Origin of the sequence: Paraburkholderia sp. RL18-085-BIA-A, assembly GCF_046027075.1 — a bacterium.
Lineage (GTDB): Bacteria > Pseudomonadota > Gammaproteobacteria > Burkholderiales > Burkholderiaceae > Paraburkholderia.
In genome coordinates, this window is sequence record NZ_JARESU010000002.1 from 57,672 (window position 1) to 115,342 (window position 57,671).

Below are 57,671 nucleotides of genomic sequence, written 5' to 3' on the forward strand. Positions count from 1 at the left end.
GCTTGCCACCGCCGACCTTCCCTACGCGCCGGAACTGGTGCGCGATGGCGACTGGAGTTCGGGCCTCGGCTTCGAACTCACGCTCTCGCTGATGCGCGAAGCCAATCCGCCGACCGCGATTTTCTGCGCCAACGACCTCACCGCGATCGGCGCGATCGAAGCGTTGAAGCAACTCGGCCTGCGCGTGCCGGAAGACGTGTCGGTGCTCGGCTACGACGACCAGGAGATCGCCCGTCATACGCATCCGCCACTCTCCACAGTGGTGCTGCCGAACTACGAACTGGGACGCTGGGCCGTCGAAACGCTTCTACAGGAAGAGCACAACCGCGCCGCTGGCGCCCCGGTGCGGCATCGGATGGTCAAGCTCGATGGACCACTCGTCGAACGCGCGTCGGTCAGGGTAATTACCGAGGCGCAAAAGCCAATAATTAATATTATTAGTGATTGACCGATAATAATTCCTGGTGGAATAATCGGCACGTCTGGTCGGGGGACGCACAGCGCCACCGGCCGGCACAAACAACTCAAAAAGCAAATACAACCCTACCTCACCAGGTACTGGAGGAAGACATGGCGTCGCTCAACACGCAGTCGCGCAAGCACGCGCGCAAGCAGCAGATTCGTCCGCTGGCAGGTTCGCTGCTGGCTCTGGCAATCGGTTTCGGCGTCGCCACCGCGCACGCCGACGACGCGTTGCCGAAGCTGGTCACCAAGACCCCGTTGAAGGTCGGTTTCGCGCAGACCGAAAGCAACAATCCGTGGCGTCTCGCGGAAACCAGGAGCTTCAAGGACGTCGCGGCCAAATGCGGCTGGCAGATCGTGATGACCGATGCCAACGGCTCCAACGCCAAACAGGTCTCCGACATTCAAAGCATGATCGCGCAGCACGTCGATCTGCTGGTGTTCCCGCCGCGCGAAGAAAAGCCGCTTGCGCCGATCGTGTTGCAGGCCAAAAAAGCCGGCATTCCGGTGATTCTGGTTGACCGCGATGTCGATCAATCGGTCGCCAAGGCGGGCCGCGACTACATCACGTTCATCGGTTCGGACTTCATCGACCAGGGCCAGCGCGCCGCCGACTGGCTCGTGAAGGCGACCAACGGCAAGGCGAAGATCATCGAACTCGAAGGCACGACCGGCGCGTCGGCCGCGAACGATCGCAAGAAGGGCTTCGACGAAATCATCGCGAAGAATTCGGGCATGACGATCATCGCGTCGCAAAGCGGCGACTTCGCGCGCGACAAGGGTCGTCAGGTAATGGAAACGCTGTTGCAGGCGCATCCGGACGTCACGGCGGTCTACGCGCACAACGACGAAATGGCGCTTGGCGCGATCGCCGCGATCAAGGCCGCCGGCAAGCAGCCGGGCAAGGACATCCAGATCGTCACGATCGACGGCACCAAGGGCGGCATGGATGCAATCGCCGCCGGCGAACTCGGCGCGAGCGTGCAGTCGAGCCCGTTCTTCGGCCCGCTCGCCTGCGATGTCGCGCAGCGTTACGCGAAGGGCGAGAAGATCCCGACGTGGGTCAAGGTGTCCGACCGGTTCTACGACAAGAGCAACGTGCAGCAGAGCATGCAGTACGGCTATTGATCGAGAAGCGATAGGCAAGCGCCCCTAGGGGACTCGTTTCACAGCGTTGCAGCAGGAAGTCACCCGGCTTTAAAAACGTCTCCTCGGCGGCCGGGTGACGGGAAGGGTTCGAAGCGACGCGCCCGTGATTGCACGGACCGTCGCTTCGCTTTTATGCGGCGTAACATGTTTCGACCGCGAAGCTTCGAACACGCCCCTGTATCCAGCCCGCACACGCACGGCGACTCATCCGTGCGAGCCTGCGCAGCACCCGCATCAGGAGGACTCCCCGTGATGGAATCCGGCAAAGAGACGCCACACTCCCCCCTCGCCCGTTCGCCGCTGCTCGAGATGCAGGACATCGGCATCAGCTTCGGCGGCGTGCCCGCGCTGCGCGGCGCCAATCTGAGCGTCGCCGCCGGCGAAGTGCATGCGCTGATCGGCCAGAACGGCGCCGGCAAATCGACCATGATCAAGATCCTGACCGGCGCGTATCGGCGCGGCTCGGGCAGCGTGCGCTTCGAAGGCCAGGAAGTCGATTTCCGCACGCCGAAGCAGGCGCGCGAAGCCGGCATCAGCACGATCTATCAGGAGATCAACCTGGTGCCGTTCCGCTCCGTGGCGGAGAACATTTTTCTCGGCCGCGAGCCGCGCCGCTTCGGCCTGATCGATTGGCGCGCGGTGCAGCAGCGCGCTAGCGCGCTGCTCGAATCGTTCGGCTTGCAGATCGACGTGAAGAAGCCGGTGGGCCGCTATTCGACCGCGATCCAGCAAATGGTGGCGCTCGCGCGCGCAGTGTCGTCGGACGCGAAGATGGTGATCATGGACGAGTCCACTTCGTCGCTCGACGAACGCGAAGTGGAGCTGCTCTTCACCGTGGTGCGCAAGCTGCGCGATGACGGCCGCGCGGTGATCTTCGTGTCGCACCGGCTCGACGAGCTTTACGCGCTGTGCGACCGCGTCACCGTGATGCGCGACGGCCAGACCGTCGCGCAAAGCACGATGGCGGAGATGGACAAGCTGCAACTCGTCACGACGATGCTGGGCCGCACGCTGGCCGCCGTCGTGCAGGAAGACACCGCTTCGCGCGAAGCGAACCTCGCGCGGCGCGGCAAGCAGGCGATTGCGGCCACGCAGTTGGGCGCGCATCCGAAGGTGAGCGACGTGTCACTCGAAGTGCATGCGGGCGAAGCGGTGGGTCTCGCGGGCCTGCTCGGCTCGGGCCGCACGGAGACCATGCGGCTGATGTTCGGCGCCGATCCGCTGGAGCAAGGCTCGCTGTCGATCGGCGGCGCAGCGGTCACATTGAAGTCGCCGCAGGACGCGATCGCGCGCGGCCTCGCGTATCTCACTGAGGACCGCAAGGGCGAAGGCATCGTGCCCGAGCTGTCGGTGCGCGACAACCTCACGCTGGTCTGCCTGCGTACGCTTGCGAAGAACGGCGTGGTCGACGTGAAGAAGCAGCAGGCGATCGTCGAGCGCTTCATCGCGTCGCTCGGCATCAAGCTGCGTTCCGCCGATCAGCCGATCCGCGAACTGTCCGGCGGCAATCAGCAGAAGGTGCTGCTGGCGCGCTGGCTCGCCGCCGAGCCGTCGCTGCTGCTGCTCGACGAACCGACGCGCGGCATCGATGTCGGCGCCAAAGCCGATGTCGCGAAGATCGTGCGCGAGTTGCGCGACGCAGGGCTCGCGGTGCTGCTGTCCGCGTCGGAACTCGAAGAGCTGACCGCGGTGGCCGACCGCGCGGTCGTGATCCGCGACGGTCGCACGGTCGCCGAACTGAACGGCGCCGACATGAGCGAGACCGCGATCATGGATGCCATCGCCTACGGCAGCGAAGGCCATTCGCAACTGGCCGAAGCCGCGCAAACGGCTAACGCCGCTCATATCGAAGACGCGTTGGAGGGCGACCGTCATGGCGCTTAAGCTGCACACCGAGTCGCTGCAGACCGAACCGGCGCGGCATGGCGACGCCGCCGCGTCCATGGCCGCCGCGCCACGCGCGCAACCCGCGAGCACCGCACGGAAATGGCGGCAGCTCGCGATGCAGCGCGAAATCATCGTGCTGCTCGCGATGGTGCTGTTCAACCTGATCTTCACGCCGCACTTCTGGTCGCTGCAAACCTTCAACGTGAACATGACCCAGGTGGTGACGATCGTGATCGTCGGCATCGGCATGACGCTGGTGGTGGCGACGGGCGGCATCGACCTGTCGGTGGGCGCGTCGATGGCGATCTCCGGCGCGCTCGCGCCGATGCTGTTCCTCAACATAGCGGGGCCCGGCGGCATTGCGCTCGCGTTCGTGCTGCCGGTGCTGGCCGCCGCCCTATGCGGCGTGTTCAACGGCTTGCTGGTGACGAGGCTATCCGTGCAGCCGATTGTCGCGACGCTGGTGCTGTTCATCGCCGGACGCGGCATCGCGCAGGTCGTCACCGACGGCAGCCTGCAAGCGTTCAACACGCCCGCCTTCCAGTGGATCGCGCTCGGCAAGATCGCGGGCGTACCCTTTCAGGTGCTGCTGATGCTGGCGCTGGTCGGCGCGTTCGTGTGGGTCGTGCGCAAGACGCTGTTCGGCCAATACTTGCTGATCACCGGCGGCAACGAAAAAGCCGCGTATCTGTGCGGCGTGCCGACCGCCACCGTGAAGCTGATCGCATACACGCTGTGCGCGGCGCTCGCGGGGCTCGCCGGGCTGATCTCGATCTCGGTGAATTCGTCGTCGGATGCGAACGTGGTGGGGCTCGGCGTCGAGCTGGATGCGATCGCTGCGGTCGCCGTCGGCGGCACTGCGCTGACGGGCGGCAAGGCGTACATCGGCGGCACGCTGATCGGCGCGCTGATCATCCAGTTGCTGCGCTACACGCTGCTCGCGCACGGCATTCCCGACGCGGCGGCGCTGGTGGTGAAGGCCGGCATCATCGTCGCGGCCGTTTATGTGCAGCGGCGCTCGCGCTAACGCCTAACGCAGTTCACGGACACTCCCCGGACTCGATGCGATGAAAAAGAATCTTCCTATCCTGCTCGCCCTGGCGGCTCTCGTCGTCTTCGGCCTCGTGCGCTACGAGCATTTCGGCTCGGCGTACAACATCACGTCGTTCTGGCGCTACAACTCGATGTTCGCGCTGATCTCGATCGGCATGGCCTTCGTGATCATCACCGGCGGCATCGACCTGTCGGTCGGCACGGTCGCCGCGCTGGCGAGCGTGGTCGCCGCGCTAACCAGCGTGTATGGCGGCTGGGTCGCCGTGCTGGCGGGCTGCACGGCTGGTCTCGCGGTCGGCGTGTTGAACGGCCTGATCATCACCCGGCTGAAGATCCTGCCCTTCATCGTGACGCTCGCGACGAGCCTGGGCGCTCACGGCGTGGCGCTGCTGCTCGGCAAGAACGATGCGGTATCGATCGCGGCCGAGTCGAACTTCGGCAACTTCGGGCAAGGCGATCTGTTCGGGCTGCCGATTCCGGGCATCGTCGCGCTGGTCGCCGCTGTGGCCGGCTGGCTTGCGCTGCGCAGTTCGCGCTTCGGGCGGCATGCGCTGGCGATCGGCGGCAGCGAGGAAGCAGCGCGGCTGATGGGGCTGAACGTCGACCGCACGCTGGTGACGGCTTATGCGGTCAGCGGTCTGCTGGCCGGCATGGCGGGCGTGATCCTCGCCGCGCAGTTCGGTGCGGGACAGCCGAACGAAGGGGTGGGCTGGGAGCTGTTCGCGATTTCGGCGGTCGTGCTCGGCGGCACGCTCCTCACCGGCGGCGAGGGCTCGGTGGCGATGACCATTGCCGGCGTGCTGCTACTGGGCCTGGTGTTCAACCTGCTGAACTTCGAAAACGGACTGGGTTTCATCAGCTTGTCGGCTTACTGGCAGTCGGTGATTCGCGGCGTGTTCCTGCTGCTGGTGATCGTGTTGCAGGCGAGAGTGCTGAAGCAGCGGGGGAAAAAGCGGGCGACGGCGCCAGCATGATCAGGTCGTGAGAGTGGGCGGACCTGCTGGCGTGCGCTTCGCGGCGGTTCGGGCGGTCGCCAACTATGCTTGCACTATTCGGCGTCATCAGAACATCATTCGATCGAAGTCTTATCCGGTCTGTGGCCTGCGCTTACCCAAGCAAGCTTTTCTCCCATTTGTGTACCAAAAATAGACGGCCCAGACGGCGCGAACTCAAAGTACGCTGCACTCGCGTCACGCCAGCTCTTTTTGGCTGATTCCGCACCCGTGGCGCACCATTTGCCAGTTTTCTCACCAGGGTCAATGCTGCAGCGCACGCCGGCTTTCGGTATCATCCCGACCATGTTGCCCGCGCGGCGCGTCTATCCGACGCATGCCGGACAGCCGATGGCAGCCGCCATGCGCGGCTTTCGCCCATCGCCGTACCCCTTGCCGAAGCGCGGCGGCATCCACGCCAAACGTAGCTCGCGGCGCCCGTTGTATCGACAGCCGGCGCCCACGCTTGGCAGGTCCGGCAACCCGCTTCACGACGCTCAACCGCCGCGCCGCCGCCCTCAGGCAGCGGGCGCGGTAAAATAGCGGATTGCGCGTGACTCCCATCACGGGTTAGCGCAGCATCGCCCTTGCCGTGCCGGCCGGCTAAAACGACTGGCCGCCTTTGTTTTCGCACTATCCAAGAAGCCATGAGCAACCTGAATTCACAAACCGTCCTGAGCGTCCATCACTGGACCGATACGCTTTTCAGCTTCACCTGCACGCGCGATCCGTCGTTCCGTTTTGAAAACGGCCAGTTCACGATGGTGGGCCTCGAAGTCGACGGCAAGCCGCTGATCCGCGCCTACAGCCTCGCTAGTGCGAACTACGAAGAACATCTCGAATTCCTGAGCATCAAGGTGCAGGACGGCCCGCTCACGTCGCGTTTGCAGCATCTGAAGGTCGGCGACGAAGTCCTGATCGGCAAGAAACCGGTCGGCACGCTGATGGCCGACAACCTGCTGCCGGGCAAAACGCTGTGGCTGCTGTCCACCGGCACGGGCCTCGCCCCGTTCATGTCGATCATTAAAGATCCGGACATTTACGACCGCTACGAGCGCGTCGTGCTCACGCACACCTGCCGTTTCGTCGACGAACTGGCGTACAAGGAATACATCACCGACCACCTGCCGGCGCACGAGCACTTGGGTGAACTGGTGCAGGAAAAGCTGCTGTACTACCCGACGGTCACGCGCGAAGCGTTCCAGAACCGCGGCCGCATCACCGAACTGATCGAAACCGAAAAGCTGTTCGCCGACCTCGGCGTGCCGGGCTTCTCGCTCGAAGACGACCGCGTGATGCTGTGCGGGAGCCCGCACATGCTGCGCGATACGCGCAAGCTGCTGGACGACCTGGGCTTCCAGGAAGGCAGCAACAATGCGCCGGGCCACTACGTGGTCGAAAAGGCGTTCGTCGGCTAAGCCACGTAGCGTTTTCGCGGCCCGCGCCGCCGACTCAGCAAAAAGGAGCCTTCTGGCTCCTTTTTTGTTGCTGGTTACAATTGGCGTCATCATGACGGAAATTTGACGTCAGAATTCTTCCTACAAAAAAGTGGCTTGCAAACATCAACCATTGCATGAAAAGTGTGCGCTAAGCCTTGGTGGCACTGCATTCTTTCTTTTTTTGAGATATCATCGCGCCGCACGATCAGTCGAATTGACACGCTTTTATTGGTTCGGCTTGATTGTTACCGAATGTAACTTTCGTTACTTCGTACCATAGCGTTTTGTCGTTCGCGCGCTGCGCGTGACGGCTACACCTGGGAGGCTAGAGACTCGCATGCGTTCTTTCGTCTTCGTGCCGCCGATGCGCACCCGCCTCGCGGTCCACACGGCTTCCTGAGAGGGAAACTCATGGATACGCCGACTGCCGTCCAGTTCAACGCCCCCTTTTCTTCGTCAGTGGTTCGTGACGGGTTCGACGCGCCGTCGTCGACCGAACGCGAGCTTGCACGGCTGCGCGCACGAGTGCGCGAGCTGTCGGCCGAACTCGTGCAGGCGCAGGAAGCCGCCTGCCGTCACGTGGCGCGCGAACTGCACGACGGCGTGGGCGCCGAGCTGACCGCGACGCGCTTCGCGCTGGCCGGCGTCGAAACCTGGCTGCCCGCCGACGCGCCGCCGCAATGCGCCGCCGCGCTCGCGGTCGCGAACCGCTCGCTCGACGCCGTGTACGCGGCAAGCCGTCAGGCCATCGCGGAACTACACGGGTCATCGCTCGATGCGGGCCTCGTCAGCGCGCTGGCGCACTGGACCGGCGACTTCGCCACGCGCACGCGGTTGCGCACCAACTTCGTCTGCGCCACCGACGTGCGCCTCACGCGCCTGCCCGCCGACGCAGCGCTGGCCGTGTTCCGGGTCGCGCAGGAAGCGCTGAACAACATCGCCAGGCACGCTCGCGCCGAATCGGCAGACGTGCGGATCGAGACCAGCCGACGTCACCTCACGCTCCTCGTCAGCGACGACGGCATCGGGCTCACACGCAACGCCCGCAACCCCCGGCACGGCCATTTCGGGCTGAGCGGCATGCAGGCGCGCTGCGCCGCCTTCGACGGCACGCTGCGTGTCAGCGCCCGGCGTGCCGGCGTGCAGGGTGGCGCGAGCGCCAACGCGCCACGCGGAACGTTGTTGCAGGCGCGCTTCGCCTGGGACGCGATGCTCGCGCGCACGCCTCGCCCCGAGCGGCGCGCACTGCAATCGTGAGCGCGCCGTCATGAGCCTGCGCATCCTGATCGCCGACGATCACGCCGTGGTTCGCCAGGGCGTGCGCCAATTGCTGCTCGACCGCGGCGTGGCGCGCGAAGTGAACGAAGCGCAAAGCGGCGCCGAAGCGCTCGACGCCGTCGGCCAGCACAGCTACGACGTGGTGCTGCTCGATATCTCACTGCCCGACATGAACGGCGTCGAAGTGCTCAAACGCCTGAAGCGCAAGGTGCCGCGCGCGGCGGTGCTGATGTTCTCGATGTACCGCGAGGACCAGTACGCGGTGCGCGCGCTGAAGGCCGGGGCGTCCGGCTACCTGTCGAAAACGGTCGACGCCGCGCAGATGATCGGCGCGATCCAGCAGGTCGCGGCGGGCCGCAAGTACGTGAGCCCAGCGATGGCCGAAGCGCTGGCCGACTACGTCTCCTTCGACGGCGAGCAGTTGCCGCACGAAAAGCTCTCCGATCGCGAATATCAAACGCTGTGCATGCTCGCGTCGGGCAAGCGGCTGACGGATATTGCGGCGGCGCTGTCGTTGTCGGTCAAGACAGTCAGCGTGTACCGCACGCGGCTGCTCGAGAAAATGAAGCTGCGCAATAACGCCGAACTGACGTTCTATGTGATGAGCAACCGGCTCGTCGATCTGAACCCGGCAATGGCGGGCTGACGTCGTCGCTTCGCCGTCGCCTTCGTCGTCATCGCCGCGCTATGTCTCGCGGAATAGCTCGCCATTAGCCCCCGCCCGGCTAGCCCGCAAGAGAACGAAGCCGTCCCCTTTATTCGCGCATTCGAGCGAAAGCTTTGCCGCCGCGCTGCTTCCCACGCAGGAACACCACGCGCGAAGCCCTTCCAGCTGGGAGTTTCCGCCCGCCCCCCCAAGCCGTGCGCAGGTCATCCCAAAACTAGGCGGCAGCACGCATCCGCTAAAATTGTGGGTTTCCCCGACATTCGGCGCGCAACACGCGTGCACTACTGGAGACCCACGCCAATGTCCCTGTTTCGCAAAAAGAGCGTCGAGCACATGATCGCGGCAAGCGCTCAGAACGCCGGCCTGAAAAAAGCGCTCGGCGCGCTCGATCTGACTTTCCTCGGTGTCGGCGCCATCATCGGCACCGGCATTTTCGTGCTGACCGGCACGGGCGCCGTGCAGGCCGGCCCGGCGCTGATGATCTCGTTTCTGATCGCGGCGGTCGCGTGCGGCTTCGCCGCGCTCGCCTACGCCGAATTCGCGTCGACGATTCCGGTCGCGGGTTCCATCTACACGTATTCGTATGCGACGCTCGGCGAACTGGCCGCGTGGATCATCGGCTGGGACCTGATGCTCGAATACGGGCTGGCCACGTCGGCGGTGTCGGTCGGCTGGTCGGGCTATCTGCAATCGTTGCTGTCGGGCTTCGGCGTGTCGTTGCCGGTCGCACTGACGGCGGCGCCGGGCGCGCTGCCCGGCCACGAGACGCTCTTCAACCTGCCCGCCTTCCTCGTGATGATGGCGATCACCGCGCTGTTGTCGGTCGGCGTGCGCGAATCCGCGCGGATCAACAACATCATGGTGGCGATCAAGGTGACCGTGGTGCTGCTGGTGATCGCCGTTGGCGTCTTCCACGTCACGCCGGCCAACTGGCATCCGTTCATGCCGAATGGCTGGAACGGCGTGTTCGGCGCGGCGGCGGTCATGTTCTTCGCGTTCATCGGCTTCGATTCGGTGTCGTCCGCGGCGGAAGAGGTGAAGGATCCGAAGCGCGATCTGCCGATCGGCATCATTGCGTCGCTCGGCGTGTGCGCGGTGCTGTACGTGGCAGTGGCCGCGGTGGTGACGGGCATCGTGCCGTCGGCGAAGTTCGCGAATATTTCGCACCCGGTGTCGTATGCGTTGCAGGAGGCGGGGCAGACGTGGGTCGCGGGCTTCATCGACCTCGGCGCCGTGCTCGGCATGCTGACGGTGATTCTGGTGATGGCCTATGGTCAGACACGCGTGATCTTCGCGATGTCGCGCGACGGCCTGTTGCCGGCGCGGCTGTCGCGCTTGCATCCCCGGTTTGCGACGCCGTTCTTCACGACGTGGCTCGTGGGGATTTTCTTCGGCTTGATCGGCGCGCTGGTGCCGTTGAATGTGTTGGCCGAGCTGATCAATATCGGTACGCTGGCCGCGTTCTCGATGGTGTCGATCGCCGTGCTCGTTTTGCGCAAGACGCATCCTGATTTGCCGCGCGCGTTCCGCTGCCCCGGCGTGCCAGTGGTGCCGATTCTCGCGGTGGCGTCGTGTCTGTTCCTGATGTTCAATCTTCAGGGCGTGACGTGGGCGGCATTCGTGATCTGGCTGCTGATTGGGCTGGTTATCTATTTCGGCTATTCGCGGCGCAATTCGAGGTTGGCGAAGTAAGTTTTTTCTCTGGCTGCGCGCGGTTGTTTGCCGGGAGCCCGAGCTGTCCCAAACTGCGCGCCATGAACAACGCAGTCATTCCGTCGGCGCCTCGTGCGTCGACGCGACCGCTCATCAAATCGCCTGGCCGTTTTTGCTAGCCGCCGTTTGCTGGTTATTCGTTGCGCTAGCCAATATCTCCCAGAATATCCGCCTTTTCCGCCGCCTCACGCGGCGCAAAGCCGATCCTTCCATTGCGCCAAGCCGGCGAGCACACTTCCCCTCATAGCGCGCCCGCGCGATTTGTGTTTTACTTTTCGGCAGACTCATAAAAACCGCAGCACCCGTATCGGACCCCACGAGCAGGCAGCTGAAGGCAAGAAAAAACAAAGGTCCGGTCTCATCCATCAGCAACTAACTTGCATGGGACCGGAGTAAGCGCTAAAGCGCTATCTTTGGTCTCTCGCATGGGACCGGAGTAAGCGCTAAAGCGCTAACTCCGGTCGACACAGGAGACACTTCATGGCGATCAGCATTAGTCTGACGGTGAACGGCGCACCCATTAGCGCCTCAGTCGACCCCGGCACCTTACTTGTCCAGTTCCTGCGCGATCAACTCCGCCTGACCGGCACGCACATCGGTTGCGATACGGCGCAGTGCGGCGCATGCACCGTTCACCTGAACGGCCGCGCGATCAAGTCGTGCAACATCCTCGCGGTGCAAGCCGATGGCACGAACGTCACCACGATCGAAGGGCTCGCGCAGAACGGTGCGCTGCACCCGATGCAAGCCGCGTTCAAACATTGCCACGGACTGCAGTGCGGCTTTTGTACGCCCGGCATGGTGATGAGCGCGGTTTCGCTCGTACAGCGTCAACCCGACCTCACCGGCGACGACGTGCGCGCCCAGTTCGACGGCAATCTGTGCCGCTGCACGGGCTATCACAACATCGTCAAGGCAGTGCTCGAAGGCGCCGCAGGCATGAAGTCGTCGGACACGGCCGCCGCCAATGCCAACGCGGCGGCCGCCGCACCGGCCACCGCCTGAGGAGCCGACGATGAACGCACCTGACACCCACCTCATCGGCGCTTCCGTCGAACGCAAGGAAGACTACCGGTTCCTGACCGGCAGCGGCCAGTACACCGACGACATCGTCCTGCCCCAGCAAACCTACGCGGTGTTCCTGCGCTCGCCGCACGCGCACGCGAAGATCACCAGCATCGACACCACAGCAGCGAAACAGTCGGCGGGCGTGGTCGCGATCTTCACCGGCGCGGACATGGCCGCGGATAACGTCGGCGGCCTGCCATGCGGCTGGCTGATCCACAGCACCGACGGCAAGCCGATGAACGAGCCGCCTCATCCGATCATCGCGCATACCAAAGTACGCCACGTCGGCGATCAGGTCGCGCTCGTGATCGCCGATTCGATCAAGGCCGCGAAAGACGCAGCCGAATTGATCGAGGTCGACTACGACGTGCTGCCGGCCGTGGTCGACACCGCGCATGCGGACGACCCGGGCCAGCCCGCCGTTCACGACGAAGTGCCGAACAACGTCTGCTACAACTGGGGCCACGGCGACAAAGCCGCGACCGACGCCGCGTTCGCCAAGGCCGCGCACGTCACCACGCTCGACATCGTCAACAACCGGCTGATCCCGAACGCGATCGAACCGCGCGCAGTCAACGCGAGCTACTCGATGCAGGACGACAGCTACACGCTCTACGTCGCGAATCAGAATCCGCACGTGGAGCGTCTGCTGATGGCCGCGTTCGTGCTGTCGCTGCCGGAATCGAAGCTGCGCGTGATCGCGCCGGACGTGGGCGGCGGCTTCGGCTCGAAGATCTTCCTGTACGCCGAAGACGTCGCGCTCACGTGGGCCTCGAAGAAGATCCGCCGTCCAGTCAAATGGACGGCCGAACGCTCGGAAGCGTTCATCTCCGATGCGCACGGCCGCGATCACGTGACGAAGGCCGAACTCGCGATGGACGCGGACGGCAAGTTCCTCGCCATGCGTGTCCACACGACCGCTAACATGGGCGCGTATCTATCGACCTTCGCGTCATGCGTGCCGACCATCCTGTACGCGACGCTGCTCGCCGGGCAGTACGCAACGCCTGCGATCTATGCGGAAGTGAAAGCGGTCTTCACCAACACCGTTCCCGTGGATGCCTATCGCGGCGCGGGCCGCCCCGAAGCGACCTACGTGGTGGAGCGTCTGGTCGAAACCGCGGCGCGCGAGATGAACCTCGATCCCGCGGAAATCCGCCGCCGCAATTTCATCCGCCAGTTCCCGTACGCGACGCCGGTCGGGCTCACCTACGACACCGGCGACTACGACGCGATCCTCGCGCGCTCGCTCGAACTCGCGGACGTCAATGGTTTCGCCGCGCGTCGGCAGGAATCCGAAAAGAACGGCAAGCGGCGTGGACTTGGTTACTCGTGCTACATCGAAGCCTGCGGCCTCGCGCCGTCGAACATCGCGGGCGCGTTGGGCGCGCGCGCCGGTCTCTTCGAAGTAGGACAAATCCGCGTGCATCCGACCGGTTCGGTCACGGTGTTCACCGGCTCGCACAGCCATGGCCAGGGGCACGAGACCACCTTCGCGCAAGTGGTCGCCGACCGGCTCGGCATTGCGCTGGAGAGCGTCGAGATCGTGCACGGCGACACCGGCCGCATCGCGTTCGGCATGGGGACGTATGGCTCGCGCTCGATCGCGGTCGGCGGCACGGCGATCATGAAGGCGCTCGACAAGATCGAAGCCAAGGCGAAGAAAATCGCCGCGCACCTGCTCGAAGCCGCGGCCGAGGACATCGAATTCAAGGACGGCGTGTTCCGCGTCGCGGGCACCGACCGCACCAAGGCCTTCGCCGAAATCTCGCTCGCCGCGTACGTGCCGCACAACTATCCGCTCGACGTGCTCGAACCGGGCCTCGAAGAAAGCGCGTTCTACGATCCGACCAACTTCACCTATCCGTCCGGCGCGTACATCTGCGAGGTCGAAGTCGATCCGGAGACGGGCGTGTGCCGGATCCAGCAGTTCACCGCGGTCGACGATTTCGGCAACGTGATCAATCCGATGATCGTCGAAGGCCAGGTGCATGGCGGGCTCGCGCAGGGCATCGGCCAGGCGATGCTGGAACGCTGCGTGTACGACAACGACAGCGGCCAGCTGCTCTCCGGCTCGTACATGGACTACGCGATGCCGCATGCGTCCGATCTGCCGAACTTCACCGTCGAAACCGCGAAGGGCACGCCGTGCACGCACAATCCGCTCGGCGTGAAAGGCTGCGGCGAAGCGGGTGCGATCGGCTCGCCGCCGGCGGTGATCAACGCGATCATCGACGCGCTTGCGCCGCTCGGCGTGACCGATCTGCAAATGCCGGCGACGCCGCATCGCGTGTGGTCTGCGATTCACGCGGCCACGCAACCCCACTGAGACCCTGAGCGGAGCATTCGACATGTATTCATTCGAGTATCAACGCGCGACGGATCCCAAAGCGGCCGCCGCCATCCTCACCGCCGACAGCGACGCGAAGTTTCTCGCCGGCGGCCAAAGCCTGCTGCCCACCATGCGGCTGCGTCTCGCGCAGCCGTCGCAACTGGTCGACGTGACACGGATTGCGGCGCTCAAGTCGATCAGCGTCGACGCAGACACGGTGACGATCGGCGCGGCGGTCTGTCATGCCGACGTCGCGGATCACGCGGAGTTGCGACGCGTGTCGCCGGGGCTCGCGGAGCTCGCCGCGCATATCGGCGATCGCCAGGTGCGCGCGCTCGGCACGATCGGCGGCTCGCTCGCCAACAACGACCCGGCTGCCTGCTACCCGGCGGCGGCGCTGGCGTTGGACGCGACCATCGTCACGGACCGGCGGCGCATCGCGGCAAGCGACTTCTTCGTCGGCATGTACGAGACCGCGCTGGCGCCCGACGAACTGATCGTCGCCGTCGAGTTTCCGGTGCCGGAGCGTGCGGCGTATGAGAAATTCCGCAATCCCGCTTCGCACTTCGCGCTGGTCGGCGTGTTCGTCGCGAAGTTCGCGAGCGGCGTGCGTGTCGCAGTGACGGGCGCGGCGTCGTCGGTATTTCGCGTGCCGGAGCTGGAAAGCGCGCTGTCGGCGGATTTCACGCCGGACGCCGCACGCTCGGTCAGCGTGCCGTCCGCCGATCTGAACACCGACATGCACGCGAGCGCCGAGTACCGCGCACATCTGATTCCGGTGCTGGCCGCTCGCGCCGTAACAAAGGCGAACGCTTAGCGGTCCTTGCTATCGGCGGCTGACGTGGCGTGTTTTTCAAGCACGTCAGCCCCGTTCGCCAATACACGCGAACAAGCAAACATGCGACGCAACGCGCGCCGGCCTGCTTCGCGCTTCGCGGGCGTCACGTTTCACCGGCCAAACACGCGCGCAGATTCAGGACCACCATGCAGCCAGCTTCGATCGACGACACCCTCGCGCAACTCGCGGCCCAGCGCTATTTCGCCAGCCGCGAGCTGGCAACCGCGCTGTATCTCGCGTTGCGCATGGAGCGGCCGTTGTTCGTCGAAGGCGAGCCGGGCGTCGGCAAGACCGAGCTCGCCAAAGCCGCAGCCGGCATGCTCGGCACCACGATGTTGCGGCTGCAATGCTATGAGGGGCTCGACACGGCCAGCGCGCTCTACGAGTGGGACTACCCGCGGCAGATCATGGCGCTGCGTCTGGCTGAAGCCGCGGGCGACCGGCCTGACAACGACACCTTGTATCGCGGCGAATTTCTGCTGAAGCGGCCGCTGCTGCAAGCGCTGATGCCGGATGAAAATCACCCCGACGCGCGGCGCGTGCTGCTGATCGACGAGATAGACCGCGCCGACGAGCCGTTCGAAGCGTTCCTGCTGGAACTGCTTTCGGACTTCCAGGTATCGATTCCCGAGTACGGCTCGGTGCGCGCGACGCAGCCGCCGCTCGTCGTGATGACGTCGAACCGCACCCGCGAAGTGCACGATGCGCTGAAGCGCCGCTGTCTGTATCAATGGATCGGCTATCCGGAGCGCGATCGCGAACTGGAAATCGTCGCCGCGCGAGCGCCGCACACATCGGCCGAGTTGCAGCGCCGGGCGGTCGATTTCGTACATCGGCTGCGCGGCATGGATCTGTTCAAGGCGCCGGGCATCGCCGAAACGATCGACTGGTGCCGCGCGCTCGAAGCGCTGTCGGTGACGGAACTCGATCCGCAGTCGGTGCAGAACACGTTGGGCGTGCTGCTCAAGTATCAGGACGATCTGGCGCGCGTGGATGCCGCGCAGATCGCGCAGTGTCTCGCGACACCGGGATAGTGAGCATGTCGAACCGAACTGATGCTAGCGATAGCGATGCCGCCGATTCGAACCCACAAGCGGATTTGAGAGGCGCGCGAACCTCAAGCACAACCTCGGCCGCACCCGCCGCGCCGCTCGGCGGCGACACCCCCACGCTCGCCCGCAACGTCGTCCATTTCGTGCGCGTCTTGCGCGGCGCGGGCTTGCCGATGTCGCCCGCGCAAGCCGTCGACGCACTCGCCGGCTTGCACTGGATCGAGCTCGACCGTCGGGACGACGTGCGCGCCGCTCTCGCCGCGCTGCTGGTGTCCGCGCCCGACGAGCGCGACCTGTTCAACGCCGCGTTCGACCTGTTCTGGCGCGACCCCGACTGGGAAGGCAAGCTGCGCGCGCTGCTGCTGCCGAAAGTCCGCGACGGGCTGCCACCGCCCAAACGCAACAACCGTCTCGCCGATGCGCTCGCGGTACGCGTGCCGCCATCGCCGCATCGCAACGCACCGCAGGAAACCGAACAGCACGAGTTGCACGCGCACGTCACGTTCAGTGCCGAAGAGCGCCTGCGTCATCGCGACTTCGACACCCTTTCCGCCGACGAATGGCGTACCTTGCGTCATCTGATCCGTGGCCAGCGGCTGCCACTCGCGACCGAGCCGACGCGCCGTCTGAAGGCCGCATCGCATGGCACGCATGCGGACCTACGCGCGAGCGCCCGGCACGCGGTGCGCGCGGGCGGCGACTGGACGGTGTGGAAGTATCGCGCGGCGGTCGAGCGCAAGCCGCCACTCGTCTTGCTGCTCGACATTTCCGGCTCGATGAGCAGCTACTCGCGCGCGGTGCTGTATTTCTGTCACGCGCTGTTGCAGTCGCGTGAACGCTTGCAGGTGTTCCTGTTCGGCACGCGCCTCACCAACGCGACGCGCGCGCTGCGCGAGCGCGACCCCGATGTGGCGATCGCGACGCTCGCCGATCTGGCGGTCGACTGGTCGGGCGGCACGCGCATCGGCGCGGCGCTCGCCGAATTCAACCGCCGCTGGGCACGGCGCGTGCTGACCGGCAGGGCCACGGTGCTGCTCGTCACCGATGGACTCGATCATGAAGCCATCGACGTGCTCGACACCGAGATGGCGCGCCTGCGTCGCTTCGCGCACCGCATCGTATGGCTCAATCCGCTGCTGCGTTTCAGCGGCTTTTCTCCGAAGGCGCGCGGCGTGCAGGCGATCCTGCCGTATGTCGACGCGCATCGTCCGGTTCATAATCTAGACAGTCTGGCTGCGTTCGGTCGCGACCTCGCGCAACTCACGCGCGCGCCTCGTCCGAGCTTGGCGGCCACGACAACCGCAGGAGCATCGTCATGGAATTGACCGAAACCCACTCGCTGCCGATCGCGCAGCAGCGCACCTGGGAAGCGCTGAACGATACGGAGATCCTGCGCGCCTGCATACCCGGTTGCGAAAGCATCGACGCGGACGGTGAGAACGCGTATCTGGTGGCGCTGAGCGCCGCGGTCGGTCCGGTCAAGGCGCGCTTCAAGGGGCGCATGCAGCTGACCGACATCGACGCGCCGAACGCATACAGCATCGTGTTCGAAGGCCAGGGCGGCGCAGCGGGTTTCGCGAAGGGCAATGCGCGCGTCATGCTCGAAGCCGACGGCGACAGCGCGACGAAGCTAACATATACGGCGAGCGCGCAGGTCGGCGGCAAGCTCGCGCAGATCGGCTCGCGGCTCGTCGATGGCGCTGCGCGTAAAATCGCGGGCGAGTTCTTCAAGCGCTTCGGCGCTCAGTTCACCGGGGAAGGCGACGGCGACAGCGCAACCGCCCAGGCCGGCGATGAGGCAACAGCAACCGCAGCCGCCGCTGCCGCCGCGCAGCCCGGCGCGGAATCGAATGACACTACCGGCGCCGAGTCCGACGCCGATGCAACGAAGAGGAAAAGATCATGGACAGCGTGGATCTCGAAGTCCTGAAGTCCAGCGCACGCTGGCTGGAAGACGGACATCGCGCGCTACTGGTGACGGTGGTCAAGACATGGGGCTCGTCGCCCCGTCCCGAAGGCGCGATGCTCGCCGTCCGCGACGACGGTCTCGTGGTGGGTTCGGTCTCGGGCGGCTGTATCGAGGACGATCTGATCGACCGCGTGCGGCAAAGGGGCATCGAGCAGACGCAGCCGGAAGCGGTCAAGTACGGCATCACGGCGGAAGAAGCGCATCGCTTCGGCCTGCCTTGCGGCGGCACGATCCAGCTGGTGCTCGAACCGTTGACGAGGCAAAGCGGCATCGCCGAACTATGCCAAGCAGTGGAAAACGGCCGCCTCGTGGCGCGCGAAGTCGACATGACGACGGGCGCGGTGCGACTCGGCGATGCGCAGGCAACCGACGGCGTGCATTTCGACGACGCGCGTCTGTTGACGATCCACGGCCCGCGTTTCCGCATGCTGGTGATCGGCGCGGGGCAGTTGTCGCGCTATCTGTGCAACATCGCGGTGGGGCTCGACTATCAGGTGACCGTGTGCGATCCGCGCGAAGAGTACACCGAGGAGTGGAACATCCCCGGCACAAAGATCGTGCGGACGATGCCGGACGATACCGTACTCGACATGAAGCTCGACGAGCGCTGCGCGGTGATCGCGCTCACGCACGATCCGAAGCTCGACGACCTCGCGCTGATGGAAGCGCTGAAGACGCCGGCGTTTTATGTCGGCGCGTTGGGTTCGAGAAGGAATAACCAGGCGCGGCGCGAGCGGCTGAAGGAGTTCGATCTGAACGAGACCGAACTGGCGCGCCTGCATGGGCCGGTCGGGATTTATATCGGCAGCCGGACGCCGCCGGAGATCGCCGTCTCTATTCTTGCCGAAGTGACGGCGGCCAAGAACGGCGTCTCGCTGCCTACGCTGCTTCAGGTCGAAGGCGCGAAGGCGGCACGGGAGATCGCCGCATCAGGCGGGACGGCTTGTAGCGTTTGATGGAAGGTTTGCGGGTGCGGCGGAGGCGCAGGCCCGGCGACGCAAACCGGCCGCTTACATCAATCCGCAGACCACAGCCGCAATCACCGATCCGCCGATCAGCACGACGCCCACCACGCGGCGTTTATTCAGCTCGGTCCACAGCAGCAAGCCGGTCAGTGAAAGCAGGATGAGGCTGCCCGCGATCGTGTCGATCAACAGCACCCAGCCGACGCTCAAGCCCACGCCTTTGTGCAGGTTGTTCATCGTCGCGAGAAACGAGTTCTGCGTGCGTTTCACCGATATGAACCCGTTGCCGACCCAGTACTCCGCCTGCACGCTTTGCGACGGCCCCATGATGCCGACCTGCCACAGCTCCGGCTGCATCGTGCTGCGATCGCCCCACGCCACCGGATGCGCCGGCTCACGCTTGGTCCGTCCCGGCTTGCCGTCGATATTCAGTTCGCTCTTGAGCCACTTCGCCATCTCCATGGGCGAATGCAGCGGCCTTTGCGGCACGGGGATCTGCATTTCCTCGACCTGCGCCTCGCCGGTCGGCACTTTCAGCGGGCCGCCCCGATGGTTCAGCAGAAAGCCGGTCACACCGAACATCAAGCCCAGCACCGCGCCCCACAAGCCGACCCAGCCATGCACCTTGCGCAGCCACTTGATGAACGTCGCGCGCCGCGAACGCTGGCGCCGCACCGCCCGCTCGGCGTCGTCCATCAGATGATGGCCGCGTTCCGGCACGTGAACGGTGTAGGGCGCGCCACGCTCGGCGGCAGGTTTCATTTCGATCGATTCAGGCGCGTTCACATCGGGCTCCAGGCGCGGCGGCTCAATCCTTTGCCGGCGCATGGCGCCAACGCGCGCTCGCCCAGCAGCGGTCAAGAAAGTGTTGAAAAGGAGGGCGGACGACCCAGCTTGGAGTCCGGGCCGTCCGGTTGAGAGGCGGGCTGGCAGTCACAGAGGAGGAGAAATGTGACAAATCGCCGGCGTTGCCTTTCAATTGAGAACGACTATCATTACACAATTAAGTGTTTTGCTCAATCTCAACGTCTGGCAGCCGCTCGACATCCGCGCGGCGCAAACGGGCGGTCCTGGGTTCGCTTCGCTTCCGGCACGTCGAGCACGCGAAAATTCGCCCCGATGACTTCACGCGGATGCGTCCCGCGATCGAAGCGATCGGGCGCGATGTGCGCGCCGAGTTGATCGTCAAGTCGACGCTGGTGGAATCGTCGAGTGTGGCGTCGCAGGCGCCTTGAAAGCGCAGGCTACGACGATGCACGGCAACGCCTGGCTCATACCGGCCAGAGCGGCCCTTCCTGCATCGCGCCGATCTGCTCGCGCATTTCGAGGATGCGGTCTTCCCAGTACCGCTGCGTGTTGAACCACGGAAACGCCGCCGGAAACGCCGGGTCGTCCCAGCGACGCGCGAGCCACGCCTGGTAGTGAATCAGCCGCAGCGTGCGCAACGCTTCGACCAGGTACAGTTCGCGCGGCTCGAACTCGCAGAAGTCCTCGTAACCGGCGAGCAGATCCGCCAGCGCACGCGACGCCTCGACGCGCTCGCCCGGCAGCAGCAGCCACAAATCCTGCACCGCCGGACCCATGCGGCTGTCGTCGAAGTCAACAAAATGCGGGCCCGCGTCGGTCCACAACACATTGCTCGGATGACAGTCGCCGTGCATGCGCAGCATGCGGATCTCGCCCGCACGCTCGAACGCGCGCTCAACGCCTTCAAGCGCGAGATTCACCACGGTTTCCCACGCGGCGCGCACGTCGTTGGGCACGAAACGTTGCGCGAGCAGGAAGTCTCGCGGCTCGTAGCCGAATGTGTGGATGTCGAGGGTGGGACGTTCGGTGTAGTCGAGGGTCTGCCCGACCGCGTGGATGCGGCCTATAAAACGCCCCAGCCATTCGAGCGTGTCGCGCCTGTCGAGGTCTGGCGCGCGGCCGCCCCGGCGCTCGAAGATCGAAAAGCGGAAACCGTCGAAGGTATGCAGCGTGCGGCCTTCCAGCTCGCGCGCGGGCACTGCCGGAATTTCCCGCGCGGTGAGATCGGCGACGAATGCATGCTCTTCGAGAATGGCAGCATCGCTCCAACGCTCGGGACGATAGAACTTCGCGACCACCGGCGGCCCGTCTTCGACGCCCACCTGATACACGCGGTTTTCGTAGCTGTTAAGCGGCAACATGCGGCCATCGGTGCGTACACCGACCGTGCTGAGCACGCTGTCGAGCGCGTCGAGCACGATTTCCGGCTGGAGCCGGGCGAAGGGCACGGCACTGTGCGCCTGGTTCTGTGAGTCGAGATTGTCGTCGTTCATGCCCGCATTGTGCGCCGGGCCGCCGTCAAAGACGAGGGCGACGGCTCACAATGCGTGATTACAACTTACACACATCCCAGCATCAAATTGCTTTCAGTGTATCTGCGCGCTCGACGGACGTACCTGCTCGCCCGTATCGATCAGGTCTTCGAGGAAGAAGGGTTCAGTATTCAGGTGCGGCGAAACGCCGGGTTCGCCGGCATACCACGCCACCATGGCCATGTCGCCAAGAATGCGCATGACAATTCCGCGCGCGCCTTGCGGCACGGCGATATGCACCGACCGGACAATGGAACCGATTTGCATGATATTTCCCCGTTTCTCGCGTAGCCGGCTTTGTGATTTCATGCCGGTCAAGGTGATGATAAAAGCGCCGCTTCGCCGCTAACGTTGCGTACGCACCCAATCTGCTGCGCGTGATACGCGTGAGAGGTTCGAGTCATTGTTCCCGTTTTACGGGGCTTTGAAAAGCGCGAATAAAAGGCTGTTCAACCGTCGTTTCGCCCTATTCCAATTACGCTGCGCGCGACCGATGATCTGGGCGTAAAACGTCGTAACCAGACCATCATAAACCCTGCTGGGGTGGGATATCAAAAACGTGCACCGTCAGGACGATTCGCCCGATCCGCGCGCCGCGTCCGCTTGCCGTCGCGGCACGCGCCGTGTTCCGCGTAGCCGCGGCAATCAATGCGCGCGCGTCGCCGTCCGTGGTTTCGAGCGAGCGCGCTAGCCATGTGGATCGTTCGTCTCGCGCTGCGGCGCCCGTATACGTTCGTCGTGCTGGCCCTGCTTTTGCTGATCGTCGGGCCGCTGACCATTCTGCGCACGCCGACCGACATCTTCCCGAACATCGACATCCCGGTGCTCTCGGTCATCTGGTCGTATAACGGCCTGCCCGCCGACGAGATCGAAAAGCGCATCGTGCTCAACTACGAGCGCGGGCTGTCGGTGGCGGTCAACGATATCGAGCACACGGAATCGACTTCGTTGAACGGCATCGCGGTGATCAAGATCTTTTTTCAGCCGCACGCGAATATCGACGAAGCGCTCGCGGAAGTCACCGCGCTGTCGCAGGCGCAATTGCGCTCGCTGCCGCCCGGCATCACGCCGCCGTTCATTCTGCGCTACAACGCGTCGACGGTGCCGATCCTGCGGCTCGCGCTGTCGTCCGCGTCGCTGACCGAGCAGGAGCTGTACGACTTCGGCAACAACTTCCTGAAGACGCAGCTCGCCACCGTGCCCGGCGCTTCCGCGCCCTTGCCCTATGGCGGCAAGCAGCGGCAGATCATGGTCGATATCGATTCGCGCAAACTGCAGGAGCGCAATCTCTCGCCGCTCGATGTGGTCAACGCGGTCACCGCGCAGAATCTGATCCTGCCTTCGGGCACCGCGAAAATCGGCTCGACCGAATACTCGGTGGAAATGAACGGCAGCCCGGATTCGCTGGCCGGCCTGAACAACATTCCGATCCGCTCGACGGCCAACGGCACGGTCTATATCCGCGATGTCGCGCACGTGCGCGACGGCTTCCAGCCGCAGACCAATATCGTGCGCGTGAACGGCCAGCGTGCGTCGCTCCTGACCATCAACAAAAGCGGCAACACGTCCACGCTCGAGATCGTCGACCGCATCAAGAAGATGATGCCGACGCTGCGTAATCTCGTGCCCGCGTCGCTGAGTATCGACCCCGTCGCCGATCAGTCGCTGTTCGTGCGGGCGTCCGTGCAGGGCGTGCTGCGCGAAGCGTTGATCGCCGCGTGCCTGACCGGTCTGATGATTCTGCTGTTCCTCGGCAACTGGCGCGCGACTCTGATCATCGCCGTGTCGATTCCGCTGTCGATGATCACGTCCATCATCGCGCTGTCGATGCTCGGCGAAACCATCAACATCATGACGCTTGGCGGGCTCGCGCTCGCGGTCGGGATTCTGGTCGACGATGCGACGGTGGCGATCGAGAACATCAGCCAGCAACTGGAACAGGGCAAGCCGCTCGAACAGGCGATTCTCGACGGCGCGCATCAGATCGCGATTCCGACGCTGGTGTCGACCCTGTCGATCTGCATCGTATTCGTGCCGATGTTTCTGCTGACGGGCGTCGCGCACTATCTGTTCATCCCGCTCGCCGAGGCCGTGGTGTTCGCGATGCTGGCTTCGTATTTCTTCTCCCGCACGCTCGTGCCGACGCTCGCGAAATATCTGCTGCGCTATCACCACAAACCGACGGACCTGCATCACGCACCGGCGCAAACGCGCAATCCGTTCATGCGCGTGCACTACGCTTTTGAACGCGGCTTTGCGCGCCTGCGCGAGCGCTATCGTGTGTTTCTCGAAGCGCGCGTCGCGCGGCCGGGTTTGTTCGTGACGCTATTTCTGCTCTGCTGTGGCGCGTCGATGGTACTGATGCCATTTCTCGGCCGCGACTTCTTCCCGGCTGTCGACGCAGGCACGATCGCGCTGCATCTGCGTGCGAAAACCGGCATGCGGGTCGAGGAAACCGCGGTGGTGACCGACCGGGTCGATACGAGGATTCGTCAATTGATACCGCCGGACGAGTTGCATTCGATCATCGACAACATTGGCTTGCCGGTCTCGGGCATCAACCTCTCGTACAGCAACACCGGCACGATCGGCACTTCGGATGCCGACGTGCTGATCACGCTGAATCCCGATCATCACCCGAGCGCCGCTTACGTGCGCACATTGCGGCGCACGCTCACCGACGAATTCCCCGGCGTGCAGTTCGCGTTTCTGCCTGCGGATATCGTCAGTCAAACGCTCAACTTCGGCATGCCGTCGCCGATCGACATTCAGATCGTCGGGCGCGAGGTAGCCGGCAATCGCGTGTTCGCCGCGACGCTGCTGAACCGTCTACGCACGGTGCCGGGTCTGGCCGACGTGCGCATCCAGCAGCCCGCCGACCTGCCGCGCATCTTTATCGACGTGGACCGCACGCGCGCCCAGCAAGCGGGTTTCTCGCAACGCGACATCGCGAGCAATCTGCTGATCACGCTATCCGGCAGCCAGCAAACCACGCCGACCTTCTGGCTGAATCCGCGCAACGGCGTCAGCTACAACGTGATCACGGAAGCGCCGCAATACACGATCGATTCGCTGCAATCGCTCGCGAACATTCCGTTGAACGCGAACGGCCGCAGCAATATTCTCGGCTCGCTCGCGACCATGAAGCGTGAAGCCGCCAATGCGGTGCTCACGCACTACAACGCGCAGACCACCATCGACATCTTCGGCACCGCTGACGGCCGCGATCTCGGCGGCGTCTCCGACGACATCCGCAAGATCGTCGACGACGCCCGCGCCGAACTGCCCAAAACCTCGACCATCGAAATCCGCGGCCAGGTGCAGACCATGAACGATTCGTTCGCGGGCCTGTTCGCCGGTCTCGTGTTCGCGGTGCTGCTGGTGTATCTGCTGATCGTGGTGAACTTCCAGTCGTGGCTCGATCCGTTCATCATCATCACCGCGCTGCCGGGCGCGCTGGCGGGCATCGTGTGGATGCTGTTCCTCACGCGCACTACGCTGTCGATTCCCGCGCTGACAGGCGCGATCATGTGCATCGGCATTGCGACCGCCAACTCGATTCTCGTCATCAGCTTCGCGCGCGAACGCCTGCTCGAACATGGCGACGCGACGCACGCAGCGATCGAAGCCGGCTTCACGCGTTTTCGTCCGGTGCTGATGACGGCCCTCGCGATGGTGATCGGCATGGTGCCGATGGCGATCGGTCTCGGCGAAGGCGGCGAGCAGAACGCGCCGCTCGGGCGCGCGGTGATCGGCGGCCTCGCGGTCGGCACGGTCGCGACGCTGATCTTCGTGCCGGTGGTGTTCTCGATGATCTACCGGCGGCTCGCGGCGCGGCGCCAGCGGGCGGCCGAGCACGTGGTGAACAAGCCATGACGCGGCGCGCGGCATGTATGACATGCAACAACGCATGCAACAAGAGAGGCAGCGTCGACTGCCCACGCAATCTCACAGGGGAAGTTTGATGGAAGCACAACGTCCAGACGGTTCCGGCAGCGCGCGCGATCCCGCGAAGGCGAAGCGCGCGCGCTGGCTCATCGTCGTGGCGGCTTTGGTGGTGATCGCGCTCGCGGCTCAGGGCATCTGGTCGCGTCACACCGCGCACGCGGCGCTCGAACGCGATGCCGAGCATGCGAGCCAGATGAGCGTCGAAGTCGTGCGGCCGCAGAAGTCGTCGGCTGGGCTCGATCTCGTGCTGCCCGGCAACGTGCAGGCCTTTCTCGACACGCCGATCTACGCACGCACCAACGGCTATCTGAAGAAGTGGTACGCCGACATCGGCGCGCGCGTGAAAAGCGGCCAGTTGCTCGCAGAAATCGACACGCCAGAAGTGGACGATCAACTGCGCGCCGCCCGCGCCGATCTCGCGAATGCCAACGCGAACTATGCGCTCGCGAAAAGCACCGCCGATCGCTGGACTGAAATGCTGAAGAGCAAATCTGTGTCGAAGCAGGAGACCGACGAGAAGGTCGGCGACATGCTCGCGAAGAAGGCCACGCTCGACGCCGCGCGCTTTAACGTCGCGCGTCTGGAGAAAACGCAGTCGTTCCAGAAGGTCTACGCGCCGTTCGACGGCACGGTGACCGCGCGCAACGTGGACGTCGGCGCGCTGATCGACGCGGGCAGCGCGGGCGGCCCGGCGAAGGAGCTGTTTCATGTCGCGCAGGCGGATCGGCTGCGCGTTTATGTGAACGTGCCACAGGCCTACGCGCAGCAGGTGCGCGCGCGGCAAACGGCGTTTCTCACGTTGACCGAGGTGCCGTCGCGCCATTATCCGGGCACGGTGGCGCGCACCGCGGGCGCCGTGGATCAGCAACAGCGGACCATGTTGGTCGAAGTCGATGTCGACAATCGCAATGGGGAGTTGCTGCCTGGCGCGTATGCGCAGGTGCATTTCGCGTTGGGCGCGGGCACTGCGCCGTTCACGCTGCCGGGTAACGCGTTGCTGTTCCGGCCGGATGGCGTGAAGGTCGCGACTGTCGATGCGCAACGTAAGGTGAAGCTGCTGCCGGTATCGCTCGGGACGGACTTCGGCACCCGAGTCGCGATCGCGTCCGGCTTGCGCGGCGACGAGCAGGTGATCCTGAATCCGCAGGACTCGATCGTCGATGGCGCGCCGGTGCGGATCGTGCCGCGTAACGCCGAAGGGGCGGAAGGGGCTCCTGGGGCGGCGGCCGGAGCGTCGGGTTCGGCGGCTGGCGGCGAAGGTGCGGCGGGCGCTTCCGGTGCGGCGGCGAAGGGCGAAGATGCAACGGGTGCTTCCAGTGCGGCGGCAAGCGACGAGAAAACCGTGAACGCTTCACCCTCAGCATCGGCCAGCTTATCGCCGACCATTCACGCCAGCGCGCAGCCATCTGTGAGGGCATCGTCATGAACGCGCGAGCCTTGCGCCGCAGAGTCACGCCGCGACCGGCGGCCGCGACCATTCGTCTTCCTGCGCGCGGGTTCGTGCGTAGCTCCGCGTTGGCCAGCATGCGCGCCTCGACATTCGCGCTCACCGTCACCCTCGCCGCCTGCACCGTCGGCCCCGACTATGTGAAGCCGCCCACGACCACCGCGGCGACCTACAAGGAACTCGAAGGCACCGGCTGGAAGCCCGCGCAACCCGCCGACACGCTCACGCGCGGCGCGTGGTGGAGCATCTATTCAGACCCATCGCTCGACGTACTCGAACAGCAGGTCGCGAACGCAAACCAGAACGTGCAAGCCGCCGAAGCGCGCTTTCGCGCCGCCCGCGCGACGGTCGCGCAATACAGGTCGAGCTTCTTCCCGGTGGTCACGGCCAACGCAACGTATTCGCGCGCGCGGACCTCGGAGAACGTGCTGCACAAATCGACCGCCGGCCTCACGCTGAACGACTACCTCGTGCAAGCCGACGCCTCGTGGGAACCGGACCTGTGGGGCCGCGTGTCGCGCAGCGTCGAGGGCGCGAAAGCCGAGGCGCAGGCCAGCGCCGCCGACGCGCAAGCTGTGCTCCTGTCGATGCAGGCCGAACTCGCGACGGACTACTTCGAACTGCGCGGACTCGATCAGGAGCGCCAGCTTCTCGACGACACGATCAAGGCCTACCGCGAAGCGCTGGATCTGACGCAGCACCGCTATGCCGGCGGCATCGCCACCGACGCCGATGTCGCGCAAGCGCAGACGCAGTTGAAGACCACTCAGGCGCAAGCGCTCGACCTCGGCGTGCAGCGCGCGCAGCTCGAACACGCGATCGCGATTCTGATCGGCCAGACACCGTCCACTTTCTCGCTGCCGGTTGCGCCGCTCGCGGCCGTGCCGGTGGTGGCGGAAGCGGGCGTGCCGTCCGCGTTGCTCGAACGACGGCCCGACATCGCATCCGCGGAGCGACAGGTCGCCGGGATGAACGCGCAGATCGGCGTGGCAACAGCGGCGTTTTTCCCGAACCTGATTCTGTCGGTGACGGGCGGGCTCGAAGCAACCAACTACAGCCAGTGGCTGCTCGCGCCGAGCCGGTTGTGGTCGCTCGGGCCGACGCTCGCGGGCACGCTGCTGGACTTCGGCGGACGCGCAGCAGTGAAAGAACAGGCGCGCGCGCAGTACGACGAAAGCGTCGCGCAATACCGGCAGACAGTGCTGAGCGCGTTCGGCCAGGTCGAGGACAATCTCGCCGCGCTACGCGTGCTCGAACAGGAAGCCGCCGCCCAGGACGACGCGGTGGCCGCCGCGCAGCGCGCACTGGCGGTCGTATCGGACCGCTATAAAAACGGCGCGATCACTTATCTCGATGTGGTCGTCGCGCAAACGACGGCGCTTACCAACGAGCGCAACGCGGTGTCGATCGCACGGCGCCGGATGGCCGCGAGTGTTGCGCTGGTCAAAGCACTGGGCGGCGGCTGGAATGCATCCGACTTACCGACCGACGAACAGATCGTGCATCCGTCCGCGCCGGCCAGCGATGCGGCCGCGCACGGGTAGTTGCCGATTTCAACTATCGGTTTCGGCCATTGGTTTCACCGCGAGGAAAAAAGCAGCGTGCGGCGCTGCGCGGCGCGCCGTTCTGCGAGTCTATTTCAGCGTATCCTTAACTCCTTTTCTGCATGTCGCGTTTCCCCAAGGAGATTTTTCTCGTGACCCCGCCGCCGGAATCCCACCGGACTGCTACCTCGGCTGTTCCTTCTTCACCTGCCTCTTCCCACGCCTCCACCGTGTCCGACATTCCGTACCTCGAACGCGGCACGCGTGCATACTGGCGCGCCAGCATCGCGCTGCTGTTTGCCGGTTACGCGACCTTCTCGTTGCTGTATTGCGTGCAGCCATTGCTGCCGTCGTTTTCCGCGGCGTTCGGCGTCACGCCGGCTCAAAGCAGTTTGTCGCTCTCGCTCACCACCGCTGCGCTCGCGCTCGCCGTGTTCGTCGCCGGCTTCGTCTCCGAAGGCTGGAGTCGTCACAAGCCGATGACGCTGTCACTCACGGTATCGGCCCTGCTGACCATTGGCGTGTCGATCGCACCGCAGTGGCATCAGTTGCTCGTGCTGCGCACGCTCGAAGGTCTCGCGCTCGGCGGCGTGCCCGCCGTCGCGATGGCCTATCTCGCCGAGGAAGTGCATCCGGACGGGCTCGGTCTCGCAATGGGTCTTTACGTCGGCGGCACTGCGATCGGTGGGATGGCGGGGCGCGTGATCACCGGCGTCGTCGCGGATCTGTTTTCGTGGCGCGTGGCGATCGGCACGATCGGCGTGCTAGGTCTGTTGTCGATGCTCGCGTTTCGCGCGCTGCTGCCGCCGTCGCGTCACTTCGTGCCGCGTCGCGGGCTCGGCTTCGCGCATCATCGCACCGCGCTGCTCAGGCAGTTCATGCGGCCGGGATTGCCGTTGCTGTTCCTGCAGGGCTTCGTGCTGATGGGCAGCTTCGTCACGCTGTACAACTACATCGGCTATCGGCTGCTCGCGCCGCCTTATCACCTGAATCAGACGGAGATCGGCGCGATCTTTGTCGTGTATCTGACCGGCGTGGTCGCGTCGCCGTGGTCGGGGCGCATGGCCGACACGTTCGGCCGCGCTCGCGTGTTGACCGGCAGTCTGCTGTTGATGGTGCTCGGCCTCGCTCTCACAATGCTGCATCCCCTCGCCATGATTGCGACCGGCATAGCGTGCGTGACCTTCGGCTTTTTTGCCGGGCATTCGGTGGCGAGCGGCTGGGTCGGACGCCTTGCCAGGGACGCAAAGGGCCAAGCGGCCGCGCTGTATCTGCTCGCGTACTACATCGGTTCGAGCGTGATCGGTTCGTACGGCGGCCATGTCTGGGCCGGTTACGGATGGAATGGCGTCGCGGGACTCGTCGGCACGCTGCTCGTCATCGGACTGGTTGCGGCGATGCATTTGCGCGGGCGCGAACAGGCCAACGCGTAGCGTGCAGGCTCGGCAAGCCGCGATCCAGTGCGCATTGAAAAACGCCAAAAAGTAAGGCCGGCGTAAGCAAACACTTCATTTGTTTCGATCGGCTTGCTGCGCTGCGCCAATCGCGGCGGCCCTTGCCGCGCCGGGTTCAGCGGCTTGCGAAAAGCCGCCGCGACGCCGCGAAGGGCTGCCATGTCAATGCCGCCTTCTCCTATACTCCAATCGAGCGCGAGCGGTGCCTGGCTCAGCACATCGAGCCGGCCATGCGCCAGTGATAAATAAGGAGACGGATATGACGACCTACTTCACGATCGGCGATTTCATCCTGGTCATTCCGATGGCTCTGGCCGGTGCTTTGTTTGTCGGCGCGCTTCCCTGCAAGACAGAACTACGGCACAACGCGCTGCGCGTGCTCGGCGCTCTGATCGGCGTGATGTGCGCGGTCGCGCTGGTCGAAGGTCTGCCCGCTCTGGTGTAGTGAAAGAAAAAGCCGCCTCATGGGCGGCTTTTTCGCTTCCTGCGTTTTTATATCTACGCGCTGTGGGTCACGCGGATCAGATCGCCTGATCCGTCGACGGCTTTTCCCACAAGTTGATTCCGCCTTCAGTTGCGTAGCGATCGATCTCCGCGAGTTCCTCTTTTGAGAACGCGAGGTTCTTCAACGCGCCGACGTTCTCACGCACCTGCTCCGCACGGCTCGCGCCGATCAGCACCGACGTCACGCGCGGATCACGCAATGCCCACGCGAGCGCCATTTGCGCAAGACTCTGTCCGCGTCGCTGCGCGATGTCGTTGAGCTTGCGCACGTGCTCGATGTTTTGCTCGCTCAAATGCTCCTGCTTCAACGATCCGCCGCCCGGCTTGTTGACGCGCGCGTCGGCCGGCACGCCGTTCAGGTATTTGCCGGTGAGCAGCCCCTGAGCGAGCGGCGTGAATGCGATCGAGCCCGCGCCGACCTTCTCCAGCGTATCCAGCAGTTCGTGTTCGATCCAGCGGTTGAGCATGTTGTATGCAGGCTGATGGATCAGCAACGGCACCTTGTACTCCGCGAGCAGCTTCGTCATTTCGAGCGTCTTGGACGCCGAGTACGACGAAATGCCGATATACAACGCCTTGCCTTGCTGCACGGCGCTCGCCAATGCGCCGGCGGTTTCTTCGAGCGGCGTGTCCGCATCGAAGCGATGCGAATAGAAGATGTCGACGTAGTCGAGGCCCATGCGTTGCAGGCTCTGATCGAGACTGGCAAGCACGTACTTGCGCGAGCCGCCGCCCTGGCCGTACGGGCCCGGCCACATGTCCCAACCGGCCTTCGACGAAATCAGCAGTTCGTCGCGATACGGTTTGAAATCGTCCTTGAACAGGCGGCCGAAATTCGTCTCCGCACTGCCGTACGGCGGGCCGTAGTTGTTCGCCAGATCGAAGTGCGTGATGCCGAGGTCGAACGCCGTGCGCAGGATGTCGCGCTGCGTGGAGATCGGCGTGGTGTCGCCGAAGTTGTGCCACAAGCCGAGCGACAGCGCCGGCAGTTTGAGACCCGACTTGCCGCAGACGCGGTACTGCATGTCCGAATAGCGTTCTGAAGCTGCTTCGTAAGCCATTGCTAGTGTCCTTGTTGGTGAAGTCGCCCGGCCGATGCGGGCGTATGACGATCACACGTTGCGGGAGGCATGCCGCTTTTATAGGTTTGTGTCGAAGTGCGGCCAGACCGCTATGTTAGCCAATCGACGCGATGCGTGCAGACGCCCATTATGCGGGATGGACGATTGCTTGCACCTCCCCTACACTTTGGCCGGTCAACGCAGATGGGAGGACTAGATGACGAAGGCGATTTCAATCGCGCTGATTGTCGGCGGTATCGTGCTGCTGTATTTCGGCGGGCAGGCGTTCAACTCGGTTAGCAGCGAGGTCGCTCGCGTGTTCACCGGTTCGCCGAGCAACAAGGCGATCATGCTGATCGTGGCAGGCGTGGTGGCGACGCTCGCCGGATTAACGGGCGTGGCGATGTCCGGCCGCAAGCGGTGATTGTTCGTGTGGTCGTGAATTTGCGCGGCGCTTTGTGCCCCATTGAATGAACGGGCATCAGCGCCGCCGCAGATAAAAATCTAGAAGGCCACCTCGGGCTTCGCGGCCGACCGCGTGCCCGGCAACGGCACATTGCTCGCGCCGTGATAGGTGTACACCAGAGAAAACTTCACCTGATCGCTGAGATTCTTGCCGGCCGAATGCAGCGTGTTGCAGTGAAAGAACACCACGTCCCCGGTATTCAATTCGGGCGACACCGCGCTGCGAATCCACACCTGGTTCTCTTCCAGATCGGAGCGGAAAAACTTGGCCTGGTCGAAACGCTCGGAGGTGAACGCGGCGCTGTGCGACTTCGGCACGAACCACAACGCGCCGTTGTCGACCGTCTCCGGGCCGACCGCAAGCCACACCGACACCAGGTCGTCACGCTCGAATGACCAGTAGCGCACGTCCCGATGCCAGCCGGTCAAGCTGCCATACGCGGGATGCTTGGTCATCATGCAGTTGTGATGCGCGCGCGACAGGCGCGGTTCTTCACCGAAGTACAACTCCATCCAACCGCGAATTTCCGGCGCGGTGGCCCACTGCGCGAATGCCGGATGACGCCCGTACGTATCCAGTAGCCGCCGCACCGTGTGTCCACCCGGCGAGATTCTCGACGACGGCGCCCCGGGGTACTGCAGATCCGCTTCGAACTCGATCGGCGCGGCCGCTTCCTGCAACTGCTTCTGCGCGATCTGCCTGAGTTCCGCGCAACGCTCGGGCGACACCAATCCTGGCACCACGACAAAGCCCTGCTCCTGCAACGTGTGAATCTGCTCTTTCTTCGAATGAAGTGACATGGTGATCCGTTACCGTCGACTAGCTGATGCTCGATTGTAAAGCGGGCACGATCGCGTTGCGCGCAGATTCGCCGCGCCGACGCCACAGCCTTACGCACAACTTTCACGCGTGATGGGCTTTCGCACCGCACTTCGAATGGGCAAGCATGCACGATAATCGACCGCAAAGGGCGCGACCGAGCGGGCTCGCGTCGCGTTCGACCCGGTAAAAACCCTTATTTGCAGGGTAAAAACCGACTTTCTGATGTCATCAATCACGTGTAGCCTGCATGCATGTTGATCGCCGCTTCCGTATTTTCGCGTCGCGCACGGGCCGCCACGGCCCACGCCGCCGACCACCACGCTTTTTCCTGTCGAATTCCAGGCTTTCGCGTCGTCCATTGCGACACCGTCGTTGGCACATTTGGTGCTGCTATCGGCGCACGTTCCGTCGCGCGACACATTGCCTACCTGTGAAGCCATGCACACTCTTCTGAATACTCGCCTTACCCGCGCCGCGCTGAAAGCGGCGCGGCCCGCCCGCCGCCACATCGTCCGTGCGCTGCGTCATCACGCGACCCGCACGCGCGCGCTGGGCGAACAATGGCGCGATGCCAAAGCAGTCGACGGCATTCGCACCTGGTTTCATACGTTCTTCTCCGCGCTGCGTCTGCAGGGCGGGTCGCGCCGCCTTTCGCTGCGCACGCTGTTGCGCAAGCCGACGCCGCTGCGACTGACCGTCGCAAAACGCGTAGCGGTCGTCGCGCCGCAGAATACGAGCCGCCGCCCCCGTCGCATGTCGACGAGCAGCAGCAGCGGCTGGTTTGCGTTCCCGTTTGCCAGTCGTTGAGGCGATTGTTCGAACGCATTTCTGCGTTGGCAGCGCGTCCGTAGTTCTTAAGCAGGCCCGTATTGCGGCTTTCGTTGAGACTTTCGATGGCGCGGGCCCACTGCGCGCGACAAGGCAGCAAACGCACAGGCAATAAAAAACCCCGCCCGGCTCGCGCCGGCGGGGGTTTTTACTGAAGCGAAAACGGCTAGCGTTAATCCGCCAGCGCGGCAACCGGTTCCGTGCCCGCAGCTTCGGCGAGTGCCAGTGCCTTGTCCGTGGCTTCCCACGTGAATTCCGGCTCTTCGCGGCCGAAGTGACCATAAGCCGCGCTCTTCTCGTAGACCGGGCGCAGCAGATCGAGCATCTGGATGATGCCCTTCGGACGCAGGTCGAAATGCTCCTGCACCAGGCGCGTGATAGTCGCATCCGACACGCGGCCCGTGCCGAACGTGTTGACCATCACAGAAGTCGGCTGAGCGACGCCGATTGCGTACGACACCTGAATCAGACAACGCGACGCAAGGCCAGCGGCCACGATATTCTTCGCGACATAACGGCCGGCGTAAGCCGCCGAGCGGTCGACCTTCGACGGATCCTTGCCCGAGAACGCGCCACCGCCGTGCGGCGCAGCACCGCCGTACGTGTCGACGATGATCTTGCGGCCGGTCAAACCGCAATCGCCTTGCGGACCGCCAATCACGAAACGGCCAGTCGGGTTCACCAGGAACTTGATGTCGCCCTTGATGAGGTCGGCCGGCAGCGTCGGCTTGATGACTTCTTCGATCACGGCTTCGCGCAGCGTGTCCAGATCGATGTCCGGCGAATGCTGCGTGGACAGCACGACGGTGTCGATCGAATGCGGCTTGCCGTCGACGTAACGCACGGTGACCTGCGACTTCGCATCCGGACGCAGCCAGGGCAGGCGGCCGTCGCGGCGCAGATTTGCCTGACGCTCCACCAGACGGTGCGACAGGTGGATCGGCAGCGGCATCAGTTCCGGCGTTTCTTCACACGCGTAACCGAACATCAGGCCCTGGTCGCCGGCGCCTTGATCGAGGTTGTTGTCGTGCGCGCGGTCCACGCCCTGCGCGATATCCGGCGATTGCTTGTCGTACGCGACGAGCACCGCGCAGCCGCGGTAGTCGATGCCGTAGTCGGTGTTGTCGTAGCCGATGCGCTTGATGGTGTTGCGCGCGACCTGGATGTAGTCGACGTTCGCGGTGGTGGTGATTTCACCGGCCAGCACGACCAGACCCGTGTTGCACAGCGTTTCGGCCGCGACGCGCGAGTATTTGTCCTGCGCGAGGATTGCGTCGAGAATGGCGTCCGAAATCTGGTCCGCGACTTTGTCGGGATGGCCTTCGGAGACGGATTCGGAAGTGAAGAGATAGTCGTTTGCCACGTTGCAGACTCCTGTTTGGTGGTTACGGTTGAGTTTCACGTAGCCAGCTTCGGGGAGCCTTGAAGCGGCGACGCTTTAGCGGATTACCTTACCTGCGGGCACAGATCGTATGGATCGCGCACCCGCTGGCTTCGCCCCGCAAGTTGTCTATTAACTCGGCGAAGCCCTTATTATAGCGACTTCCTTGAATTGTCACAGAGTGTCCACGAGTGCGGTATTACGTCAATTTTTCCGCTTCCCTGAAATCCGTCACGCGCCACGCTCCGTTTCCGGAGGCGGCATGCTGAGCCGCTATGGCGCGCAGCTCGCGATCGGGCTGCTGAAACTTTTTGCGTTGTTGCCCTACGGTTTCGTCGCCCGTCTCGGCGATGGGCTCGGCTGGCTGCTTTATCAGGTTCCAAGCCGGCGCCGACGCATCGTCCACACCAACCTGAAGCTGTGCTTCCCCGAGTGGAGCGACGAGCGCCGCCAAGACGTCGCGCAGAAGCACTTCCGTCACGCGATCCGCAGCTACCTCGAACGCAGCGTGCAGTGGTTCGGCTCGGCGAAGAAGCTCGAAAAGCTGATCCAGCTCGACAGCGCGATCGATCTGACGGACCCGAATCTGCCGCCCACGCTGTTTCTCGGCTTTCACTTCGTCGGCATCGAGGCCGGCTCGATCTTCCTGAATTATTCACTCAAGCGTCAATGCGGCTCGCTGTATCAGCCGATGTCGAACCTCGAACTGGAGGAAGTCGCCAAAGCGGCGCGCGCGCGTTTCGGCGCGGACATGGCGAGCCGCGCGGACAGCGCGCGCATCGTGTTGCGCTGGCTGCGCGAACGCAAGCCGGTGATGCTCGGCGCGGATATGGACTACGGCGCGCGCAATTCCACCTTCGTGCCGTTCTTCGGCGTGCCGACCTGCACGCTAACCGCGGTGGGTCGTCTCGCGAAGGTCGGACGCGCGCAGGTCGTGCCATTCATCGGCGAAGTGCTGCCGAACTACAAGGGTTATCGCCTCAGAGTCTTCAAGCCGTGGGACAACTACCCCACCGGCGACGACGACGCGGACGCGCGGCGCATGAACGAGTTTCTCGAAGAGCAGATTCCGCTGATCCCCGAGCAGTACTACTGGGTGCACAAGCGCTTCAAGACCCGGCCTCCGGGCGAACCGAGGGTGTATTGAGGTGCGCGGCCGCGGCGCGGCCAGTGCGGCCAGCGGCTAGTGCGGCGGCCGCGGCCGGCGCGGACGGTTCCGTCGGCGCAACAACCGTCCCAGCGCGGAAATACGGCGACGTTCGGCGCGCCTGCGGGCGCGTCACTTACAATAGCGTGATGAAACTGAAATTCACCAAAATGCACGGCGCGGGCAACGACTTCGTCGTGCTCGACGGCTACACCCAACCGGTCAACCTGACGCCGGCGCAGGTGCGCGCGCTCGCGGACCGGCATTTCGGCGTCGGCGCCGATCAATTGCTGCTGGTCGAAAGACCCACTGTGGAAGGCGTCGATTTCCGATATCGCATCTTCAACTGCGACGGCGGCGAGGTCGAGCATTGCGGCAATGGCGCGCGCTGCTTCGTCAAGTTCGTGCGCGAGCGCGGCCTGACCGATCGGCGCAGCGTGCGCGTGCAAGTGCAGAAAGGCACCATCACGCTGACCATGCAGGACAACGGCGAAGTGGTGGTCGACATGGGCACGCCGGTATTCGACCCGGAACGCGTGCCGTTCGCCACCAAAGGCCTCGAAGGCCGCCGCGAAAGCACGGACACGCTCTGGCCGCTCGACGTGAACGGTACGACGCGCTGGATTTCGGTGGTGTCGATGGGCAATCCGCATGCGGTGCAGGTGGTCGACGATGCCGAAGCCTTCCCGGTGCTGGTCGAAGGCCCGGCGATCGAGCGCCACGCGCGTTTCCCGCAGCGGGTGAACGCTGGCTTCATGCAGATCGTCGGCCGCAGTGAGATCAAGCTGCGCGTCTACGAACGCGGCGCGGGCGAAACGCTGGCGTGCGGCACGGGCGCCTGCGCGGCGGTCGCGGCCGGCATCCGGCGCGGGCTGCTGGACGCGCCGGTGCTGGTGCACACGCACGGCGGCAAGCTGACCATCTCGTGGGACAACACGCGTGAAGGAGAGTCGCTGCTGATGGCGGGCCCCGCGGCAACCGTATTCGAAGGCGAGATCGAACTGGCCGACGCCTTGGCCGCTTAAACTGATTGACCGATGCGCCGCCCCGAGGGCGTCGTCCTGTAGTCCTTTAGCCGAAACCATGAACGATCGCGAAGTCGCCGAATATCTGCTCGCCAACCCCGAATTCTTCGCCGAACACGCGGAGATGCTCGCGACCATCCGGCTCGCGAATCCGCACGGCAAAGCCGCGGTATCGCTGCAGGAGCGGCAGATGGAAATGCTGCGCGACAAGAACAAGCATCTCGAACGGCGCCTCGCCGAATTGCTGCGCTATGGGCACGAGAACGACAGCATCGCGTCGAAATTCAACCGCTGGACCATCCGCGTGATGGCCGAGCGCGATCCGTACGCGCTGCCGCGCACGATCGCCCACGGTTTGCGCGATATCTTCGACGTGCCGCAGGCCGCGCTGCGCGTGTGGGATGTGGCCGAGCCTTACGCCCAGGCCGACTTCGCGCGCCATGTCGGCGAGGAAGTGCGCATTTTCGCCAGCAGTCTCACCACGCCGTACTGCGGCGCGAATACGGGCTTCGAGGCGGCACAGTGGCTGGTGCCGGCGGTGAGCGCGGTGGCCGACGAGAACGCAGCCGGCAACGCGACATCCGAGTCGGCGCACGTCACCGAATCGGTCGCGCTGCTCGCGCTGCGCGACCCCGACGGCAACGAGGAAGCGCCCACCTTCGGCCTGCTGGTGATGGGCTCGGCCGACGCGCGCCGCTTCCACGACGGCATGGCCACCGATTTCCTGACGCAGATCGGCGCGCTGGCAAGCGCCGCGCTGAGCCGTCTGCTGCCGCGCTGATCCCGCGCCCACCGACACTCTCCTGCGCCAGCCGCTCCACAAAGCCCACCGTGACCGCCGCCGACCCGATCGCTGCCTACCTGTCGAATCTCGAACATGAGCGGCGGCTATCGGCGCATACGTTGCGCGGCTATACCCACGAACTCGAAGAACTCAGGCTGCTGGCCAAAGGCCGGCCGCTAGAAAGCCTGACCGCCGTCGACATTCGCGGCGCCGTCGCGCGCGCACACTCGGGCGGCCTGACCGCGCGCTCGATCAGCCACCGGTTGTCGGCGTGGCGCGCGTTTTACCGCTGGCTCGCCGGGCGCGTCGAACTGCCGGCCAATCCGGTTGCCACCGTGCGTGCGCCGAAGCAGGCCAGGACGCTGCCCAAAGCCCTTTCCGTCGACGACGCCACGCGTCTGATGGAAAGCCCGGTTGCCGCATCGCCCGAAGGTTTGCGCGATCACGCGATGCTCGAACTGTTTTACTCGTCCGGGCTGCGTCTCGCGGAACTGGTCGGCCTCGACGTCCGTTTCACCGACAGCGACGGCTACCGTTCCGCCGGCTGGCTGAAGCTGGAATCGGCCGAGGTAGAAGTGCTCGGCAAGGGCAAGCGGCGTCGTGTGGTGCCGGTCGGCAGCAAGGCAATCGACGCGCTGAACGCGTGGCTCGCGGTGCGCGGGCAGATGGTGAAGCACGACCCGCATCCGCTGTTTCTGTCGGCGCGCGGCAATCGGCTGTCGCCCAACGTCGTGCGTGAGCGTGTGAAGCGCGCGGCGCTGGTCGCCGGTATTCCTGCCAACGTGCATCCGCACGTGCTGAGGCACTCGTTCGCCACGCACGTGCTGCAGTCGAGCGGCGATCTGCGCGCCGTCCAGGAGTTGCTAGGCCATGCCAGCATCACCGCCACGCAGGTCTATACCGCGCTCGATTTCCAGCATCTCGCCCGCGTCTACGACGAGGCGCACCCACGCGCCAAAAAACGCGACTGACGCCGCTTCGCGCGGCTCCCGGTCTCCGCTTTCGCTTCACCCGCCGTGTGCTTGTTGCGACGCGGCCCAATGCTCTGCTGACACCCTGATGAATACCGTTACGCTCAAACCGTCGAAAGAAAAATCGCTGCTGCGCCGCCATCCGTGGGTTTATGCCAACGCGATTGACCGCGTCGATGGCAATCCCGCGCCCGGCGCGACCGTGCTGGTGCGCGCGCATGACGGCCGCTTTCTCGCGCGCGCCGCCTACAGCCCGCATTCGCAGATTCGCGCACGCGTGTGGAGCTTCGACGAAGCCGAGCCGATCGACCACGCGTTCTTCAAGCGCCGTGTGCAGCGCGCGCTCGCGCATCGCCGGACGATGGTGCACGACACCGGCGCGGTGCGGCTGGTTTTCGGCGAAGCGGACGGCCTGCCCGGCCTGATCGTCGATCATTACGTCGCCGAGGACGCAGACCAGCGCAGTCAAATCGTCTGCCAGTTCATGGCGGCGGGCGTCGAGGCATGGAAGGAAGCGATCGTCGCGGCGCTGGTCGACGCGACCGGCTGCCCGAATGTCTACGAGCGTTCGGACGTATCGATTCGCCAGAAGGAAGGGCTGGAGCAGATCACCGGCGTGCTGGCGGGCGAGGCGCCGTCGGAAGCGCTGATCGCGAGCGAAAACGGCGTGCGTTATCACGTCGACGTGCGCAACGGCCACAAGACCGGCTTTTACGTCGACCAGCGCGACAACCGCCTGCTGGTGCAGCAGCTCGCGCAGGATCGCGACGTGCTGAACTGTTTCTGCTACACCGGCGGCTTCTCGCTGGCGGCATTGAAGGGCGGCGCCAAACGCGTGGTGTCGATCGATTCTTCGGGCGAAGCGCTGGCGCTCGCCCAACAGAACGTGGCGGCCAACGGCTTCGACGCCGAGCGCGCCACGTGGCTCGACGCCGACGCGTTCAAGACGCTGCGCCGCCTGTACGACGAAGGCGAGCGCTTCGACCTGATCGTGCTCGATCCGCCGAAATTCGCGCCGTCACGTGAACACGTGGACCGCGCGTCGCGCGCTTACAAGGACATCAACCTGACCGGCCTGAAGCTGCTGCGCCCAGGCGGTTTGCTGTTCACCTACTCGTGCTCGGGCGCGATCGACTCCGAACTGTTCCAGAAGATCGTGTCCAGCGCGGCCGCCGACGCGCGAGTCGACGCGCGCATTCTCAAGCGCCTCGGCGCGGGCGTGGATCATCCGTTGCTCACGGCCTTCCCTGAAGGCGAATACCTGAAGGGTCTGCTGTTGCAAATCGCCTGATCGCCCATACTTTCAGGGTTATTTCGCGCCAGGGCGGCGCTCGCGGCAGCGGGCCCAAACCCCGCCCGTCAGCGCGGGCTTGACAGATATGTTTCAATAACCGGCTAGACAGGGCTGCGCGCCATCCGGCTGCCGCGCCCCGCCTATGCTCCCGATTACGCACCGTTTCACGACCTACAGGCGACCAACATGATTCCAGTCACCATCCTGACCGGCTTTCTTGGCAGCGGCAAAACTACCCTGCTCAAGCGCATCCTGAACGAAAAACACGGCATGAAGATCGCCGTCATCGAAAACGAGTTCGGCGAAGAGAACATCGACAACGAGATCCTCGTGCAGGACACGGGCGAGCAGATCATCCAGATGAGCAACGGCTGCATCTGCTGCACGATTCGCGGCGACCTGTCGCGCGTGCTGGGCGATCTGGCCGCGAAGAAGCAGGCGGGCGAAGTGGACTTCGACCGCGTCGTGATCGAAACCACCGGTCTCGCGAATCCTGGCCCGGTCGCGCAGACGTTCTTCATGGACGACCAGATCGCCAGCGAATTCCTGCTCGACGCAATCATCACGCTGGTCGATGCGAAGCACGCGAACCACCAGTTGGACGAGCACGAAGTGGTGCAGCGCCAGGTCGGTTTCGCCGACCGTCTGTTCATCACCAAGGCCGATCTGGTCGACGAAAAGCACGTGGCCGATCTGCGCCACCGCCTGCTGCACATGAACCCGAAGGCGGCGATCAAGGTCGTCAATTTCGGCGACGCGGACATCAAGGAAATCTTCGATCTGCGCGGCTTCAACCTGAATTCGAAGCTGGAAATCGACCCGGACTTCCTCGTCGAAGACGAACACGCGCACAGCCACGCTCACGCGCATGACGAGCACGGCCACACCCACGACGATCACGATCACGAGAACTGCGATCACGACCACGGCCAGTGTGACCACGAAGGCCACGATCACGCGCATCACCACCACGCGCATCACGACGACAAGATCAAGTCGTTCGTCTACCGCAACGACCGTCCGTTCGATCCGAACAAGCTGGAAGATTTTCTCGGCGGCATTCTGCAGATCTACGGCGAGCGCCTACTGCGCTACAAGGGTGTGCTGTATATGAAGGGGGTCGATCGCAAGGTCGTGTTCCAGGGCGTGCATCAGATGATGGGTAGCGATCTGGCCGCGAAATGGCAGCCGGTCGAGAAGAAGACCAACAAGATGGTGTTTATCGGCATCGAACTGCCGCAGGACCTGATTACCGACGGTCTGGACGCCTGCCTCGCCTGAGCGTTTGGCCGGGCGGCGTCGCATGGGCACCTCGCGCGCCGCCGCACCCGGAGCGCGGCGCGCACTGCGCCGCGACTGCACCTGGCACGCGCGTTGGCACCGTTAATCGTCTGCTGAATACACGCGACCCAGTTGAAAGGCTGCCGAAAAAGTCGCGCGTATGAAAAGCGCGTGAAAACCCTGCTGTATTAAAGCGCGCACGACCATCGCTTTTTGGTCGGGCGCGCGTTATATTTTCGGGATATTGGTGCGCTGTAAGGAGATTTTCGCTAGTTGAGGTGGCGGATTGTGATTCAGTTACAATACGTGCCCACTGGAGAATGACAACGAATTGCCCGGTCAGCGCGTATTGCGCCGGGCCTGACGCGGCGCCGGAAAATCTTGTCCGGGGAAACACGCCGACAATGCCGGCTGCGACAGCCTGAGAAGGCCAGCTGCCGGCGAGCAATGCCTCAGGAGCATTTGAGAATCGGTTTCCAGAGGAGTTCGGCCCCGCATTGGCGTTGCGACGCCCGGCGTGTGGGCGCCAGGCGCTTCGGCGTCACGACAGTCCACCGTCCGTGCCCGCCTTGGCGCTTTGCGTCTTCGAGGCGCCTTTGCGGGCAATACGAAAGTGCGGGCACTATGTAAGAGTTTTGCCTCACATTGAAGAAGTAAGCCAGATGACGACGAAACGACTCTTGACCGAAGCCGAAATCCTGAAGATGAGCGACAAGGATTACATGAATGAGGATCAGCTCGCCTTCTTCAAGAACAAGCTCGAACAGCTGCAGGCGGACATTCTCCGCAATGCCGGCCAGACGACCGAGAACCTGCGCGAAACCGTAATCGTGCCGGACCCGGCCGACCGCGCAACGATCGAGGAAGAGCATGCGCTCGAACTCCGCACGCGCGACCGCGAGCGCAAGCTGCTGAAGAAGGTGCAGCAATCGATCGCGCGAATCGATTCCGGCGACTACGGCTGGTGCGAGGAAACCGGTGAGCCGATCGGCATTCCGCGTCTGCTCGCGCGACCCACGGCAACCCTGTCGCTCGAAGCGCAGGAACGCCGCGAACTGCGCCAGAAGCTGTTCGGCGACTGAACGCTTGCGGCGCGGCTCCGGGTCCGCGCCCTGACACGCTGCTTCGTCGAGAGGCGCACGGTGAACCGTGCGCCTTTTTTCTTTTGCGCGCGCTGTTTACGCTGCGAGGAAGAGTGCACGCGGCCGCTGTGCGGCATTTGCGATACTCTGTCCAAGGCCAGTCGTCGTCGGTTCCTGCACGCGCGGCGGTCCGGCGCCCCATCTTTGCGCAGTCCACCGCCGCATCATTCCCACGCCCGCGCCCAACCCCTGTTTTTTGTCTTATGCCGTTTGGCAGCTCTTGATATGACCGCGCACGCCCTAAAATAAATCGGAGATGCGCTGCACGAGCGCGCCGGCTCACTTGAACCCGAGCGTCGCGCGCCGTCCGTTTTCAGGATTTATCCGGTAGCGCGTCGCGCTGCCGCGCCCTACCCGTTTTGCAAAGAGGAACGCATATGGAGCAATTTCACGGCACGACGATCGTCTCCGTGCGCCGCGGCGACAAGGTCGCGCTCGGCGGCGACGGCCAGGTGACACTGGGCAACATCGTCATGAAAGGCGGTGCGAAGAAAGTCCGGCGCATCTACAACGGCAAGGTGCTGGTCGGCTTCGCCGGCGGCACGGCCGACGCCTTCTCGCTGCTTGATCGCTTCGAAGCGAAGCTGGAAAAGCATCAGGGCAATCTCACGCGCGCCGCCGTCGAACTCGCGAAAGACTGGCGCACCGACCGCATGCTGCGTCGTCTGGAAGCCATGCTGATTGCCGCGGACGCGACCACCACCCTCGTCATCACTGGCAACGGCGACGTGCTCGACCCCGAAGGCGGCATCTGCGCGATCGGTTCCGGCGGCGCCTATGCGCAAGCGGCTGCCAAGGCGCTCGCCGACAACACCGAGCTGTCGCCCCGCGAAATCGTGGAGAAGTCGCTGGAAATTGCCGGCGACATGTGCATCTACACGAACCACAACCGCGTTATCGAGACGATCGAGTAAGGACCCACGATGAGCACAATGACCCCTGCCGAGATCGTCTCCGAACTCGACAAACACATCATCGGCCAAGGCCGCGCTAAAAAAGCCGTGGCCGTGGCGCTGCGCAACCGCTGGCGCCGTCAGCAGGTTGAAGAACCGCTGCGCCAGGAAATCACGCCGAAGAACATCCTGATGATCGGACCGACCGGCGTCGGCAAAACCGAAATCGCGCGGCGTCTTGCGAAGTTGGCCGACGCGCCGTTCATCAAGATCGAAGCCACCAAGTTCACCGAAGTCGGCTATGTGGGCCGCGACGTCGACAGCATCGTGCGCGACCTGATGGAAACCTCGGTCAAACAGACCCGCGAAACGGAAATGCGCAAAGTGCGGACCAAGGCTTGCGATCAAGCTGAAGACCGCATCCTCGACATCCTGCTGCCTGGCGCACGCCCAATCGGTTTCGGTGCAAGTTCGAGCGCCGCCGACACCGCCGACGAAGGCAGCAGCACGCGCCAGACCTTCCGCAAGCGTCTGCGCGAAGGTCTGCTCGACGACAAGGAGATCGAGCTGGACGTCGAACAGCCGCAAGTGGGTATGGACATCATGGGGCCGCCGGGCATGGAAGACATGACCGAGCAGATCCGTTCGATGTTCGCGAATATCGGCGGCGGCAAGAAAACACGCCGCAAGATGAAAGTGAAGGAAGCGCTGAAGGTTCTCACCGACGAAGAGGCCGGCAAGATGCTCAACGACGAAGAGGTGAAAGCCAAGGCGGTGCAGAACGTCGAGCAGAACGGCATCGTGTTCCTCGACGAGATCGACAAGATCGCATCGCGCAGTGAGGCCGGCGGCGGCGAGGTGTCTCGTCAAGGTGTGCAGCGCGATCTGCTGCCGCTCGTCGAAGGCACCACGATCAACACCAAGTACGGCATGGTGAAGACCGATCACATTCTGTTCATCGCGAGCGGCGCGTTCCATCTGGCCAAGCCGAGCGACCTGATTCCCGAACTGCAGGGCCGCTTTCCGATTCGCGTCGAACTCGACTCGCTGTCGGTGAACGACTTCGAATCGATTCTCGTGTCCACCGATGCGAGCCTCGTCAAGCAATACCAGGCACTGCTCGCCACCGAAGACGTGCATCTTGAATTCGCCGACGACGGGATTCGCCGCCTCGCCGAGATCGCTTATTCGGTGAACGAGAAGACCGAGAACATCGGCGCACGGCGTCTCTACACGGTGATTGAAAAGCTGCTCGAGGAAGTATCGTTCTCGGCCGGCAATCACTCGGGCAGAGCGGTGCAGATCGATGCGACGTATGTCGATCGCGCGCTGAACGAAGTGGCCGACGACGAGGATCTGTCGCGCTACGTGCTGTGATGTTTGTGCTGTCGTCGCGTCAGGCTAATTGCATTGCCTGACGCAGATCAAACGCTACGTGTAAAAAACGGGCTGCCTTTGTCGAGGCAGCCCGTTTTCGTTTTTTCATCTCATGCGCCTACGCGCAAGCACGAGGTCGCGCTTACTGCTTGACCGGCCGCTTCGCCAGCTTGCGCTGCAGTGTTCGACGATGCATGTTCAACGCGCGCGCGGTGGCCGAAATATTGCCGCCATGTTCCGCGAGCACACGCTGAATATGCTCCCACTCCAGACGCGCAACCGACAACGGCGTGGGATGCTCGATCGCCTCTTCGGCTTGCAGCGCGCTCGCTTCGCTTTGCAGCGCCGACAAAATCGTTTCGACATTGGCGGGCTTCGCGAGGTAATTGTCTGCGCCGTCCTTCACCGCTTGCACAGCGGTGGCGATGCTCGCATAGCCGGTCAGCACCAGCATCCGCGCATCGGGCTGCAAATCGCGCAGTGGCGCGACGAGTGTGAGGCCGGAGTCGTTGCCGAGATGCAGATCCACGGTGATCTCACTGAACTTCTGCTGGTTCGCGAGCTTGATCGCCTCGTCCGCGTTGTGCGCTTCGCTAACCGTGTAGCCGCGCCGGGTCAGACCGCGAGCGAGGATGCCGGAGAACACCTCGTCGTCGTCGATCACCAGAAAATTCTTTTCGCTCATGCCTGTTTCTCCGTGTTGGTTGGCGCGGCGCCCTGAAGCGCCGTGCCGGATAATTTGCGCCCGGCGAATGGCAGTCTCAGCACCACACGCGTGCCGCGCGGCGCGATCGCGCTGACATCGGTCAACTCGATCGAACCCTTCAGCCGCGCCGCCGCCGAAAAGGCCAGATAGAGGCCCACGCCGTGTCCGCCCTGCGTGCTGTCCACCGGCATCGCACCGAGCGAGCCGCGTAACGCAGCCGGAATGCCCGGGCCCGCATCGCAGACTTCAAACACGATCTGGTCGCCGCGCGACGCGAGCGAGCACGACAGCGTCACGTGATCGCGGCTCGCTCGCGCGGCGTTGTCGAGCAGAATCGTGAGAATCTGGCTGACGGCCACCGTATCGTCAAGACTGACTTCCGGGGACGGCACGCCGATGCGCTCTAACTTGACGTGCGGATGACGCAAGCGCCACTGCTCGGCAAACGATTCGAGCCATTCGCCGACCGGCTGCCGATTGGTCGTCGTCGACGCGCGGCTGCGCAGGCGCGCGAGGGCCGACGTGCACAACGTCATCTGCTGTTCGAGCAGTTCGAGATCGGCGCTGTACGGCGCGAGCCCTTGGTCGCTGCGTGCCGCGTCCCGTAATTCCTCGGACAACATTGCGATTGTAGACAGAGGCGTGCCGATTTCGTGTGCCACGGTGGCGGCCTGCACGCCGAGCGCGACCGCGCGTTCGTCGTGAAGCAAGCGCTGCTGGGCTTCTCCGAGCGCTGCGTCACGTAGCCGCAGCGCCCGTGACATACGCGCGACGAACCATGCGATCAGCCCGACGCTCACCATGAAGTTCACCCACATGCCGGCGCGATAGTAGTCGAAGAGGTTCGCGGGGTTGTCGAGATTCAGCGGCACGGAATCAAAACTGAGCACCGCATAGCAGGTCACGGCGAACGCCGCGAGCCACGCCATCAGGTGCCAGGGCAACACCGCGGCGGCGATCGCCAGTGATGGCAGGTAGAGCGAAACGAAGGGATTGGTGGTGCCGCCGGAGAGAAACAGCAACGCGGACAGCGCGCCGAGATCGACCCAGATCTGGCCGAACAATTCCATGTTGGACTCGGGCCGCTGCTGCGAAACACGCCACCACGTGAGCGCGTTGAAGATCACTTCGAGGGCGATCACGAGCAGCATCGCGGGCAACGGCAGATGCACGCCGATGAAGATCTGCACGAATGCGATCGTCACGAGCTGACCGATGATGGCGAGGCTGCGCAGCCAGAACAAATGGCCCAGATTGACCCGGCCGGTATTGGTTATACGATGCATCACACTAGTTCACCTTTCGGACGGTTCCGACTGACTTCGCCGGGCTGCCGCCATAATATGGTGTCTTTGCGACAGCGTCGCACGGGCCGTGCTTTTCATTCTCGGCCCTTGCGCCGCACCCTCCCATGCTGCCCACTCCCAATCGCGAAGCTGACGCCTCATCAGCCTTCCTGAATTATTTGCGCGAAGCCGCTGCAGCCCGGGACCACGGCATGCCGGAAACCGAAGCTAAATGGCTTGCCGCTGCGGCGCAACTGCATCCGCTCGGCGACGCTTCACTCACATCGCTGATCACCGCGTTGCTCGAACGGCACCGTCATGACGACGCTATCGAGCTCGCTGTCATTATTGCCCAACTCGATCCGCACCGCGCTCTACCGCACTTTCGTATCGGCTATACGCTGCAAATGGCCAATCGGCATCGCGAAGCCATCGCCCCTTATCGCCGCGCGCTCGCCATTGACCCTGCATTGCCGCTATTGCGTAACAATCTCGCCGGTGCGCTGAAGCTCACCGGCGGGGACGTCAGCGAGCAGCTTGCGTTGTTGCAAGGCGCGGTGCGCGACGACCCCGGCAATGGAGAGGGCTGGACCAATCTCACCGACGTGTACCGCATGAGTCTGGATCTGCCGAACACGCTCGAGGCGGGCGCCCGCGCCGTGCAGGTCGCGCCGCTCAGTCCATTGGCGCATAACAACTATGCGCTGGCGCTACGCGAAGCGCAACGCTGGACGGAAGCGGAGCAAGCCGCAACAACGGCCTACACGCTGGCTCCGCACGATGCCGCCATGCGCTCCAATCTCGCGATGCTGCAACTCATGCGCGGCGACTACACGCGCGGGTGGGTATCGCACGAGGCGCGTTGGGATGGCTCGCTGGAGCTCGGCGGCAATCGCCCGCCCATGCCCGCGCCGACCTGGCGGGGCGAACCGCTTGCCGGCAAGACGCTATTCGTGTGGGGCGAGCAAGGAATGGGCGATGTGTTGCAGTTCTGCCGCTATATTCCGATGCTGGCCGAGCACGTTCATCGCGAGGGCGGCCGTCTGCACTGGAACTCGTTCCCGCACATGGGCGCGCTACTCGCACGCAGCCTCGGCTCCCACGTGGACCACTACTCGGCGGGCGGCAGCGTCGAATCGATGCCGCCGTTCGACTATGAGATCCCGCTGCTCAGCCTGCCCCTGATCTTCGACACGCACGAGGAGACGATCCCGGCCTCGACGCCGTATCTGCTTGCGGATGCGGCAGCGCGCGAGTCGTGGCGCAAGCGGCTGGCCGGAGAATCGCGGCTCAAAGTCGGGCTAACATGGACCGGCAGCCTCGGCCATCAGCGCAATCCGTTCCGGCGCATCGATTGTGAACGCTATGCCGCGCATTTCGGCGGCATGCAGGACGTGGCGTTTTATTCGCTGCAACCGGGCGCCGCCGCCGACGTTGCCGCCGCTCGCGCGGCCGGTCTGCCGCTGACCGACTACACCGCCGAATTCGCGAGCTTCGACCATACCGCCGCGCTTGTCAGCGAACTCGATCTGGTCATCACGGTGTGCACGTCGGCGGCGCATTTGGGCGGCGCGCTCGGCCAGCGCACCTGGGTGCTGCTCGACGTCAATCCGCACTGGGTTTGGCTGCTCGAACGCAGCGACAGCCCGTGGTATCCGAGCGCAAGGCTGTACCGGCAGCCCAGGTTCGGCGAATGGGAGCCGGCGCTGCAAGCCATGGCCCATGACCTGCGCATACTGGCGGCCCAGCATCGCGCTGCTCAACTGAACGGCACGTAGACAATGCGGCGCCGCTACGTGCGCGCGACATACATGCCAACGGCCGCGTGCGCGTCAGGACAAATCAGCGCCGTGCTTCGCCTGAGCCGCTCGGGCAATCTCGGCGGCCAGACATTCCGGACACAAACAGCGGCTACGTGGATCGAGCCTGTCCGCCGGCAACGGCGGCATCTCGCGGCACCAGCACTCGGACGGCTGCGCATGCATGGCGCAGTCGAACGCGTTACCGCAGCGCGGGCAGCGCGCGCTGCTTCTGGAACGGGAAGCGGACGGTTTCATAACGGGGCCGGGGTATCGCGGAGGCATCGGTCAGGAAATGATGCCACGACTGGCAAGCCCGCGTGAGTCGTCCATTTGGCTAATTCACAAGCGTCGCGCAAGCACGTTAAGCTTGATCGCCGATTGAGCGCCGCGTGCCGCCATTGCGCACTGCGCAAAGCCCATGCCGCCCGCCACCCGTACCATTATCGAAAACCCTGTTGCAGCGCGCCAGTCCTGTACAATTCGCCCTGTTTTAACTGTTCCGTGCCTGAGCCTGCCGCCATGTCCGAGCTTCCCGACCTTTCGCAGATCGCGCCCACCCTGAAGGCTGAAATCCTGGCCGAGGCGCTGCCCTACATTCGCCAATATCACGGTAAGACCGTGGTGATCAAATACGGCGGCAATGCCATGACCGAGGAGCGGCTGAAGCAAGGCTTCGCACGCGACGTGATCCTGCTGAAGCTGGTCGGCATCAATCCGGTCATCGTGCACGGCGGCGGTCCGCAAATCGACCAGGCGCTCAAGAAGATCGGCAAACAGGGCACGTTCATCCAGGGCATGCGCGTCACCGACGAAGAGACGATGGAAGTCGTCGAATGGGTGCTCGGCGGCGAAGTGCAGCAGGACATCGTCACACTGATCAATCATTTCGGCGGCCACGCGGTCGGCCTGACCGGCAAGGACGGCGGCCTCATCCACGCGCGCAAGATGTTGATGCCGGATCGCGACAATCCGGGCCAGTACGTCGATATCGGCCAGGTGGGGGAAGTCGAGGCGATCAACCCGGCCGTCGTGAAAGCGCTGCAGGACGACGCGTTCATTCCGGTCATCTCGCCGATCGGTTTCGGCGAAGACGGCCTGTCGTACAACATCAACGCGGACCTGGTGGCGGGTAAGCTGGCGGTCGTGCTAAACGCCGAAAAGCTCGTGATGATGACCAACATCCCCGGCGTGATGGACAAGGAAGGCAATCTGTTGACCGACCTGTCGGCTCGCGAAATCGACGGCCTGTTCGCCGACGGCACGATCTCCGGCGGCATGCTGCCGAAAATCTCGTCGGCGCTGGACGCGGCCAAGAGCGGCGTGCGCTCGGTGCACATCATCGACGGTCGTATCGAACACTCGGTGCTGCTGGAAATTCTCACCGAACAGCCGTTCGGCACGATGATCCGTTCGCATTGATTCCTGCCTCAAACCCGGCACACGCGGCGCGTCGCAACGGCGCGCCAGGTGTGCCGTGCGGCATGGCTGCCACGCCTCACAGCGCGTGCGGCGCTTACTGCCGCATTTATGGCAACACATTCGGCGGCCCGCCACGCGCCGACCTGTCGCGCCGGCAACTTTCTCCCTCGTCTTCAACCGCCAGCACCGTGAACCGTCCGCGTTCGCCGCGTGCAGCGATCGTCCGCGCCTGAACGGCGTCCTCCATCATGCGCACCCCCACTTCCCGACGCCGTCGTCCGCATATCGCGGGTGGCAAGCCGGTCTGGCTGTTCGATCTCGACAACACGCTGCACCACGCTTCACACGCAATCTTCCCTGCCATCAACCACGGGATGACGCAGTACATCATCGACGCGCTACAAGTGGACATCGACGAAGCCAACCGTCTGCGCACCGGCTACACGCAGCGCTACGGCGCGACGCTGCTCGGCCTGACGCGCCACCATCCGCTCGACGCGAACGACTTCCTGAAGGTCGTGCACACGTTCCCCGATCTCGGCTCGATGATCCGTCACGAGCGCGGCATCGCTCGGCTCGTCGCGGCGCTGCCCGGCCGCAAGATCGTGCTGACCAACGCCCCTGAGGCGTACGCGCGCGCGGTGCTCGCCGAACTGCGCATCGAGCGTCTGTTCGAGCAGGTGATTGCGATCGAGCACATGCGCGATCGCCGCCGCTGGCGCGCCAAGCCCGACCACGCGATGTTGCGCAAGGCCATGCGCGACGCGCACGTGTCGCTCGGGGACGTGATCCTGGTCGAAGACACGCGCTCGCATCTGAAGAACTACCGGCGCCTCGGCATCCGCACGGTGTGGATCACCGGTCATCTGCCGCGCAGGCCGCGCGCGGACGGCGTGCCGACGCGTCTGCCGGGCACCGGCCGGCCGCACTATGTCGACCGGAGCGTTCGTTCGTTAAAATCGCTACGACTGGGCAACCGCTCGGTTCGATGGAAAGGACAGCAGCCGGGACGACAGCCATGCAGCCGATCGACAAGCCTGACGAAGCCTTAGCCGAACAAGAAGCCGCCGCGCCGGCCGCCCAACGCGCGCAGCGCCTGAAGCCGGGCGAGCGCCGTGTGCACATCCTGCAGACGCTCGCCACGATGCTGGAAGCGCCGAAAAGCGAAAAGATCACCACGGCGGCGCTCGCCGCCCGGCTCGGCGTATCGGAAGCCGCGCTGTACCGCCACTTCGCCAGCAAGGCGCAAATGTTCGAAGGGTTGATCGAGTTCATCGAGCAAACGCTCTTTGGCCTCATCAACCAGATCGCCGACAGGGAAAGCAACGGCGTGCTGCAAGCGCGCGCCATCGCGTTGATGCTGCTCAACTTTCCTGCCAAGAATCCCGGCATGACGCGTGTGCTGACATGCGAGGCCTTGGTCGGCGAGCATGAACGGCTGACCGAGCGCGTCAATCAGATGCTGGAGCGCGTCGAGGCGTCGCTGAAGCAGTGTTTGCGGCTGGCGCAGATGGAAGCGAATGCCGCTGCGGGCGAAGGCGCACACGCCGCCGTCCCGCTGCCGCCCGGCTACGATCCCGCGATCCGCGCGAGCCTGCTCTTGAGCTACATCATCGGCCGCTGGCACCGTTATGTGCGCAGCGGTTTCGCGCGTCCGCCCGCCGAACATGCCGACGCGCAACTGCTGCTGATCCTTCAATAGTGCGCGCGGCACGCAGCGTGTCGCGGGTGCGCCGGCGACGCTCTCGCGCAGGATTTTCCGCTATACTTTGCGCCTGACTGCGGCGCCCCCATGCATCCGGAACCGCATTCGAGAACACCCTGAACACCCATCACGCGCCGATTTGCTGACTCGATTGCGGGCGCGCGAGCCGCTGGGAAACCCCCACGGTTCACTATAAATGCGGCTAAAGAGGTCGTCAGCCGCGCACACAGTCTCTCCTCCGTGCTTTGCCGACGCCGTCTAGCCGCCCTGTTTTTGTTAAATGGCGGAATGAATGGAATCGATCGGTATCGTCGCTCCCCAAAAAATGCATTTCACCGAGCCGCTGCAATTGCAGAACGGCAGCTCGCTCGCCGGTTACGATCTGATGGTCGAAACCTACGGCACGCTCAATGCCGCGCGCAGCAATGCGGTGCTGGTGTGCCACGCGCTCAACGCGTCGCATCACGTGGCGGGCGTGTACGCCGACAATCCGAAGGACGTCGGCTGGTGGGACAACATGGTCGGCCCGGGCAAACCGCTCGACACCGACAAGTTCTTCGTGATCGGCGTGAACAACCTGGGCTCGTGCTTCGGTTCGACCGGGCCGATGAGCATCGATCCGGCCACCGGCGTCCCGTATGGCGCGACGTTTCCCGTCGTGACCGTCGAGGACTGGGTCAACGCCCAGGCGCGGGTCGCCGATGAATTCGGCATCACGCGATTCGCCGCGGTGATGGGCGGCAGTCTCGGCGGCATGCAGGCGCTCGCGTGGAGCATGATGTATCCGGAGCGTGTCGCGCATTGCATCGTGGTCGCGTCCACGCCGAAGCTGTCCGCGCAGAACATCGCGTTCAACGAGGTCGCGCGCTCGGCAATCCTGTCGGACCCCGACTTCCACGGTGGCAACTACTACGCGCACGGCGTCAAACCGAAGCGCGGCTTGCGCGTCGCGCGGATGATCGGCCACATCACGTATCTGTCGGACGACGACATGGCCGAGAAATTCGGCCGCTCGCTGCGCCGCGCAGAAGGCGCGCTGGACGCGTACAACTTCAACTTCGACGTCGAGTTCGAAGTGGAGTCGTACCTGCGCTATCAGGGCGACAAGTTCGCCGACTACTTCGACGCGAACACCTACCTGCTGATCACTCGCGCGCTCGATTATTTCGATCCCGCGAAAGCGTTCGACGGCGATTTGACGGCAGCCGTCGCGCACACGACGGCGAAGTATCTGATCGCGAGCTTCACGACCGACTGGCGTTTCGCGCCGGCCCGCTCGCGCGAACTGGTGAAGGCGCTGCTCGACCACAAGCGCACCGTCACCTATGCGGAGATCGACGCGCCGCACGGTCACGACGCCTTCCTGCTCGACGACGCGCGCTATCACAACGTGATGCGCGCCTACTACGAACGTATTGCGAACGAGGTGAACGCATGAACCAGCGAGCACTCGATTACCTGGCGTTGCGCCCTGACTTCCGTGCGATCGCCCGCTGGGTCGAACCGCGCGCCACCGTGCTGGATCTGGGTTGCGGCGACGGCTCGCTGCTGTCGCTCTTGACCGAAGAACTCGACGTGCAGGGCTACGGCATCGAGATCAACGACGCGGGCGTGCTGGCGTCGACACAAAACGGCGTCAACGTGATCCAGCAGAATCTGGAAGACGGACTGCGCCTGTTCGAAGACGGCAGCTTCGATTTCGCGATTCTGTCGCAAACGCTGCAAACCATTCATCAGACCGCCGCGATCCTGCGCGAGACGGTGCGGGTGGGCAAGGAATGCATCGTGTCGTTTCCGAATTTCGGCTACTGGGCACACCGGCTGTCGGTGCTGCAGGGTCGCATGCCGGTGTCGAAGTCGCTGCCTTATCAATGGCACAACACGCCGAACGTGCGCGTACTGACGATCGAGGACTTCGAAGCGCTCGCCCCGGAAGTCGGCATCGAAATTCTCGACCGCGTCGTGCTGCACGACGGACAGGTGGTGCGCTGGGGCGTGAACTGGCGTGGTAGTCTTGCGGTCTATCGCGTCAAGAAAAGCTAACGCAAGCTATCCACATGTCGAACCCGCCGCACGAGGCGCCTGCACTTACCGCTCACGAAGAACATCCCGGCTGGCGCGCGTTCCTGAATACGCGCATGCTGATCTGCGTCTTTCTCGGCTTCACGTCGGGATTGCCGCTGTTCACGCTCGTCTACCTGGTGCAGGCGTGGCTACGCTCCGAAGGCGTCAATCTGAAGGAAATCGGCCTCTTTGCGCTGATCCAGTTCCCGTATACGTGGAAATTCATCTGGGCGCCGCTGATGGACCGCTATGTGCCGCGCTTGCCAGGCTGGCGGCCGGGCCGACGGCGCGGCTGGATGCTCGTCACGCAGGTTCTGGTGGGCGGCGCGATCGCGACTTTGGGCTTCGTGTCGCCGCGCGATTCGATCTGGACCGTCGCGGCATTGACGGCGCTGGTCGCGTTTTTCGGCGCGAGCCAGGACATCGCGATCGACGCTTACCGGCGTGAGTTGCTGAGCGATACGCAGCAGGGTCTCGGCAATGCGGTGCATGTGAACGCATACAAGATCGCGGCGCTGGTGCCCGGCTCGCTCGCGTTGATTCTGTCCGATCATTTGCCGTGGACCATTGTCTTTATCGTCACAGGTGCGTTCATGCTGCCGGGCATGGTGATGACGCTGGTGGTCAGCGAGCCCAAAGTGCACGGCACGCCGCCGAAGAACCTGCGCGATGCGATCGTGCAGCCGTTCAGGGAATTTATTCAGCGCGACGGCTGGCGCGGCGCGCTGTTCGTGCTCGGCTTCATCTTTCTGTACAAGCTCGGTGACACGATGGCGACCACGCTGTCCACCTCGTTCTTTCTCGACATCGGTTTTTCGCGCACGCAGATCGGCGTGATCGCGAAGACCACCGCGTTCGGCGCGAGTCTCGCGGGCGGTATTGTCGGCGGAATCTGGCTGATGAAGATCGGCATCGGCCGGGGCCTGTGGATCTTCGGCATCCTGCAGATGGTATCGACGCTCGGCTTTGCGTGGCTCGCGCATCTCGGCCCGGCGTCGCCCGGTCTCGCGGCGATCTACGACATTGCCGTCTGGCTCAGCGAGGGCACGACGAAGCTGCTGGCGTTGGTGGGCATCGACTGGGCCGTGCAGCTCGAGCCGCGCTCGGTCGCGCTGGCGCTCGTCTACGGCTTCGAAACCTTCGCCACTGGCCTGACGATGGCGGCGTTCACCGCGTACATCGCGAGCACCACCGACCCGCGCTACACGGCCACCCAGTTTGCGCTCTTCACGAGCCTGGCTTCGGTGCCGCGCACGCTGGCATCGGCGGCGAGCGGCTACGTGGTCGCGCAGATCGGCTGGTTCGACTACTTCATCGTGTGTACCGCGCTTGCGTTGCCCGGCATGCTGCTTCTGTTGCGGATCGCGCCGTGGAGAGAGCAGTCGTGAAAGCGCAACTCCCGATCCGCGCGCGGCGCCTATGCATGAAGCGCGCGCCATCGTTCAAGTTCAACGCATGCCGCGCGGCGCTGCGTGCGGCATGCGCGCTCGGCTTTGCGAGCAGCCTCGCGTTGGTGATGCCGTCGAGCGCGTACGCGGCCACGTCGGCGGCCAGCGCGGCAGCGCCTGCAGCGGCCACCACGCCGGCCACCGCGACCGGAGCGGCAACCGCGCCGACCGCGAAATCCGCAGCGGCCACGGCTGCCGCAGCAAACGCCGACAGCGCGACGGCGGCGACGCCGAACAGCGCTCCTACAGCGACGAACCCTACCAGCTCGCCCAACGCCGGCAGCGCGCCTGTCGCCACGCCGCCCTCTGCGGCACCCCAGGCCCAGCCGCCCGTTACCGCCAAGACACCCGCCGCGACGTCGGCGCCGCCTGCGTCCCCGCCGCCGTACACGCCGAACACTTCAAATACGCAGTTGCGCTACGGCGACTACCTGGTGTTCCGCAACCTGATCCCATCACCGATGCTCGAGGCGCAAGCCGCCGAAGAGTTCGAGCAGATTGCCTATGGCGCTGAACACGCGAAGCGCCTGTACGGCGACACTGACGCGCACGTCACGCGCGTCCGATCGATCGTCGAGCGGATGATTCCGTACTCGTTGAAATGGAACGAGCGGGCCAAAGGCTGGAAGTGGGATGTAGCGGTGGTGCGCTCGACTGATATCCGCATGTACTGCCTGCCGGGCGGCAAGATCGTCGTCTATGGCGGACTGCTCGACCGCCTGCGTCTGAACGACAACGAACTCGGCATGCTGATCGGCCACGAGATCGCGCATGCGCTGCGCGAGCATGCGCGCGAGCGGCTTGGCCAGCTCCAGGCCAGCCAGCTCGATTCGTCCGGCACGATCCCCCAACTGTTCGGGCTGGCCGATCTCGGCGCGGCGCCGCTCGGCATCGGCTCGCGCCTCCTGGAAATGAAGTACGAGAGCACCGACGAAACCGAAGCCGACGTGATCGGCAGCGATATCGCGTCACGCGCGGGCTTCGATCCGCGCGCGGCGGTCACGCTGTGGGACAAGCTCGCGCAAGCGACGCGCGGCGATCGCGATCGCGGCTTCATCTACGTGCATCCGTACACGCCGGCGCGTCGTCAGGACATCATCAAGCGTCTGCCCGACATGCTGCCGCTCTACGCGAAGGCGATCGGCACGACCGTGGATGCGCTGCCTGATTACGCGGGCATCGGACGCCCACGCCGCAAAACAGCCGCCGACTAAAGTTGAGCGGCGCGGACCGGGAAGCGCTTACTTCTTGACCTTGTGATCGTAGTCGACCGTCAGCGGCGCATGGTCGCTGAACTTGATATCGCGGAACACGTCGGTGTGTTTCGCCTTGCTCGCGATGCCCGGCGTCGCGATCTGATAATCGATCCGCCACCCGACGTTCTTCGCGTACGCCTGGCCACGATTGCTCCACCACGTGTACTGCTCCGGCCGTTGATCGAGCGTGCGGAACACGTCGACGTAGCCCACGTCGTCGAACAGTTTGGTCAGCCACGCACGCTCCTCCGGCAGGCAGCCCGAGTTCTTCTGGTTGCTCTTCCAGTTCTTGATGTCGATTTCCTTGTGGACGATGTTCACATCGCCGCACACGATCACTTCGCGCTCCTGGGCCAGTTCGGAGAGATGTGGCATGAACTCGTCCATGAAACGGAACTTGGCCTGCTGACGTTCGTCTCCGCTCGAACCCGACGGCACGTACACCGAAATCACCGACAGCTTGCCGAAACGCAGCTCGACATAGCGCCCTTCCGGATCGAACTCCTCGCTGCCGAAACCGATCACTACTTCGTCTGGCTCGTGACGCGTGTAGACGCCCGCGCCGCTATAGCCTTTTTTCACCGCGTGCTGAAAGTAGCCGGTGAAATCATGCGGCGCCATGAATTCCGGCGTCATGTCGTCCTGCGAGCATTTGATTTCCTGCACGCACAGCACGTCGGCGCTCTGTTCGCCGAACCATTCGAAAAAGCCTTTCTTCGCCGCCGAGCGGATGCCGTTCAGGTTGGCGGTAATCACACGCAACATGTCGTTCCTTTCATGTTCGATTCGTTATCTGGGCTAACGGGCCAGGTCACTCGACCTTGATACCCTTCAGCGATTCCTTGGGAGGTGGATATTCGAGCCTCAGCTCCTGCAACGCGCGCAGCAACAACTGCGCGACCATCACGTTGCGATGCGTCTTCGAGTCGGCCGGAATCACGTACCACGGCGCGTAGTCGGTCGACGTCATCGCGAGCGCGTCGCGGTAGGCCGACTGATACGTGTCCCATTGCTTGCGCGCTTCGAGATCGGACACGTCGAATTTCCAGTTCTTGCTCGGGTCGTCGATACGCGCTTGCAGACGCACGCGCTGCTCGTCTTTCGAAATGTGCAGCATGCACTTGACGATAGTCGTGCCGCTATACGCGAGCATCTCTTCGAACTGGCGAATGTGGCAGCAGCGCTGCTCGAAGGCTCGCGCATCCAGTTCGCCGCGCACGGTGGGCACCAGCAGATCTTCGTAGTGGCTGCGGTTGAAGATCGTCAGCTCGCCGGCGGCGGGCGCCTGCGAATGCACGCGCCATAGAAAATCGTGCGCGAGTTCGACGGGCGTCGGCGCCTTGAATGGCACGATGCGCAAGCCGAGCGGATCGACCTCGTGAAACACCGCGCGGATCGTGCCGTCCTTGCCGC

Annotated in this window: 52 protein-coding genes (2 of these 52 cut by a window edge); 40 read left to right on the forward strand and 12 right to left on the reverse strand. The window is 64.1% G+C overall.

Going from position 1 to position 57,671, the window contains the following annotated elements:
• From P0D89_RS01675 to P0D89_RS01750, 16 genes are all read left to right on the forward strand, one after another.
• A protein-coding gene (locus P0D89_RS01675) for a LacI family DNA-binding transcriptional regulator (RefSeq protein ID WP_408356766.1) crosses the window boundary here: on the forward strand, positions 1-448 show its final stretch. It extends 605 nt beyond the left edge of the window; only the last 448 of its 1,053 coding nucleotides appear in the window; its start codon lies beyond the left edge, outside the window; its stop codon occupies positions 446-448.
• Between the two features lie 122 nt (positions 449-570).
• Positions 571-1,590 carry an ABC transporter substrate-binding protein gene (locus P0D89_RS01680; protein WP_408356653.1) on the forward strand — a complete coding sequence of 340 codons (1,020 nt, stop codon included), beginning with the start codon at positions 571-573 and terminating at the stop codon, positions 1,588-1,590.
• A gap of 273 nt (positions 1,591-1,863) precedes the next feature.
• Positions 1,864-3,495 carry a sugar ABC transporter ATP-binding protein gene (locus P0D89_RS01685; RefSeq protein ID WP_408356651.1) on the forward strand — a complete coding sequence of 544 codons (1,632 nt, stop codon included), beginning with the start codon at positions 1,864-1,866 and terminating at the stop codon, positions 3,493-3,495.
• Positions 3,496-3,553: 58 nt separating this feature from the next.
• On the forward strand, positions 3,554-4,525 hold the full coding sequence (locus P0D89_RS01690; protein WP_408356764.1) for an ABC transporter permease: 972 nt from the start codon (positions 3,554-3,556) through the stop codon (positions 4,523-4,525).
• 40 nt (positions 4,526-4,565) lie between these two features.
• Complete coding sequence (locus tag P0D89_RS01695) at positions 4,566-5,525, forward strand: ABC transporter permease (RefSeq protein WP_408356649.1); 960 nt, start codon at positions 4,566-4,568, stop codon at positions 5,523-5,525.
• Between the two features lie 665 nt (positions 5,526-6,190).
• Entirely contained in the window at positions 6,191-6,961 is a 771-nt protein-coding gene (locus P0D89_RS01700) for a ferredoxin--NADP reductase (protein WP_074285705.1), read from the forward strand.
• Positions 6,962-7,393: 432 nt separating this feature from the next.
• Positions 7,394-8,239 carry a sensor histidine kinase gene (locus tag P0D89_RS01705; protein WP_408356647.1) on the forward strand — a complete coding sequence of 282 codons (846 nt, stop codon included), beginning with the start codon at positions 7,394-7,396 and terminating at the stop codon, positions 8,237-8,239.
• Positions 8,240-8,249: 10 nt separating this feature from the next.
• Complete coding sequence (gene rqpR / locus P0D89_RS01710) at positions 8,250-8,906, forward strand: response regulator transcription factor RqpR (RefSeq protein ID WP_408356645.1); 657 nt, start codon at positions 8,250-8,252, stop codon at positions 8,904-8,906.
• Positions 8,907-9,227: 321 nt separating this feature from the next.
• A complete protein-coding gene (gene bcaP / locus P0D89_RS01715) occupies positions 9,228-10,619 on the forward strand; it encodes a branched-chain amino acid transporter BcaP (RefSeq protein WP_408356643.1) in 1,392 nt (463 codons plus the stop codon).
• A 501-nt stretch (positions 10,620-11,120) separates the two neighbouring features.
• Positions 11,121-11,645: a (2Fe-2S)-binding protein gene (locus tag P0D89_RS01720; RefSeq protein ID WP_408356641.1), complete on the forward strand. Its 525-nt coding sequence runs from the start codon at positions 11,121-11,123 to the stop codon at positions 11,643-11,645.
• A 10-nt stretch (positions 11,646-11,655) separates the two neighbouring features.
• A complete protein-coding gene (locus P0D89_RS01725) occupies positions 11,656-14,037 on the forward strand; it encodes a xanthine dehydrogenase family protein molybdopterin-binding subunit (RefSeq protein WP_408356639.1) in 2,382 nt (793 codons plus the stop codon).
• Positions 14,038-14,059: 22 nt separating this feature from the next.
• A complete protein-coding gene (locus P0D89_RS01730) occupies positions 14,060-14,857 on the forward strand; it encodes an FAD binding domain-containing protein (protein ID WP_408356637.1) in 798 nt (265 codons plus the stop codon).
• Positions 14,858-15,024: 167 nt separating this feature from the next.
• Positions 15,025-15,912, forward strand: coding sequence for an AAA family ATPase (locus P0D89_RS01735; protein ID WP_408356635.1), 888 nt, complete (start codon positions 15,025-15,027; stop codon positions 15,910-15,912).
• A 5-nt stretch (positions 15,913-15,917) separates the two neighbouring features.
• On the forward strand, positions 15,918-17,255 hold the full coding sequence (locus P0D89_RS01740) for a vWA domain-containing protein (protein ID WP_408356633.1): 1,338 nt from the start codon (positions 15,918-15,920) through the stop codon (positions 17,253-17,255).
• Positions 17,246-17,860: an SRPBCC family protein gene (locus P0D89_RS01745; RefSeq protein WP_408356631.1), complete on the forward strand. Its 615-nt coding sequence runs from the start codon at positions 17,246-17,248 to the stop codon at positions 17,858-17,860. Before P0D89_RS01740 ends, P0D89_RS01745 begins: the two co-directional genes overlap by 10 nt.
• Positions 17,833-18,855: an XdhC family protein gene (locus P0D89_RS01750; RefSeq protein WP_408356629.1), complete on the forward strand. Its 1,023-nt coding sequence runs from the start codon at positions 17,833-17,835 to the stop codon at positions 18,853-18,855. The genes P0D89_RS01745 and P0D89_RS01750 overlap by 28 nt, the downstream gene beginning before the upstream one ends.
• A gap of 54 nt (positions 18,856-18,909) precedes the next feature.
• Here the strand turns inward: P0D89_RS01750 and P0D89_RS01755 are convergent, their stop codons facing one another.
• The 3 genes from P0D89_RS01755 to P0D89_RS01765 all read right to left on the reverse strand — a co-directional run bounded on the left by P0D89_RS01755 (position 18,910) and on the right by P0D89_RS01765 (position 21,470).
• Positions 18,910-19,650, reverse strand: a complete 741-nt coding sequence (locus tag P0D89_RS01755) for a PepSY-associated TM helix domain-containing protein (protein WP_408356627.1) — start codon at positions 19,648-19,650, stop codon at positions 18,910-18,912.
• Positions 19,651-20,135: 485 nt separating this feature from the next.
• Entirely contained in the window at positions 20,136-21,164 is a 1,029-nt protein-coding gene (locus tag P0D89_RS01760) for a serine/threonine protein kinase (RefSeq protein WP_408356625.1), read from the reverse strand.
• A 93-nt stretch (positions 21,165-21,257) separates the two neighbouring features.
• The gene (locus tag P0D89_RS01765) at positions 21,258-21,470 is read right to left on the reverse strand and encodes a hypothetical protein (RefSeq protein ID WP_149668694.1); all 213 of its coding nucleotides are present in this window, start codon (positions 21,468-21,470) and stop codon (positions 21,258-21,260) included.
• Positions 21,471-21,896: 426 nt separating this feature from the next.
• Between P0D89_RS01765 and P0D89_RS01770 the strand changes: the two genes are divergently transcribed.
• The 5 genes from P0D89_RS01770 (at position 21,897) to P0D89_RS01790 (ending at position 30,041) form a co-directional block, all read left to right on the forward strand.
• Positions 21,897-25,079: an efflux RND transporter permease subunit gene (locus P0D89_RS01770; RefSeq protein ID WP_408356623.1), complete on the forward strand. Its 3,183-nt coding sequence runs from the start codon at positions 21,897-21,899 to the stop codon at positions 25,077-25,079.
• 88 nt (positions 25,080-25,167) lie between these two features.
• Positions 25,168-26,577 carry an efflux RND transporter periplasmic adaptor subunit gene (locus P0D89_RS01775; RefSeq protein ID WP_408356621.1) on the forward strand — a complete coding sequence of 470 codons (1,410 nt, stop codon included), beginning with the start codon at positions 25,168-25,170 and terminating at the stop codon, positions 26,575-26,577.
• Positions 26,578-26,675: 98 nt separating this feature from the next.
• Complete coding sequence (locus P0D89_RS01780) at positions 26,676-28,142, forward strand: efflux transporter outer membrane subunit (protein WP_408356619.1); 1,467 nt, start codon at positions 26,676-26,678, stop codon at positions 28,140-28,142.
• 152 nt (positions 28,143-28,294) lie between these two features.
• Positions 28,295-29,575, forward strand: a complete 1,281-nt coding sequence (locus P0D89_RS01785) for an MFS transporter (RefSeq protein ID WP_408356617.1) — start codon at positions 28,295-28,297, stop codon at positions 29,573-29,575.
• A 280-nt stretch (positions 29,576-29,855) separates the two neighbouring features.
• A complete protein-coding gene (locus P0D89_RS01790) occupies positions 29,856-30,041 on the forward strand; it encodes a hypothetical protein (RefSeq protein ID WP_408356615.1) in 186 nt (61 codons plus the stop codon).
• A 76-nt stretch (positions 30,042-30,117) separates the two neighbouring features.
• Here P0D89_RS01790 and mgrA read toward each other — a convergent pair whose 3' ends face one another.
• A complete protein-coding gene (gene mgrA, locus P0D89_RS01795) occupies positions 30,118-31,161 on the reverse strand; it encodes an L-glyceraldehyde 3-phosphate reductase (protein WP_408356613.1) in 1,044 nt (347 codons plus the stop codon).
• Between the two features lie 217 nt (positions 31,162-31,378).
• Between mgrA and P0D89_RS01800 the strand changes: the two genes are divergently transcribed.
• Positions 31,379-31,585 (forward strand): DUF3185 family protein, encoded by a 207-nt coding sequence (locus P0D89_RS01800; RefSeq protein ID WP_408356611.1) that lies wholly within the window; start codon positions 31,379-31,381, stop codon positions 31,583-31,585.
• Positions 31,586-31,665: 80 nt separating this feature from the next.
• Here P0D89_RS01800 and P0D89_RS01805 read toward each other — a convergent pair whose 3' ends face one another.
• The gene (locus P0D89_RS01805) at positions 31,666-32,427 is read right to left on the reverse strand and encodes a phytanoyl-CoA dioxygenase family protein (protein ID WP_408356609.1); all 762 of its coding nucleotides are present in this window, start codon (positions 32,425-32,427) and stop codon (positions 31,666-31,668) included.
• 90 nt (positions 32,428-32,517) lie between these two features.
• Positions 32,518-32,808, reverse strand: coding sequence for a hypothetical protein (locus tag P0D89_RS01810; protein ID WP_408356607.1), 291 nt, complete (start codon positions 32,806-32,808; stop codon positions 32,518-32,520).
• Between the two features lie 79 nt (positions 32,809-32,887).
• Here P0D89_RS01810 and P0D89_RS01815 point away from each other — a divergent pair, with 79 nt between their 5' ends.
• Positions 32,888-33,256, forward strand: coding sequence for a hypothetical protein (locus P0D89_RS01815; RefSeq protein ID WP_408356605.1), 369 nt, complete (start codon positions 32,888-32,890; stop codon positions 33,254-33,256).
• Positions 33,257-33,449: 193 nt separating this feature from the next.
• On the opposite strand, the gene metK is transcribed toward P0D89_RS01815, so the two are convergent.
• Complete coding sequence (gene metK / locus P0D89_RS01820) at positions 33,450-34,640, reverse strand: methionine adenosyltransferase (protein ID WP_408356603.1); 1,191 nt, start codon at positions 34,638-34,640, stop codon at positions 33,450-33,452.
• 280 nt (positions 34,641-34,920) lie between these two features.
• Here metK and P0D89_RS01825 point away from each other — a divergent pair, with 280 nt between their 5' ends.
• The 9 genes from P0D89_RS01825 to hslU all read left to right on the forward strand — a co-directional run bounded on the left by P0D89_RS01825 (position 34,921) and on the right by hslU (position 44,572).
• Complete coding sequence (locus P0D89_RS01825; RefSeq protein ID WP_408356601.1) at positions 34,921-35,805, forward strand: lipid A biosynthesis lauroyl acyltransferase; 885 nt, start codon at positions 34,921-34,923, stop codon at positions 35,803-35,805.
• A 149-nt stretch (positions 35,806-35,954) separates the two neighbouring features.
• Complete coding sequence (gene dapF / locus P0D89_RS01830; RefSeq protein WP_408356599.1) at positions 35,955-36,830, forward strand: diaminopimelate epimerase; 876 nt, start codon at positions 35,955-35,957, stop codon at positions 36,828-36,830.
• Positions 36,831-36,888: 58 nt separating this feature from the next.
• The gene (locus P0D89_RS01835; protein ID WP_408356597.1) at positions 36,889-37,611 is read left to right on the forward strand and encodes a DUF484 family protein; all 723 of its coding nucleotides are present in this window, start codon (positions 36,889-36,891) and stop codon (positions 37,609-37,611) included.
• A gap of 50 nt (positions 37,612-37,661) precedes the next feature.
• Positions 37,662-38,585 (forward strand): tyrosine recombinase XerC, encoded by a 924-nt coding sequence (gene xerC, locus P0D89_RS01840; RefSeq protein ID WP_408356595.1) that lies wholly within the window; start codon positions 37,662-37,664, stop codon positions 38,583-38,585.
• Between the two features lie 88 nt (positions 38,586-38,673).
• A complete protein-coding gene (locus tag P0D89_RS01845; RefSeq protein ID WP_408356593.1) occupies positions 38,674-39,876 on the forward strand; it encodes a class I SAM-dependent rRNA methyltransferase in 1,203 nt (400 codons plus the stop codon).
• Positions 39,877-40,065: 189 nt separating this feature from the next.
• On the forward strand, positions 40,066-41,160 hold the full coding sequence (locus tag P0D89_RS01850; protein WP_408356591.1) for a CobW family GTP-binding protein: 1,095 nt from the start codon (positions 40,066-40,068) through the stop codon (positions 41,158-41,160).
• Positions 41,161-41,822: 662 nt separating this feature from the next.
• Positions 41,823-42,242: an RNA polymerase-binding protein DksA gene (gene dksA, locus P0D89_RS01855; protein WP_012431412.1), complete on the forward strand. Its 420-nt coding sequence runs from the start codon at positions 41,823-41,825 to the stop codon at positions 42,240-42,242.
• A gap of 437 nt (positions 42,243-42,679) precedes the next feature.
• Complete coding sequence (hslV, locus tag P0D89_RS01860; protein ID WP_006050517.1) at positions 42,680-43,216, forward strand: ATP-dependent protease subunit HslV; 537 nt, start codon at positions 42,680-42,682, stop codon at positions 43,214-43,216.
• A gap of 9 nt (positions 43,217-43,225) precedes the next feature.
• On the forward strand, positions 43,226-44,572 hold the full coding sequence (gene hslU / locus P0D89_RS01865; RefSeq protein WP_408356589.1) for an ATP-dependent protease ATPase subunit HslU: 1,347 nt from the start codon (positions 43,226-43,228) through the stop codon (positions 44,570-44,572).
• Positions 44,573-44,714: 142 nt separating this feature from the next.
• Here the strand turns inward: hslU and P0D89_RS01870 are convergent, their stop codons facing one another.
• Positions 44,715-45,257 (reverse strand): response regulator transcription factor, encoded by a 543-nt coding sequence (locus P0D89_RS01870; RefSeq protein WP_149668712.1) that lies wholly within the window; start codon positions 45,255-45,257, stop codon positions 44,715-44,717.
• Complete coding sequence (locus tag P0D89_RS01875) at positions 45,254-46,564, reverse strand: ATP-binding protein (protein WP_408356762.1); 1,311 nt, start codon at positions 46,562-46,564, stop codon at positions 45,254-45,256. Before P0D89_RS01875 ends, P0D89_RS01870 begins: the two co-directional genes overlap by 4 nt.
• A gap of 125 nt (positions 46,565-46,689) precedes the next feature.
• Here P0D89_RS01875 and P0D89_RS01880 point away from each other — a divergent pair, with 125 nt between their 5' ends.
• Positions 46,690-48,342 (forward strand): tetratricopeptide repeat protein, encoded by a 1,653-nt coding sequence (locus P0D89_RS01880; protein ID WP_408356587.1) that lies wholly within the window; start codon positions 46,690-46,692, stop codon positions 48,340-48,342.
• A gap of 54 nt (positions 48,343-48,396) precedes the next feature.
• Here the strand turns inward: P0D89_RS01880 and P0D89_RS01885 are convergent, their stop codons facing one another.
• Complete coding sequence (locus P0D89_RS01885; RefSeq protein WP_408356585.1) at positions 48,397-48,621, reverse strand: cysteine-rich CWC family protein; 225 nt, start codon at positions 48,619-48,621, stop codon at positions 48,397-48,399.
• 264 nt (positions 48,622-48,885) lie between these two features.
• Here P0D89_RS01885 and argB point away from each other — a divergent pair, with 264 nt between their 5' ends.
• From argB to P0D89_RS01920, 7 genes are all read left to right on the forward strand, one after another.
• The gene (gene argB, locus P0D89_RS01890) at positions 48,886-49,785 is read left to right on the forward strand and encodes an acetylglutamate kinase (RefSeq protein ID WP_007179687.1); all 900 of its coding nucleotides are present in this window, start codon (positions 48,886-48,888) and stop codon (positions 49,783-49,785) included.
• A gap of 248 nt (positions 49,786-50,033) precedes the next feature.
• Positions 50,034-50,837, forward strand: a complete 804-nt coding sequence (locus tag P0D89_RS01895) for a pyrimidine 5'-nucleotidase (protein ID WP_408356583.1) — start codon at positions 50,034-50,036, stop codon at positions 50,835-50,837.
• The gene (slmA, locus tag P0D89_RS01900; protein ID WP_408356581.1) at positions 50,804-51,487 is read left to right on the forward strand and encodes a nucleoid occlusion factor SlmA; all 684 of its coding nucleotides are present in this window, start codon (positions 50,804-50,806) and stop codon (positions 51,485-51,487) included. Before P0D89_RS01895 ends, slmA begins: the two co-directional genes overlap by 34 nt.
• Positions 51,488-51,782: 295 nt before the next feature.
• On the forward strand, positions 51,783-52,928 hold the full coding sequence (gene metX, locus P0D89_RS01905) for a homoserine O-succinyltransferase MetX (RefSeq protein ID WP_408356579.1): 1,146 nt from the start codon (positions 51,783-51,785) through the stop codon (positions 52,926-52,928).
• The gene (gene metW, locus P0D89_RS01910; RefSeq protein ID WP_012431403.1) at positions 52,925-53,533 is read left to right on the forward strand and encodes a methionine biosynthesis protein MetW; all 609 of its coding nucleotides are present in this window, start codon (positions 52,925-52,927) and stop codon (positions 53,531-53,533) included. The genes metX and metW overlap by 4 nt, the downstream gene beginning before the upstream one ends.
• 14 nt (positions 53,534-53,547) lie before the next feature.
• A complete protein-coding gene (locus P0D89_RS01915; protein ID WP_408356576.1) occupies positions 53,548-54,942 on the forward strand; it encodes an AmpG family muropeptide MFS transporter in 1,395 nt (464 codons plus the stop codon).
• Between the two features lie 35 nt (positions 54,943-54,977).
• Positions 54,978-56,216 carry a M48 family metallopeptidase gene (locus P0D89_RS01920; protein ID WP_408376069.1) on the forward strand — a complete coding sequence of 413 codons (1,239 nt, stop codon included), beginning with the start codon at positions 54,978-54,980 and terminating at the stop codon, positions 56,214-56,216.
• A gap of 27 nt (positions 56,217-56,243) precedes the next feature.
• Here P0D89_RS01920 and P0D89_RS01925 read toward each other — a convergent pair whose 3' ends face one another.
• Together P0D89_RS01925 and P0D89_RS01930 are read right to left on the reverse strand one after the other, a co-directional pair.
• Positions 56,244-57,023, reverse strand: coding sequence for an exodeoxyribonuclease III (locus P0D89_RS01925; protein ID WP_408356574.1), 780 nt, complete (start codon positions 57,021-57,023; stop codon positions 56,244-56,246).
• Positions 57,024-57,069: 46 nt separating this feature from the next.
• On the reverse strand, positions 57,070-57,671 hold the 3' portion of the coding sequence (locus P0D89_RS01930) for a PPK2 family polyphosphate kinase (protein WP_408356572.1). The gene runs 238 nt beyond the window's last position; only the last 602 of its 840 coding nucleotides appear in the window; the start codon falls outside the window, past its right edge; it ends in the stop codon at positions 57,070-57,072.

Excerpts from the sequence above, each read along its gene's own strand:
- P0D89_RS01800 (WP_408356611.1), top strand. The coding sequence starts at position 31,379 with ATGACGAAGGCGATTTCAATCGCGCTGATTGTCGGCGGTATCGTGCTG.
- slmA (WP_408356581.1), top strand. The coding sequence starts at position 50,804 with ATGCAGCCGATCGACAAGCCTGACGAAGCCTTAGCCGAACAAGAAGCC.
- P0D89_RS01805 (WP_408356609.1), bottom strand. The coding sequence starts at position 32,427 with ATGTCACTTCATTCGAAGAAAGAGCAGATTCACACGTTGCAGGAGCAG.
- P0D89_RS01680 (WP_408356653.1), top strand. The coding sequence starts at position 571 with ATGGCGTCGCTCAACACGCAGTCGCGCAAGCACGCGCGCAAGCAGCAG.
- P0D89_RS01780 (WP_408356619.1), top strand. The coding sequence starts at position 26,676 with ATGCGCGCCTCGACATTCGCGCTCACCGTCACCCTCGCCGCCTGCACC.
- P0D89_RS01700 (WP_074285705.1), top strand. The coding sequence starts at position 6,191 with ATGAGCAACCTGAATTCACAAACCGTCCTGAGCGTCCATCACTGGACC.
- P0D89_RS01720 (WP_408356641.1), top strand. The coding sequence starts at position 11,121 with ATGGCGATCAGCATTAGTCTGACGGTGAACGGCGCACCCATTAGCGCC.
- hslV (WP_006050517.1), top strand. The coding sequence starts at position 42,680 with ATGGAGCAATTTCACGGCACGACGATCGTCTCCGTGCGCCGCGGCGAC.
- P0D89_RS01870 (WP_149668712.1), bottom strand. The coding sequence starts at position 45,257 with ATGAGCGAAAAGAATTTTCTGGTGATCGACGACGACGAGGTGTTCTCC.
- dksA (WP_012431412.1), top strand. The coding sequence starts at position 41,823 with ATGACGACGAAACGACTCTTGACCGAAGCCGAAATCCTGAAGATGAGC.
- P0D89_RS01850 (WP_408356591.1), top strand. The coding sequence starts at position 40,066 with ATGATTCCAGTCACCATCCTGACCGGCTTTCTTGGCAGCGGCAAAACT.
- P0D89_RS01845 (WP_408356593.1), top strand. The coding sequence starts at position 38,674 with ATGAATACCGTTACGCTCAAACCGTCGAAAGAAAAATCGCTGCTGCGC.
- P0D89_RS01770 (WP_408356623.1), top strand. The coding sequence starts at position 21,897 with ATGTGGATCGTTCGTCTCGCGCTGCGGCGCCCGTATACGTTCGTCGTG.
- P0D89_RS01760 (WP_408356625.1), bottom strand. The coding sequence starts at position 21,164 with ATGAACGACGACAATCTCGACTCACAGAACCAGGCGCACAGTGCCGTG.
- rqpR (WP_408356645.1), top strand. The coding sequence starts at position 8,250 with ATGAGCCTGCGCATCCTGATCGCCGACGATCACGCCGTGGTTCGCCAG.
- P0D89_RS01685 (WP_408356651.1), top strand. The coding sequence starts at position 1,864 with ATGGAATCCGGCAAAGAGACGCCACACTCCCCCCTCGCCCGTTCGCCG.
- P0D89_RS01705 (WP_408356647.1), top strand. The coding sequence starts at position 7,394 with ATGGATACGCCGACTGCCGTCCAGTTCAACGCCCCCTTTTCTTCGTCA.
- P0D89_RS01745 (WP_408356631.1), top strand. The coding sequence starts at position 17,246 with ATGGAATTGACCGAAACCCACTCGCTGCCGATCGCGCAGCAGCGCACC.
- metW (WP_012431403.1), top strand. The coding sequence starts at position 52,925 with ATGAACCAGCGAGCACTCGATTACCTGGCGTTGCGCCCTGACTTCCGT.
- P0D89_RS01825 (WP_408356601.1), top strand. The coding sequence starts at position 34,921 with ATGCTGAGCCGCTATGGCGCGCAGCTCGCGATCGGGCTGCTGAAACTT.
- P0D89_RS01915 (WP_408356576.1), top strand. The coding sequence starts at position 53,548 with ATGTCGAACCCGCCGCACGAGGCGCCTGCACTTACCGCTCACGAAGAA.
- P0D89_RS01730 (WP_408356637.1), top strand. The coding sequence starts at position 14,060 with ATGTATTCATTCGAGTATCAACGCGCGACGGATCCCAAAGCGGCCGCC.
- P0D89_RS01750 (WP_408356629.1), top strand. The coding sequence starts at position 17,833 with ATGGACAGCGTGGATCTCGAAGTCCTGAAGTCCAGCGCACGCTGGCTG.
- argB (WP_007179687.1), top strand. The coding sequence starts at position 48,886 with ATGTCCGAGCTTCCCGACCTTTCGCAGATCGCGCCCACCCTGAAGGCT.
- P0D89_RS01695 (WP_408356649.1), top strand. The coding sequence starts at position 4,566 with ATGAAAAAGAATCTTCCTATCCTGCTCGCCCTGGCGGCTCTCGTCGTC.
- P0D89_RS01735 (WP_408356635.1), top strand. The coding sequence starts at position 15,025 with ATGCAGCCAGCTTCGATCGACGACACCCTCGCGCAACTCGCGGCCCAG.
- P0D89_RS01925 (WP_408356574.1), bottom strand. The coding sequence starts at position 57,023 with ATGTTGCGTGTGATTACCGCCAACCTGAACGGCATCCGCTCGGCGGCG.
- metX (WP_408356579.1), top strand. The coding sequence starts at position 51,783 with ATGGAATCGATCGGTATCGTCGCTCCCCAAAAAATGCATTTCACCGAG.
- P0D89_RS01875 (WP_408356762.1), bottom strand. The coding sequence starts at position 46,564 with ATGCATCGTATAACCAATACCGGCCGGGTCAATCTGGGCCATTTGTTC.
- P0D89_RS01895 (WP_408356583.1), top strand. The coding sequence starts at position 50,034 with ATGCGCACCCCCACTTCCCGACGCCGTCGTCCGCATATCGCGGGTGGC.
- P0D89_RS01815 (WP_408356605.1), top strand. The coding sequence starts at position 32,888 with ATGCACACTCTTCTGAATACTCGCCTTACCCGCGCCGCGCTGAAAGCG.
- P0D89_RS01740 (WP_408356633.1), top strand. The coding sequence starts at position 15,918 with ATGTCGAACCGAACTGATGCTAGCGATAGCGATGCCGCCGATTCGAAC.
- P0D89_RS01810 (WP_408356607.1), bottom strand. The coding sequence starts at position 32,808 with ATGGACGACGCGAAAGCCTGGAATTCGACAGGAAAAAGCGTGGTGGTC.
- P0D89_RS01880 (WP_408356587.1), top strand. The coding sequence starts at position 46,690 with ATGCTGCCCACTCCCAATCGCGAAGCTGACGCCTCATCAGCCTTCCTG.
- bcaP (WP_408356643.1), top strand. The coding sequence starts at position 9,228 with ATGTCCCTGTTTCGCAAAAAGAGCGTCGAGCACATGATCGCGGCAAGC.
- dapF (WP_408356599.1), top strand. The coding sequence starts at position 35,955 with ATGAAACTGAAATTCACCAAAATGCACGGCGCGGGCAACGACTTCGTC.
- P0D89_RS01885 (WP_408356585.1), bottom strand. The coding sequence starts at position 48,621 with ATGAAACCGTCCGCTTCCCGTTCCAGAAGCAGCGCGCGCTGCCCGCGC.
- P0D89_RS01690 (WP_408356764.1), top strand. The coding sequence starts at position 3,554 with ATGGCCGCCGCGCCACGCGCGCAACCCGCGAGCACCGCACGGAAATGG.
- P0D89_RS01765 (WP_149668694.1), bottom strand. The coding sequence starts at position 21,470 with ATGCAAATCGGTTCCATTGTCCGGTCGGTGCATATCGCCGTGCCGCAA.
- P0D89_RS01835 (WP_408356597.1), top strand. The coding sequence starts at position 36,889 with ATGAACGATCGCGAAGTCGCCGAATATCTGCTCGCCAACCCCGAATTC.
- P0D89_RS01775 (WP_408356621.1), top strand. The coding sequence starts at position 25,168 with ATGGAAGCACAACGTCCAGACGGTTCCGGCAGCGCGCGCGATCCCGCG.
- P0D89_RS01725 (WP_408356639.1), top strand. The coding sequence starts at position 11,656 with ATGAACGCACCTGACACCCACCTCATCGGCGCTTCCGTCGAACGCAAG.
- P0D89_RS01920 (WP_408376069.1), top strand. The coding sequence starts at position 54,978 with ATGAAGCGCGCGCCATCGTTCAAGTTCAACGCATGCCGCGCGGCGCTG.
- mgrA (WP_408356613.1), bottom strand. The coding sequence starts at position 31,161 with ATGGCTTACGAAGCAGCTTCAGAACGCTATTCGGACATGCAGTACCGC.
- hslU (WP_408356589.1), top strand. The coding sequence starts at position 43,226 with ATGAGCACAATGACCCCTGCCGAGATCGTCTCCGAACTCGACAAACAC.
- P0D89_RS01790 (WP_408356615.1), top strand. The coding sequence starts at position 29,856 with ATGACGACCTACTTCACGATCGGCGATTTCATCCTGGTCATTCCGATG.